We start from the raw sequence: 57,671 nt of genomic DNA on the forward strand, positions 1-57,671 counted from the left end.
ATCTGAGCCATGATCAAACTCTTCAATTTAAGATTTTGTTCGGCTCAATGAATACTGAACATTACATAAAGTAATGTTTGAATTGACTGTGCTGAATCCGAAGATTCAATGGTCACTTCGTTTCATTGAAACCTAATTTGAAACCGAAGTTTCTAATTGGATTATCATCAACGAGTGCCCACACAGATTGATAGGTCTATATTGTTAAAGAGCTTTTCCTGTTGAGCTTTGCTCAAAACAGGACGGCCATTTTAGCGAGTTAAAGTTTAGTGTCAATCACTTTTTTCAAACTTTCTTCAAGCGTTTCCGCTTGGCTAATTTGGCTTGCTAACCTCGACGACTTCGTTTCTTTCGAAGCGTTGCCGTGTCAGCGAGGTGGCATTATAGAGATTGCGATCACATTGGCAAGCCCTTTTTCTCGTTTTTTTTGATTTTTTTATCGTTCGGATAAATTTGCATCAAAAGCAGTCAAAAGAGCACGTTATTTCTACAGTTCTCTGAATTTATCTGCGAAAAGAGCCACTTTTTCCCAATTGGTGTATTCCACTTCTTTGGTCGTATCGGTTTCGCCACCTGTCATCGACATAATGAACCTAATCATAGTTCTGTCGAACCAGCTGTAACGTGGGTAATAAAGTGCACCAGCAAAAACACCGATTAGCGTTGGTTTCCAAGGAGACTTAATTAGAAACTTGCGAATGTAAGCACTACCTTCAGGTGTATCCTTTCCTTGGTCCTCTTTACGAGCGGTTAGGTTTACGCAGAAAAATGCCACTTTACTTTGTTCAAGCTGATTGAGGTTTCGCTCAATAAACTGGTATAGCTTTTTATTAAGATGGCCATAGCGAATAGAGGCGCCTATCAATACTCTGTCGTATTGGCTGAAATCAATCGTCTCGACATTATGTAAATCCATCAACTCACAATCGAAGTCTGGAAGTTGTTCATCTATATAGTGGAGAATTTTTTTAGTCTGCCCTTCGCGGGAAGAGTATAGAAATAATGCTTTTGCCACGATTTCCCCTTAGCTACGCCAAAACGTCGGCGTAAGTAGAATAAGTAAGGTAAAGATTTCCAAACGACCAAACAGCATAGAAACTATCAATACCCATTTTGCTTTGTCGTTAACATCACCAAAGTGAAGCGCCACTTCTCCCAAGCCAGGACCGAGGTTGTTCAGAGTCGCAGCCACCGCCGAGAACGCACTGAGCTCATCCATTCCTGTTGCAATTAACCCCAACATACAAACCACAAATACCAATGCGTATGCGGAGAAGAAGCCCCAAACCGCATCGACAACACGTTGCGGTAGGGCACTGCCACCTACTTTGATGGTGTAAACCGCGCGTGGATGGACTAAACGTTTTAGTTCACGCGCACCTTGTAAGGTAAGAAGCAGGATACGGATCACTTTCATGCCGCCGCCTGTTGAACCAGCACAACCACCTATAAAGGAAGAGAACAATAACAGCACAGGTAAGAAGAGCGGCCAATCCGCAAAACCTGTTGTCGTAAAGCCCGCTGTTGTGGATATTGATACGGTTTGGAACAGAGCCTGATCGAAAGCATCGTATGTCGATGTGTAAGAGTGATGTTTCAGTAATAATAGAAAGCAAATGATAAATAGCAGCACTTGAATAAACAAGAAGGCGCGAAACTCAGGATCTTTCCAGTAATACTTGGGATGTACGCCACCTGATGCAAATGCAGCAAAGTGCAGCGTGTAGTTACATGCAGATATAAGCAGAAAAACCACGGTAATCAGGTTAATCGCGTAACTATCAAAGTATCCGATGCTGGCATCGTGGGTAGAGAAGCCACCAATGGCAATGGTGGAAAAGCTGTGACTGATGGCATCAAATGGCGTCATACCAGCTAACCAAAAAGCCGAAGCACAGGCGATAGTCAGGCTCAAATAGATGTACCAAAGCGCCTTAGCAGTTTCTGCTATGCGCGGCGTCACTTTAGTATCCTTGACTGGACCAGGGATCTCGGCGCGGTAAAGCTGCATACCACCGATGCCAAGTACTGGCAAAATCGCCACCGCTAATACGATAATCCCCATACCGCCGAACCACTGCAGTAACTGTCGATAGAATAGAATTGCTTTAGGTAACTCATCCAAACCAACAATAACGGTCGCCCCGGTCGTCGTGAGAGCAGAAAACGATTCAAAAAACGCATCTGTCACTGAGACGTTCGGGTTGTCAGCAATGAGAAAGGGGATCGAGCCTGCACTGCCAAGTACTGTCCAGAATAAGACGACAATAAGAAAGCCATCTCGAGCTTTAAGCTCGTGCTTATACCTGCGGTTTGGGTACCAACAAACGGCCCCACAAAACAGCAGAACAAAAAATGTCGTGACAAAAGGCACACCTGCACCATCTCGATAGATCAGCGCAACGAGTGCTGGCGCAAGCATAGTGACACTAAAGAGTGCGAGCAGTAGCCCGACGATTCGAATAATTGAACGAAATTGCATGGATAAATTGACTAGCGAAGCTGTCCCTGTTGCTTCCTGTTTTTCATTATTGTCCGTCTAGCGGAGTGACAATTGCCTTTGCCCCGCTTTTATTGATGATTGCTTGGGTAAACGCGCTCACTTCTCGAAGCTCAATTTCCACCACTAATACCACCTGATCGCTGTATTCAGCCTCGACTTCTATCGCACCAAATTGCGGCATGATTGACTGTGCGATCGGCATAAACCCATAGTCTAACGTTAGTCTGAGCTTTGTGGTTATTTTTTTCTCAATAGTTTGAAGCAGCTTGAGCGCTTGTTGTACCCCACCCCCATACGCTTTAACCAAGCCGCCTGTACCTAACTTGATTCCACCAGAGTATCGCGTGACCACTGCCGTGATCTCCCCCACCCCAGAGCCAGACAGCTGCGCCAAGATCGGTTTGCCTGCAGTTCCGGACGGCTCCCCATCATCACTAAAGCCCCACTTCATCGAATCTTCTGGTCGACCAGCAACAAAGCCCCAACAGTTATGTCTAGCATCAGCGTGTTTAGCTTTGATTTGATCAACAAATGCTTTTGCAGCTTCGATACTTGGCGTGTGTGCCAAATAAGTAATGAAGACGCTCTTTTTAATTTCTTCTTCAAATTGAGCGGGCTCTGCTGGAATCAGATAAGGCTTGTCATTCATAGGATTATGGATTCAGGTCTATTTGCCTGAAGTCTATCACGAGTGTGATTTACCCGTCGCATAAGATCTGCCACAGCGCACAATGTTAAACACTTGTTTAAAAAATGTATTGAAATTAGACAATCCACGATCCAAACTAACTTTACTGGTCAAACCAGAACAAAAATAAAACGACTTCCTCGATACCTATTTGCCGAGGTACACGGCGTCGTTGAAATAGGTATACAGACAATCCACGATTGTATGTCATGGAGATAGACAATGATTTACCAAGCCGAAACCCTACAGGTAAAGGAAATACAAGATGGTATTGCAGAGCTAAGCTTCTGCTCTCCAAAATCCGTCAACAAACTCGACCTAGCGACATTGGAATCGCTAGATAAAGCTCTTGATGCGCTCATTGCCCATCAAGGCCTCAAGGGGTTGTTGCTCACTTCAGATAAAGACGCATTCATTGTAGGCGCAGACATTACCGAGTTTTTAGGTCTGTTTGCTAAAACGGATACCGAGCTCGACCAATGGCTGCAATTTGCTAACAGCATCTTTAACAAATTAGAAGACTTACCCGTTCCGACCATCTCGGTGATCAAAGGCCACGCTCTTGGTGGCGGTTGTGAATGTGTGCTAGCAACAGACATGCGTATTGGTGACAAAACCACCAGCATCGGCCTACCAGAAACGAAACTGGGAATCATGCCGGGCTTTGGTGGTTGTGTACGCTTACCTCGCGTTATTGGCGCAGACAGCGCAATGGAAATCATCACCCAAGGTAAAGCATGCCGAGCTGATGAAGCATTGAAAATTGGCTTACTCGATGCTGTTGTAGAGACTGATGCTTTATACGAATCGGCACTACAAACTCTTAACTCTGCAATTAATGAGAAACTTGACTGGCAAGCACGCCGAGCACAGAAAACATCTCCGCTAACGCTGAGTAAGCTAGAATCGATGATGAGCTTCACCATGGCGAAAGGTCTAGTAGCACAGAAAGCTGGTCCTCACTACCCTGCCCCAATGACAGCCGTTATCACGATTGAAGAAGGTGCTCGCTTTGCACGTAATGAAGCGTTAGACATTGAACGTAAGCACTTCGTGAAATTGGCTAAATCGGAAGAAGCAAAATCACTGGTTGGCCTATTCCTTAACGATCAATACATCAAAGGCATTGCGAAAAAAGCAGCGAAGTCAGCAAGTAAAGACACGCAACGTGCAGCCGTATTAGGTGCAGGTATCATGGGTGGCGGCATTGCTTACCAATCAGCGCTAAAAGGTGTGCCTGTCTTAATGAAAGACATCGCACAAGCGTCGCTCGACCTAGGCATGACTGAAGCATCTAAGCTGCTGAATAAACGCTTATCTCGCGGTCGCATTGATGGCTTTAAGATGGCGGGTATTTTAGCGTCAATCACACCGAGCCTACATTACGCAGGTATTGAAAACTCTGATGTGATTGTTGAAGCTGTCGTTGAAAATCCGAAAGTAAAAGCGGCGGTTTTGAGTGAAGTCGAATCCCATGTCGGTGACGACACCGTTATCACCTCAAACACCTCGACGATTCCTATCAACCTATTGGCAAAATCACTAAAACGCCCAGAAAACTTCTGTGGTATGCACTTCTTCAACCCAGTGCATCGTATGCCTCTTGTTGAGATCATCCGTGGTGAGCACACCTCTGATGAAACCATCAATCGTGTTGTGGCGTATGCTGCGAAAATGGGCAAATCACCAATTGTCGTTAATGACTGCCCAGGGTTCTTCGTTAACCGCGTATTGTTCCCATACTTTGGCGGCTTCAGCATGCTACTTCGTGATGGTGCTGACTTTACGAAAATCGACAAAGTCATGGAGCGTAAGTTTGGCTGGCCGATGGGACCGGCGTACTTGCTTGATGTAGTCGGCATTGATACCGCGCACCACGCACAAGCTGTGATGGCAGAGGGTTTCCCTGAGCGTATGGGTAAACAAGGTCGTGATGCGATTGATGCACTATTCGAAGCAGACAAATATGGTCAGAAAAATGGTAATGGCTTCTACAGCTACACCATAGATAAAAAAGGTAAGCCGAAGAAAACCTTCTCAGAAGCGATCTTACCAGTACTTGCTGACGTTTGTGCCGATAAGCATGACTTTGACGATGAGACCATCATTCAACGTATGATGATTCCAATGATCAACGAAGTGGTGCTGTGCCTTCAAGAAGGCATCATCGCTACTCCGCAGGAAGCAGACATGGCATTGGTTTATGGTCTTGGTTTCCCTCCATTCCGCGGTGGCGTATTCCGCTACCTAGACAGCGTGGGTATTGCTGAATACGTTAAAATGGCAAAACAACACGCCGAGCTAGGTGCGATGTACCAAGTACCGCAAATGCTGATTGATATGGCGGCGAAAGGTGAAAGCTTTTACGGTGCACAACAGCAAGGTTCTATCTAAGGAGGGATTCTAAAATGACTAATCAAACAAGAAATGTTGTCGTAGTCGATTGTCTACGTACTCCAATGGGTCGCTCTAAAGGTGGTGCTTTCCGTCATACACGAGCAGAAGATCTATCCGCGCGCCTAATGAAGGGTATCCTTGCGCGTAACCCACAAGTGAACCCAAGCGAGATTGAAGACATCTACTGGGGCTGTGTACAGCAAACACTAGAGCAAGGCTTTAACGTTGCACGTAATGCCGCGCTACTCGCGGGCCTGCCGATTGAAATTGGCGCTGTGACGGTTAACCGTTTGTGTGGCTCATCCATGCAAGCGCTGCATGACGGTACACGTGCGATCATGACTGGCGATGCTGAAATCTGCCTAATTGGTGGCGTTGAGCACATGGGGCATGTGCCGATGAACCACGGGGTAGACTTTCATCCTGGTATGTCAAAGAACGTAGCAAAAGCTGCGGGCATGATGGGCTTAACGGCTGAAATGCTTGGTAAATTACATGGCATTAGCCGTGAGCAACAAGACGAGTTTGCCGCGCGCTCTCACGCTCGTGCGCACGCAGCAACCGTAGAGGGTCGCTTTAAAAACGAAATCCTACCAATTGAAGGCCATGCGGCTGACGGTACACTGTTTACTCTCGACTATGATGAAGTGATTCGTCCAGAGACAACAGTTGAAGGTCTGTCTCAGCTTCGTCCTGTGTTTGACCCAGCAAACGGCACAGTAACAGCCGGTACATCATCAGCGCTGTCTGATGGTGCATCAGCGATGCTGATCATGAGCGAAGAGAAAGCCAATGAGCTTGGCTTGAAAATTCGCGCACGTATTAAGGGCATGGCGATCGCAGGTTGCGATCCATCCATCATGGGTTACGGTCCGGTACCGGCGACGAAAAAAGCGCTCAAGCGTGCCGGTCTTTCAATTGAAGACATGGATGTGGTTGAGCTAAACGAAGCATTTGCAGCGCAGTCTCTGCCGTGTGCTAAAGACTTAGGTCTGCTTGATGTGATGGATGAGAAGGTCAACCTTAACGGTGGTGCGATAGCATTGGGTCATCCACTAGGCTGTTCTGGTTCACGCATCTCAACAACGTTGATCAACCTAATGGAAGCGAAAGACGCGAAATACGGTCTAGCCACCATGTGTATCGGTTTGGGTCAGGGTATAGCGACCGTATTTGAGAGGCCTTAACGCTTTGAGTGAAGTAGGCTCAAAACGACGATGGTCGTAGTGATCTACTCAACAACCAGCATGAAATGAATAAATACTAAAATAATTTAGTATTACACTTAAGGGCGACATCAGATGTCGCCCTTTGTTTTACGCCAAACACAGTAAATATGCATACAAAGCATACATGAAATGAGTAACTTTCATTTTATTCATAGATAGAGAAGACATAGACTTATAGACAGTTAATATCTTGCTGTATGTGGCAACTGAGTCACGCTAACGCAATTTCGGAGAACCTTATGTTTAATGCTCTAGTTCTAAACCAAGAAGACAAACGCACTATCGCTAGTATCGAGCAAATCGATGAAACACAACTGCCGGAAGGTGACGTTCTGGTTGAAGTCGATTACTCATCGTTGAATTACAAAGATGGTTTGGCGATCACAGGTAAAGGTAAAATCATCCGTAACTTCCCGATGGTACCTGGCATTGATCTAGCGGGTACGGTTGTAAGTTCTGAAGATTCGCGTTACCAAGCTGGTGACAAAGTGGTCTTAACTGGCTGGGGCGTGGGTGAAAACCATTGGGGTGGCATGGCTCAACGTGCTCGTCTAAAAGCGGATTGGCTAGTGCCACTACCAAAAGGTCTAGACAGCAAAAAAGCAATGATGGTTGGTACTGCTGGCTTCACTGGTATGCTATGTGTTCAAGCACTGCTTGATGCAGGCATCAAACCTGAAGCTGGTGAAATCCTAGTAACGGGCGCAAGTGGCGGCGTAGGCTCGGTAGCAGTAACGCTCCTAGCGCAGCTTGGCTACAAAGTTGCAGCAGTGACAGGACGTGTAGAGAAAAACGGTCCGCTACTTGAAAAACTAGGTGCTAGCCGCATCATTGACCGTACTGAATTTGAAGAACCAGCACGTCCACTTGAAAAGCAAGTATGGGCAGGTGCGGTAGACACCGTCGGCAGCAAAGTACTAGCAAAAGTATTGGCGCAAATGGATTACAACAGTGCAGTCGCCGCTTGTGGTCTTGCAGGTGGTTTTGATCTACCAACTACAGTGATGCCGTTCATCCTACGTAACGTTCGTCTACAAGGTGTGGACTCAGTAATGTGTCCAACAGAGAAACGCATCGCAGCATGGGAAAAACTGGTTGAACTACTACCAGACAGCTATTTCGAGCAAGCATGTACTGAAGTAGAACTAGCAGAAGCACCAAAATACGCAGAAGACATCACCAACGGTCAAGTAACAGGTCGTGTGGTTATCAAGCTATAAACACTGACTCAGCATAAACAGACGAAGAGCCGGCATTGCTGGCTCTTTTTGTTAGCAGTTTAATCCCATATCTTCGATACGCTTAGCTATTAGACGGCTACATTCTTCACGCACAATCGTTCTTAACCATTCTTGAGCAGGAGAATGCTCGCAACGCGCATGCCAAATCATCGAGTATTCAAATGGAGTAAATTGGAAGGGTAATGGTTTCACCACCAAGTCATAACGCTCGGCAACCAGATACGCCAAGTCCGCTGGCACTGTGATGATAATTGGCAAGGTATCCATGATCGCCAATGCAGCTTCTAAATGATAAGCCCGCAGAACCATTTTACGCTTAGGTTTCTCCATCAAAGCTTGTTCGATCAGTGCCTTAACACCATCACTGATGGCGATCATGGCATGTGGATGACTCAGATAATCATCCAAGCTCATTTCTTTATACGCTAATGGATGCTGTTTTGAAAGCATACACAGCACCCCCACTCGCCCCAACACTTCACTGCGTAGCGGCTCCACCGGACCTGTCGGGCGACAAATCGCTAAGTCTGCACCTTCATAAGTGAGCTGATCTGATAAACGGTCGTGTTGCAGTGGTAAGAAGTTAAAAGACACGTTTGGCGCTTCTTGGTAAATTCTCGGCAAAGCGAACGGTAAGATCGTTTGCATGGCATAGTCGGTGGTCACGATGTTGAAAGTCTGTACGCATTGCAATGGGTCAAACTCAACCGGAGATAACAACTGACGTAAAGACTCTAAGGGCTCGCCTAATGAGCGATCGATCTCTAACGCTTTCTGAGTTGGGATCAAATGCTGCCCCTGACGAGTAAACAGCGGGTCTCCCAATAAGTCGCGCAGACGACCAAGCACACGACTCATTGCCGATTGACTCAAATTTAGACGTGTTGCCGCCTTACTGACACTGTTTTCTTCTATCAGTACTCGCAACGCAACCAGTAAATTTAAATCTCGGCGATAGATGTCTTCCAGTTCCACGAATTAGCCACTTATTTTGTATGTGTTTGGGTAAATTGTACTCTTCAGGCAAAAAAAATCCCGCCTTTCAGCGGGGAAGCCCAAGAAAAATGGGGATAGTGTCGGAATGAAGTGTCGGTAAAAATAGGTGAGCGTTATTAAAGTATTCTGATCGAAGCAAAAAGCGCTAATTTTCTTGCTCAGATGCACCTGACCATTTGCGCATCTCGATCCAAATCCCAATAATAGTGGCAACCATGCCTACAAGAGGCATCAAAGAGGTGTCAGCTGGCGTTCTGAGTACCAAAGCACAAAACGAGATAAAACAAAGTACGGAGTAAATCGTAAGTCTGTCTAACGCTGTTAACATTGCCTCTCCTTTGCCAGTTGTTACCAAATTGTTAATTTAAGGTAAAACAAAAAATTCCGTTTGCCAAGTGGTTATTGAATATTTTTTCAACGAACGTAGAATTCACCGCTAAGTTAGTTACGAGAATCACACTATGAGCTTTAATCCTGAACTGGCAACAAAGACATTAGAGGCGGAAGGACTGCGCTGCCCAGAGCCAGTGATGATGGTCAGGAAGACAATTCGCAACATGCAAGATGGTGAGATTTTGCTGGTCAAAGCAGATGACCCATCCACGACTCGAGACATTCCGAGTTTCTGCCGTTTTATGGATCACCAATTAATTGCAGCACAAACGGAGCAAGTTCCGTATCAGTACCTGATCAAGAAAGGATTGGAATAATCTGGTCGAATTAAAAACGGCAGCCGATTGGCTGCCGTTTGTTTATTCATCGTATTCGAGTGTGCGAACTTCTGATTGGAGCTTGTTGAGTTGTTTTTTCATTGCCCGCATCTCTTCATGCATAGGAATGATGTGGGCTACGCGAATCCACGCCTCTACTGTTAATCCAGTAAGAACGAACGATCCTGCCACAATCGGCAACCACATATCAGTCAGTACCATCGCTAACAAGCACAGCGCCAAACCAAAGGTGAATAAATAACTCTGACTCTTTGGGGTCATCCCCATGTAACGTGTAAGCATAAACTTGCCCTCTCGCTATCATTCACACCATTAAACTACCATGACAAGTATGACACTAATATGTCATCCGTCACGCTACGGAGCGATTTTAAGTCAGAGTTTGAGCTACGCCACTAATTCGCTAGTTATTGATTATTTGCATCATTTTAACGATTGTTCGCGGATAACATTTTCCATTTTCAGGCTGCGTTATCCGCCTAAAAATATTAAAAGAAGGCCGCACCAATCGCCAACAACACGAACAAAATAGCGGTGACTTTACGAATCAACCCCAGGGGCATCTTGTCTGCTGAAAGCTTACCAATTAACACCACAGGCACGTTAGCCAACAACATACCAATGGTCGTGCCAAGTATGACCCAACTCAGCGCATCCGCGTATTGCGCCCCTAAGATGGAAGTGGCGATCTGAGTTTTATCGCCTATCTCCGCAACGAAGAACGCGATAAAGCTGGCAATAAATGGGCCTCGATTAGAAATCTGCTCGTCATCATCCAGTTTGTCCGGGATCAGAACCCAAGCCGCCATCGCGACAAAACTGACCACCAGCACCCACTTTAAAATCTCAGGTGATAAATAGTCAGCGACAACCACACCTAACCATGCAGCCAAAGCGTGGTTGGCAATGGTTGCCAAAAAGATTGCTGCAATAATTGGGATTGGTTTGCGGTAACGACTTGCGAGTAATAGAGATAGCAATTGGGTCTTATCGCCAATTTCTGCTAACGCTACAGTAGTAATTGAAATAGCTAAAACGCTCACGACATGCTCATTGGGGCAGGGATTATTATATTTAACCAAAGACAAACCTCACGCCCCTACCCCGGTTCGTGATGATTTGTCTAAGGTCTTGCTAAACTTGAAAGGCTTCAAGTCTCGAACGCCATGGTGATTTTGCACCAATTATGTTGACGGACGAACCAGATGAAACAGAAACTTCATCAGGTAAGCTACTCCCCAAAGACAGGCGCAATTCTAGCCACCTTTGTTGCGCTTCTCAAGAGCCAAAGCAGGCAAAAACTCCCTTTTAAGAAAAATACAGCAGATAACGCGGTAAAAATTCATTAAAGGAGAAAATCGCCCACGAATTAATCAAGATTAGCTCTACTCCCATGCTCAATATCTGGTTATACTAGATTGTTAATTTATTCAACCGTAATTACTCTTTATCGCCGTTGTTAGAGTTGAAAAACTCGGCATAGATGACGAATTAACGAGTAACAAGAGAATCGCGCGAACCTGACTTATGCAAAAATACGATATCAAAACCTTCCAGGGAATGATCCTCGCGCTGCAGGATTATTGGGCTCAAAATGGTTGTACCATTGTTCAACCGCTAGATATGGAAGTGGGTGCGGGTACCTCTCACCCAATGACCTGTCTACGAGCGCTTGGCCCAGAGCCAATGTCGACAGCTTACGTACAACCTTCACGTCGTCCTACTGATGGCCGTTACGGTGAAAACCCTAACCGTCTTCAGCACTACTACCAATTCCAAGTAGCGCTAAAACCATCGCCTGACAATATTCAAGAGTTGTACCTTGGCTCCCTTGAAGTTCTTGGTATTGACCCTCTTGTACACGACATCCGTTTCGTAGAAGACAACTGGGAAAACCCAACACTAGGCGCATGGGGTCTAGGCTGGGAAGTTTGGCTAAACGGTATGGAAGTAACTCAGTTTACGTACTTCCAACAAGTTGGCGGCCTTGAGTGTAAACCAGTCACTGGTGAGATCACTTACGGTATCGAACGTCTAGCAATGTACATCCAAGAAGTAGACTCGGTTTACGACCTAACTTGGAACATCGCGCCAGACGGCAGCAAAGTGACTTACGGTGATATCTTCCACCAAAACGAAGTAGAGCAATCGACTTACAACTTCGAGCACGCAGACGTTGAATTCCTATTTGGTTTCTTCGAGCAGTGTGAGAAAGAGTGTAAAGAGTTGCTTGAGCTTGAAAAGCCACTGCCATTACCTGCTTACGAGCGCATCCTAAAAGCAGGTCACGCATTCAACCTACTAGACGCGCGTAAAGCGATCTCAGTAACTGAGCGTCAGCGTTACATCCTGCGCATTCGCGATCTGACTAAGTCAGTAGCAGAAGCATACTACGCATCGCGTGAAGCTCTTGGCTTCCCAATGTGTAAGAAAGAACAAGCGTAAGGGGTAGAGAACATGGCAAAAGAATTTCTAATCGAGCTAGGTACAGAAGAGCTACCACCAACGCAACTTCGTACGCTAGCTGAAGCATTCGCAGCAAACTTCGAAGCAGAACTAAAAAGCGCTGAGCTTGCTCACGAAGGCGTGAAATGGTTTGCGGCTCCTCGTCGTCTTGCACTTAAAGTCGCGGCACTAGCAGAAAGCCAATCAGACAAAATCGTTGAAAAACGTGGCCCTGCGGTTTCTGCAGCGTTTGACGCGGAAGGCAACCCAACCAAAGCGGCTCAAGGCTGGGCACGCGGTTGTGGTATTTCTGTTGACCAAGCAGAGCGCATGGTTACAGATAAAGGTGAATGGCTACTGTTCAAACAAGAAGTGAAAGGTCAGCCAACGTCTGAGATCGTCGTTGAACTTGCAGCGAAAGCACTAGCAAACCTACCTATCGCAAAACCAATGCGCTGGGGTAACAAAACAACTCAGTTCATCCGTCCAGTTAAGACGCTAACCATGCTGATGGGCAGCGACCTAATCGAAGGCGAGATCCTTGGTGTCGCTTCTGACCGCACTATCCGTGGTCACCGCTTCATGGGTGAACAAGAGTTCACTATCGATTCTGCTGAGCAATACCCTGCGATCCTAGAAGAGCGCGGTAAAGTAATGGCAGATTACGAAGCGCGTAAAGCAATCATCCTAGCTGACGCACAAAAAGCGGCAGCAGCGGTTGGCGGTATCGCTGACCTAGAAGATGACCTAGTAGAAGAAGTCACGTCTCTGGTTGAATGGCCAGTGGTACTAACAGCGAAGTTTGAAGAAGAGTTCCTAAAAGTGCCTTCTGAAGCGTTGGTTTACACCATGAAAGGTGACCAGAAGTACTTCCCTGTTTATGACGAAAACAAGAAGCTACTACCTAACTTCATCTTCGTATCGAACATCGAATCAAAAGAGCCTCGTTACGTAATCGAAGGTAACGAGAAAGTGGTTCGTCCTCGTCTTGCTGACGCAGAGTTCTTCTTCAACACAGACCGTAAGCGTCCGCTTATCGACCGTCTTCCTGAACTAGAGCAAGCGATCTTCCAAAAGCAACTGGGTACGATCAAAGACAAAACAGACCGCATCACTGAACTTGCTGGCTACATTGCAGAACAAATCGGTGCTGACGTTGAAAAATCAAAGCGTGCTGGTCTACTAGCAAAATGTGACCTAATGACCTCTATGGTATTCGAATTTACGGATACTCAAGGTGTGATGGGTATGCACTACGCGCGCCACGACGGTGAAGCAGAAGAAGTTGCAGTCGCACTGAACGAGCAATACATGCCTCGTTTCGCAGGTGATGAACTGCCATCAAACGGCGTTTCAACCGCAGTTGCAATGGCAGACAAGCTAGACACAATCGTCGGTATCTTCGGTATTGGTCAAGCGCCAAAAGGCAGTGACCCATTCGCACTACGTCGCGCATCGCTAGGTGTACTACGTATCATTGTTGAATACGGTTACAACCTAGATCTTGTTGACCTCGTTGCGAAAGCGAAATCACTGTTTGGTGACCGCTTAACTAACGAAAACGTTGAGCAAGACGTAATTGAATTCATGCTTGGTCGTTTCCGTGCTTGGTACCAAGACGAAGGCTTCAGCGTAGACATCATTCAAGCGGTTCTAGCTCGTCGCCCGACGAAACCAGCTGACTTCGACCAACGAGTTAAAGCGGTTTCTCACTTCCGTGAACTAGAAGCAGCTGAGTCTCTAGCAGCGGCGAACAAGCGTGTAGGTAACATCCTAGCGAAATTCGACGGCGAACTAGCAGAAGAAATTGACCTAGCATTGCTACAAGAAGACGCAGAGAAAGCACTAGCAGAAAGCGTTGAAGTAATGACAGAAGCGCTAGAGCCTGCATTTGCGACCGGTAACTACCAAGAAGCCCTAAGCAAGCTAGCAGATCTACGTGAGCCAGTGGATGCGTTCTTCGATAACGTAATGGTAATGGCAGACGACGAAGCACTTAAGAAGAACCGTCTGACATTGCTGAACAACCTGCGCAACCTGTTCTTACAGGTCGCAGATATCTCTGTCCTTCAAAAGTAATTCATTACTCTTCGAAGTGATTAAGAAATAAGTAAAAGGGAAGCATCTGCTTCCCTTTTTTGTTGCCTTCAAACCGATGAAGGTGACGCTTATTATTCATTTTGTGAACAAGACTAAAATTTGTAGGGTGAGACGCGTTTAACTTGTTGGTGTAGAGCTCGGATTGTAGAGGCACAGTTTTGCTATAACTGGACTGTTTATTCGGGGGGAAGGACACAATGAAAAAAACAATTCTCGCACTCTCTATCGGTCTACTGAGCGCCTGCAGCCAGATTCCAGAAAATGCCATCGTATTAAGCGTTGGTGATGACACCGCAGTTTTTGAGGAAAACTCACAAGGCTTACTTGTCGCCGAGCAAAAACTCGAAAAAGGCAGCTACACCTTTACCATTGCCGACAGTAATCAAACCTGTGGAAGTAGCTTTGCTTTGGCAGAAGAAAGCCGCATCAAATTCAATCGTCCATTAAAAATGGATAATTGCGCCACAGATGCCCAAATGCCGCTGCGCATCTTCAAAGCCAACACCTATCAATTTACGCTCAACCCAACCACTAACGAGCTAACTGTTAGGCTCAAACCCAAACAGAATCAAGATATTACCTACTCTTGCCCTGTCGCAACCGATACGCCAAAAACCATCAACGTTGCCCAAACCTTCAGTGATGGCACTGTCGTTCGTGATGCCTTAACCGGACAACAAGCTACAGTCGCCAATGGCAGCGTAACCATGCAGCCGGGCACTATGAGCCAAGGTCTGTTGTTACTAGAAGAGGTTGAGCAGCAAGCCGAAAAACCTTTCAGTTGGGACAACGCGACGGTGTACTTCGTCATGACTGACCGCTTCTATAACGGCAACCCAGACAACGACAACAGCTACGGTCGCAGCAAAGACGGAAAATATGAGATTGGTACCTTCCACGGTGGTGACTTAGCGGGTCTGACGAAAAAACTCGATTACATCGAATCACTTGGTGTCAATGCTATCTGGATAACCTCACCACTGGAACAAATCCACGGCTGGGTTGGCGGCGGCGATAAAGGCGACTTTAAGCACTATGGCTACCACGGCTACTATCACCAAGATTGGACCAAGCTTGATGCCAACATGGGTACCGAAGATGAACTCAGAACCTTCGTCGATACCGCTCATAAGAAAGGCATTCGCGTGATTTGGGATGTGGTCATGAACCACACTGGCTACGCAACATTAGCAGACATGCAGGAATTCGGATTTGGTCAGCTTTACCTTGATGACCAAGAAGCCAAAGAAGTCCTTGGTGAAAAATGGACCGACTGGCAGCCAAAATCAGGACAAAGCTGGCACAGCTTCAACGACTACATCAAATACAGTGATAGCGAAGCGTGGGATAAATGGTGGGGCAAAGATTGGATCCGCACCGACATTGGTGACTACGATGCTCCGGGCTACAACGACATCACCATGTCTTTAAACTACCTACCAGATCTCAAAACCGAATCGACTCAGAAAACCGGATTGCCAAACTTCTTCCGCAATAAAGACACCAATGCGCAAGATGAGCTGCAAACCCCACGTGAACACCTGATTACCTGGTTATCCGATTGGGTGCGCGACTACGGCATTGATGGCTTCCGCGTCGACACGGCCAAACACGTTGAAATGGAAGCATGGGCAGAGCTGAAAGCCAGCACCACTCAAGCGCTTGCCCAGTGGAAACAAAACAACCCAGACAAAGCCTTGGATGACCTACCTTTCTGGATGACGGGTGAAGTGTGGGCACACAGCGTGGTGAAGAGCCCGTATTTCGAAAACGGCTTCGACTCCATCATCAACTTTGAGTTCCAATCTGACGTGGCACCAAAAGCGCTGAAGTGTTTCGCTCAACTCGATAGCGATTATCGCCGCTACGCGGAACGTATTAACTCCGATCCTGAGTTCAACGTGTTGAGTTACCTGTCTTCGCACGATACTCAACTGTTTTGGTCAGCACGCAGCCGCAGCTTTGATGACCAAGCTCGTGCAGCCAATGCGTTGATGCTGGCGCCAGGTGCAGTGCAAATCTACTATGGTGACGAGATCGCCCGTGATTTTGGTATTACCGGTTCCGACCCTACTCAAGGTACTCGCTCTGATATGCCATGGGATAAGATTCATGGCGAACGTGAAGACTTGCTGCAACATTGGCAAAAACTCGGCGAGTTCCGTCAACGCCACCCAGCGGTTGCGCAAGGCAAACACATCACTCGCAATCAAGAAGGGTATTACGCGTTCGAGCGCCAATACCACGACGACAAAGTGCTGATCGTCTACACTGGCGAATAGCCGATTCACTCCACCAGCAAGGGAAGCATCTCGCTTCCCTTTTCTGTTCACTGCTCATATCCCCATCATCTGGTCTGATGACAAACTTTTTTCTTCTTCGAGTAAATTCACACTTTGCGTCGTAATAACATTAGGGTAAGGTCAAGTATTACTCTATAAGCTGATGTTTCATCAGCATTCAATACACATAAGCAATCACAATGAATTAGGTATCAGTCAGCATGCAGTTCTCAAAGTTTGGTGAAAAATTTAATCAGTATTCAGGTATCACGCAGTTAATGGACGATTTGAATGATGGTCTACGCACACCAGGTGCCATCATGCTCGGTGGAGGTAACCCAGCCGCCATTCCTGCCATGCTCGATTACTTTCACCAAGCCAGTGAGGAAATGCTCGCCAGTGGCGAACTCGTCGCCGCCCTAGCCAACTACGATGGGCCGCAGGGTAAAGACGCGTTCGTGAAAGCGCTGGCTCAGTTATTCCGTGAAACTTACGGTTGGGACATTTCAGAGAAGAACATCAGCTTAACTAACGGTAGCCAAAGTGGCTTCTTCTACTTGTTCAACTTACTCGCTGGTAAACAGCCAGACGGTTCGCATAAGAAGGTGCTACTGCCTATCGCGCCTGAGTACATCGGCTATGGTGATGCTGGCATTGATGAAGATATCTTTGTCTCTTACCACCCAGAAATCGAGCTGTTAGATAACGGATTGTTTAAATACCACGTCGATTTTGAACAGCTAACCGTCGACGATTCTGTTGCGGCAATCTGCGCATCTCGCCCAACCAACCCAACGGGTAACGTACTGACAGACGAAGAAGTGCGTAAACTGGACAAACTCGCACGTGAAAACAACATCCCACTGATCATCGATAACGCCTACGGCTTGCCGTTCCCGAACATCATCTTTGAAGATGTCGAACCGTTCTGGAATGAAAACACCATCTTGTGCATGAGCCTATCCAAACTTGGCTTGCCTGGCGTGCGTTGCGGGATTGTGATTGCGAGTGAAGAAATCACTCAAGCGTTAACCAATATGAACGGCATCATCAGCCTAGCACCAGGCAGTGTGGGTCCAGCGCTGGCAAACCACATCATCGCTAAAGGCGACCTGCTTAAACTGAGTTCAGAGGTGATTAAGCCGTTTTACAAGCAGAAGTCGCAACGTGCGGTTGAACTGCTGCAAGAAGCGATTACCGATGAGCGCTTCCGTATTCACAAACCGGAAGGCGCTATCTTCTTGTGGTTGTGGTTTGATGAACTGCCAATAACAACAATGGAACTGTACCAACGCTTGAAAGCGCGTGGCGTATTGATTGTCCCTGGTGAATATTTCTTTATTGGTCAGCAAGACGAGTGGGATCACGCGCACCAATGCCTGCGTATGAACTACGTTCAAGACGATGAGATGATGCAAAAAGGCATTGCGATTATCGCGGAAGAAGTTGAAAAGGCTTACCAACAAGGTCAGTAAAGCAAACTCCCACATCAAAGACACAAATTAAAAAGAGCGCCAACTGGCGCTCTTTCTCACTCTATAAGGCAAATAACTTGCTGATTAGTTGCTTTCTAGCAGGTTGTTGCCACCGATAGCAATTTTACGTGGTTGCATTGCTTCTGGGATTTCACGAACCAAATCAATATGTAATAAGCCGTTTTCCATTGATGCGCCAGTCACTTTGACGTAATCCGCTAGCTGGAATTTACGTTCAAAGTCGCGCTCAGCAATGCCTTGGTACACGTAGTTTTTGCCTTCTTCTGCTTTGCGTTCGCCCTTCACAATCAACATGTTTTCGTTTTGAGTCAGATCGAGTTGGTCTTCAGAGAAGCCAGCAACTGCCATAGTAATACGGTAGTTATGCTCGTCTTTTTGCTCAATGTTGTACGGAGGGTAACCGCCAGAAGTATTTTTCGCTGTATTCGCTTCCATCAGGTTTAGCAGACGATCAAAGCCAATTGCATTACGGTATAGTGGTGAGAAATCTACGTTACGCATAAATCTATCCTCTTAATTAAGCAATAGTCTTAGCTCAGATGACGTTCATCTCACAGGCGTGTTTATGCAAAAACCAACGCCGAGCTAAGAGATTCTTATCATTCCGCAGGCCATCATTTGGCTCGGAGACATGATAGGAAATCTAAAGGTTTAGGTTGTGTGCTAAAACGCCATATCCTCTTTTGAGCGATCTCGTTTTAGCGATTCCAGAGGGCTGTCTTCTAGTCTCTAGCAAGCCAGTCATCCTCTTCACAACTAGATATAAGGTCGTCAAAAATGACTTTCAAGGGAAAAAATAAAAAATTTTAAGTGCGCTCGCTATTTCCCCAGAAAGGTCAGTTTACCCTCGCTTTGCAATCGGTATTAAAAAGCCCACCTTTCTGGTGGGCTCAATCTGCACTCTACTTGCGGGAGGATTTACGCGCTTTTACAACGCTCTTTTCTGCCGCTTTTTCCTGTTTTAACTTACGCTTTTCTTTCAGACTCAACTGTGGTTGTTTCTTGTCTTTCTTACTCATGACTTCACCTCTATTTATTGACACAACAGACAGCCACACAGCATTTTCTGCGCTGGTGGCTGCGATTGATGAACAATTTCAGTAATCACAAAGCAGCGTCGCTGATTAAAAATTTCTATTTCGAACGCATCATTTTTAGCTCGCCCTAATAAACGGGATCCCAAATAAGAATCGACCGCGAGCATACCTGTCATCGGTTGGCTCTTGTGCGAGTTGACCAACGTCATGCGATATTGATAAGCACGCTCAACATCCACTAAGCGAACCGTGTCCCCAACCGCAATACGAGCTCGGTTACGGCAATGGGCTTGTTGCTCGCAGGTTTCAAATAGCGATAACAACCTTAGTGGTGATTGATAGGTTAAAAAGCGACTGGTTAACCACCAAGTTCGCAGCGCCAAACAGTACGCCGAGAACCAGCGTTCAAACATGATTATTTCCTTCTTAATGCCTTGTCTTACAAATAAATTCAGTGCATTGAACCGGAAGTGCATCACCTCCGGCTTAGTTCAGGAAAGTCATCACCATTTTCTCAACCTCCTTATTCATCAGCTCTTCAGCACTATAGCGAGCAGAAAAAAGAAAGCAAAAGTGCCCAAGCGAACAAAATGGCGAGAAAAAAAGAAAACAGAAATAAAATGGCAAGCTTGATCAGGTTATTGGCAGTTAGCACCAGAAAAACCAAAGTCTTGGCAGAAAGTGGCGATTTTCATTGGTGGTTAAAACAAAAAAGCAGCGATTTCTCGCTGCTTTTTTCTATTAAGACAAGTTGTCGTTACACGTCTAAGTTCGCTACTTTCAGTGCGTTCTCTTCGATGAAGTTACGACGAGGTTCTACTTGGTCACCCATCAGTGTTGTGAACAATTGGTCTGCGCCTACCGCATCCTCAATCGTTACTTGCATCATGCGACGCGTTTCTGGGTCCATAGTCGTTTCCCACAGCTGATCTGGGTTCATCTCACCTAGACCTTTGTAACGCTGACGACTCAGACCACGCATTGACTCTTTAACCAACCAATCAAGCGCTTCTGCAAAGCTTGCTACTGGCATCGTACGCTCACCACGTTTGATGTACGCGCCTTCTTCCAGAAGCCCATCCAGTGCTTCTGATAGATCAGCCAATTTGCCGTACTCTTTCGAGTTTAGGAAATCGATGCTAATTGCATGTTCGTGCGTCACACCGTGAGTACGAACCACGATCTTAGGCAAGTTTAAGCCTAGTTCTTCGTGCTGTTCAACTTCGTAGCTGTATTGGCTAGCGCCCACTTCTTTCGCATTCAGCTGCTCAATAAGCTGCTTCGTCCACGCTTCAACAACTGATGCGTCATGGCATTGCTCAGGCGTTAGACGAGGAGTGTAAATCAGCTCGTTTACCAAAGCACTTGGGTAACGACGGCTCATACGTTCCGCCAGTTTAATACCCGCATTGTACTGTTGAACAAGCTTCTCTAGTGCTTCACCTGCCAATGCTGGTGCTTCTGCGTTTACGTGTAGCGATGCATTATCCAGAGCCAATGATACTTGGTATTGGTTCATCGCTTCTTCGTCTTTGATGTACTGCTCTTGTTTGCCTTTTTTCACTTTGTAAAGTGGTGGCTGAGCGATGTACACGTAACCACGCTCGATAAGCTCTGGCATTTGACGGTAGAAGAAGGTCAATAGTAGCGTACGAATGTGCGAACCATCGACATCGGCATCGGTCATGATGATGATGTTGTGGTAACGCAGCTTGTCCGGGTTGTACTCGTCACGACCGATACCACAACCAAGTGCAGTGATCAGAGTAGCCACTTCTTGCGAAGACAGCATCTTGTCGAAACGTGCTTTTTCTACGTTAAGAATCTTACCTTTTAGCGGTAGGATTGCTTGGTTCTTACGGTTACGGCCTTGTTTTGCGGAGCCGCCTGCCGAATCACCCTCCACTATGTATAGTTCAGAGAGTGCCGGATCTTTTTCCTGACAGTCTGCAAGTTTACCTGGAAGGCCAGCTAGGTCTAGTGCACCTTTACGGCGCGTCATTTCACGAGCTTTACGCGCTGCTTCACGTGCACGTGCTGCATCGATGATTTTCGAACAAACCATCTTCGCTTCTGTCGGGTTCTCAATCAGGAACTCAGACAGTTTTTCACCCATTGCAGACTCAACAGCTGATTTCACTTCAGAAGAAACCAGTTTGTCTTTTGTTTGGCTTGAGAACTTAGGATCAGGCACTTTCACCGAAACAACCGCAGTTAGACCTTCACGCGCATCGTCGCCTGAAGTCGCTGTTTTTGCTTTCTTAGAGAAACCTTCTTTATCCATAAAGCTGTTCAATGTACGTGTTAACGCAGCACGGAAACCAGCAAGGTGAGTACCACCATCACGCTGTGGGATATTGTTGGTAAAACAGAAGATGTTCTCTTGGAAACCATCGTTCCATTGCATCGCCACTTCAACTGAAATGCCGTCTTCACGCTCTGAGTTAAAGTGGAAGATTTTTTCGATGATTGGCGTTTTGTTGGTGTTTAGGTGATCAACGAACGCTTGAATACCACCTTCATACATGAAGTGATCATGTTTGTCCGCTTCACGCTCATCAACCAATTTGATCGATACACCAGAGTTCAGGAATGACAGTTCACGCAGGCGTTTCGCCAGAATGTCATAGTGGAACTCAGTGTTAGAGAAGGTCTCGGCACTTGGCCAGAAACGAATTTGCGTACCGGTTTTATCCGTATCACCCACAACAGCTAGTGGCGCTTGAGGCTCACCATGGCGGTAGGTTTGCGTATGGATATGGCCACCACGATGAATCGTCAGCTCAACTTTCTCAGATAGCGCGTTTACCACTGAAACGCCTACCCCATGAAGACCACCCGATACTTTGTATGAGTTATCGTCGAACTTACCACCCGCGTGAAGTACCGTCATGATTACTTCTGCTGCAGAGACATTTTCCTCTGAGTGGATTTCTGTTGGAATGCCACGACCATCATCGCTAACGGAAACCGAGTTATCCTCATGAATTGTCACAACGATGTCTTTACAGTGACCTGCCAACGCTTCATCAATTGAGTTATCCACCACCTCGAAAACCATGTGGTGAAGGCCGGTGCCGTCGTCCGTATCGCCGATGTACATTCCTGGACGCTTACGTACCGCATCCAGACCCTTCAGTACCTTAATACTCGATGAATCGTAATTTTCAGACATGAGTTTCTCTCTTCTAGTTTGACTCTATCCTGCCATGTTCCACATGAAACAATTTACCGTTATCGTCCAACATATCGGCGATTTGGCTTTCAGTGATAGAGCTTACAAATACTTGTGCGCCCGTCTCTTTTAAGCAGTCAGCAAGACGCTTGCGACGTTGGCTATCTAATTCCGACGCGAAGTCATCAATTAGGTAAATGCATTGTTTACCGGTCATCTCTGTCAGGTGTTGCCCTTGCGCGACACGCAATGCACACACCATGAGTTTTAATTGACCGCGTGACAGAACATCTTCAACGGGCGTTCCGTTCACTTTAATGCGCAAATCAGCTTTGTTTGGGCCACTAAAGGTGTATCCCAATGCCTGATCACGCTCAAAATTCTTTTCTAGTATCTCGTGGTATGGGGTGTCTTTATCCCAGCCACGATAATACTTCAATTGGATCTCAAATTCTGGCAAAAATGTCTGACAGATAGTTTCTGCGACGGTTTTCATCTGCTCGATGTAACTTGCTCGCCATTGGCTGATGTTTTCAGCCAACCCTGCCATTTCCTGATCCCAATAACTGAGTTCACGATAACTATTGGCGGTTTTCAACAACGCGTTGCGCTGCTTGTTAAGGCGCTTGAACCTTCCCCATGCTTGATAAAAAGCGGGCTCGGTATGAAACACGCCCCAATCAATAAACGCACGACGATGTTTAGGGCCATCTGTCAGTAAATCAAACCCTTCTGGGTGTATCAACTGCAGAGGCAGAACTTGTGCCAACTGCGCTAATTTTTGTCCAGATTGACCGCCTATTTTAACCTCTGTTGAGCCATCACGCTGCTTATTAATGCCGATAGGTAGCTCAAATTGATCCGAGTTCAAAAAACGACCATGAACAAACAGTTCGTCACACTCATTTTGTATCACTCGTCCGGTGAGAGAGCTCTTGAATGAGCGGCCATGCCCGAGCAGGTAAACCGCTTCTAAGACACTGGTTTTACCGCTGCCGTTCGGCCCGATAAGAAAGTTAAAGCCTGCTGATAACTCAATATCACAGGCTTTAATGTTTCGAAACTGCTGAATGATGAGACGAGAAAGAGGCATTCAGTTGGCTTATAGACGAATTGGCATCACCACGTACATGGCACTGTCATCGTCGGCATTTTCAATCAATGCGCTAGCGTTAGCATCCGACATCGACACACGTACATTTTCACAACGCAACGTGTTCAGAACATCAAGCACATAGCTTACGTTAAAGCCGATTTCAATGGCGTCACCTTCAAAGGTTACATCAAGCATCTCTTCCGCTTCTTCTTGTTCTGGGTTATTCGCGGTTATGCGCATTTCAGTATCAGCCAGATTCACACGCACGCCACGGAATTTTTCGTTGGAAAGAATCGCAGCACGAGAGAAGGCTTGGCGCAACTCGTCACAACTTGCTATTAGGGTCTTATTGGTGCTCTGAGGCAATACGCGGCGGTAGTCAGGGAAACGACCATCAACCAACTTAGAGGTAAAAGTAAAGTTATTCACCTCAGCACGAACATTGGAGCTACCGATCTGAAGTACTACAGGTTGCTCTGGCGCGTCCATCAACTTCACTAATTCTTGCACACCTTTGCGTGGCACGATGATTTGCTTCTGCGCAAAATCCGCACCCAGCTGAGTTTGCGATACCGCCATACGGTGGCCGTCCGTCGCCACGCTGCGTAGCGTGGTACCGTCAATTTCAAACAACATGCCGTTGAGGTAGTAACGAACGTCTTGATTCGCCATCGAGAACTGAGTTTTGTCGATCAGCGTACGTAGATCGGCTTGGCTCAGTGATACTTCCACTTCACTTTGCCAATCTTCAATATTAGGGAAATCGTTCGCAGGAAGCGTTGCCAATGAGAAACGGCTGCGACCAGAGCGAACTTGTACGCGATCACCTTCTAATACAAATGTGATGATCGCATCGTCCGGTAAACCACGGCAGATATCGAGAAACTTACGCGAAGGAACGGTAATGCTGCCCGCTTCAAAATCACCTTCTAGCGTCACTTTGCTTACTAACTCTACTTCAAGATCGGTTGCCGTCATCGACAATACGTTCTCTTCTACTTTAAGAAGTAGGTTACCCAGGATTGGCAGAGTTGGTCGGCCACCTAAAGCGCCCGAAACCTGCTGTAGCGGTTTGATTAAATGACTACGTTCAATGGTAAATTTCATGCTTGGCTCTTTACGCTGTCAGCTCAATAAATGATTTGCTTAGAATACCGTTATTCTAACCGATTACGAGGACAGGGTGCGAATCAAGTTAGAGTAATCTTCTTTAATATCGTGGCTCTCTTCACGCAGCTGCTCAATCTTGCGACACGCATGAAGTACGGTCGTATGGTCACGGCCCCCAAACGCATCGCCAATTTCAGGCAAACTGTGGTTGGTTAGCTCTTTTGCTAACGCCATAGCCAGCTGACGAGGACGCGCTACAGAACGAGAACGACGCTTAGACAGCAAGTCCGCCACTTTAATCTTGTAATATTCCGCCACGGTCTTTTGAATGTTATCGATTGTCACCAGCTTCTCTTGTAGAGCAAGCAGATCGCGCAGCGCTTCACGAACAAAATCAATCGTAATTGGGCGGCCAGTAAAGTTCGCGTTCGCGATAACGCGGTTCAGTGCACCTTCTAGCTCACGAACGTTCGAACGCAGACGCTTGGCAATGAAGAATGCCACTTCATCAGCAAGGTGGATTTGGTGATCTTCGGCTTTTTTCATCAAGATCGCCACACGCGTTTCAAGCTCAGGCGGCTCGATCGCAACAGTAAGACCCCAACCAAAGCGAGATTTAAGACGATCTTCAACGCCATTAATTTCTTTAGGATAACGGTCAGACGTTAAGATGATCTGCTGGTTACCTTCCAATAGTGCGTTGAAGGTATGGAAGAATTCTTCTTGCGAACGTTCTTTATTAGCAAAGAATTGAATGTCATCGATAAGGAGCGCATCCACGCTGCGGTAGTAGCGTTTGAATTCTTCAATCGCATTGTTTTGCAGCGCTTTCACCATGTCTTGCACAAAACGTTCTGAGTGCATGTAGACCACTTTCGCGTTCGGGTTGTTATCCACAATCGCGTTACCCACCGCATGCAATAAGTGGGTTTTACCCAAGCCCGTGCCGCCGTATAAGAATAGTGGGTTGTAAGCTGCACCTGGGTTATCCGATACCTGACGCGCCGCAGCCAAACCCAGTTGGTTCGACTTACCTTCAACAAAGTTGTCGAACTTGTGTTTTGGATTCATGTTTGAGCGGTGATTGATCGCCGCAATCGCTTGAGCGTCGTCATCCCAGGTTTTGTGTACTGGCTTACGTGCCTGTAATTGCGCAGGTGCAGATGACTCCGCTGCCACATCTGCAGGCGTACGTGTCGGCGCTGGTTTTGGAGCAGAGACAGGTCGACTCCCCACTTCAAAGCGTAAGTTAGGAATGTCGCCACCACAGTATTCCTGTAGTAAACGAGTAATATTGTTCAGATACTTATCACGCACCCAGTCCAACACAAAGCGGTTTGGCGCGAATAGAGTGAGAGTATTGTCATTGAGCTCCGCTTGTAGCGGACGAACCCACATGCTGAATTCTGTAGCTGGTAGCTCTTCTTGAAGCTGCTGCAAACATTGCAGCCAAAGCGAAGATGACACGGTGCCCCCACTGAGTAATTGAATTATCGGAAAAGACTGGCAATTTTACCTGTTGATAACCAAGATCGCCAGCGATTGATCGACGATCCAGTGAATAAGATCCAAGTTATTCACAATTATTTCTGCAAACTTGATGAGATCAACACACCTTGCCCCAAATTTGCCCACACAACGATCCACAATTGGGCAAAATTCACAAGATCGAGTGATTGGTGATAAGTCTGTGTATTATTTTATTCCCAATGCTGATTTTGTCGATCATTTCCCCTGGTTCAGTTCGCATTTTCGTCACATTTAACATTCTTCTTCTATTATCTAATAACTCACAGGTCTAGGTTATTGCTCTTGGTTATTTATTTAATTGAGCTAACTAACAGTAGTATTTCCAACCATAAAATTATGGAGATGTATTATGAAAAACTGGATTAAGGTTGCCGTTGCAGCCATTGCACTGTCGGCAGCAACCGTACAAGCCGCTACTGAAGTCAAAGTTGGTATGTCAGGTCGCTACTTCCCGTTTACTTTTGTAAAGCAAGATAAGCTACAAGGCTTTGAAGTCGACATGTGGGATGAAATCGGCAAACGCAACGATTACAAAATCGAATACGTAACAGCCAACTTCTCTGGTTTATTTGGTCTGCTAGAAACCGGTCGCATCGATACGATCTCCAACCAAATCACCATGACTGATGAGCGTAAAGCCAAATACCTATTCGCAGACCCTTACGTTGTAGATGGCGCACAAATTACCGTGCGTAAAGGCAACGACAGCATCAAAGGTGTTGACGATCTCGCGGGTAAAACCGTTGCTGTGAACCTAGGATCTAACTTCGAGCAACTGCTTCGTCAGTACGACAAAGATGGCAAGATCAACATCAAAACGTACGACACTGGTATCGAACATGATGTGGCACTCGGTCGTGCAGATGCATTTGTAATGGATCGTCTTTCTGCGTTAGAGCTGATTAAGAAAACTGGTCTTCCTTTGGAATTGGCGGGCGAACCGTTTGAAACCATTCAAAACGCATGGCCTTTCGTGGACAACGAGAAAGGTCGTAAGCTGCAAGAAGAAGTAAACAAAGCACTGGCTGAGATGCGCGCAGATGGTACAGTAGAGAAAATTTCCGTGAAGTGGTTTGGCGCTGACATCACGAAATAAGAACTCTTTGTACTTTAGGCCGCAAAGTGGTATCACTCTCGGACTAAAATAAACTTACGTAAAGGTGGAACTTGTTTTCCACCTTTTCTTTTCTCTAGCCTTTAGGTAAGCCGTATGGGATTTGACTTTAATTACATGTTGGAACTGCTGCCGATATTGCTGAAATATCTTGGCACTACCATGGAAATGGCGACATGGGGATTGGTGTTTTCACTGATTTTATCCGTCATTTTAGCCAATATTCGCGTATTTAAACTGCCAGTTCTGGATCAATTAAGCCAACTGTACATCAGCTTCTTCCGTGGCACCCCTCTCTTAGTTCAGCTTTTCCTGCTTTATTACGGCTTACCACAAATTTTCCCATTGATGGTGGGTATTGATGCCTTCTCAGCAGCGGTGATCGGTTTAACGCTGCACTTTGCCGCTTATATGGCGGAAAGTATTCGTGCCGCCATTATTGGTATTGATCGTAGCCAGATGGAAGCGAGCTTGTCGGTGGGTATGACAACATCTCAGGCGATGCGCCGAGTGATTTTACCTCAAGCAACGCGTGTCGCACTGCCTTCATTGATGAACTATTTCATCGATATGATCAAGTCAACGTCTCTCGCCTTCACGCTTGGTGTGGCCGAAATCATGGCGAAAGCACAGATGGAAGCCTCATCAAGTTTCCGTTTCTTTGAAGCTTTCCTTGCGGTTGCTCTTATTTACTGGGGCGTGGTGGTGATTCTGACTCGCGTACAAATCTGGGCAGAAGCAAAACTGAATAAGGCGTACGTACGATGATTAAGTTAGAAAATATTCACAAACGTTTTGGTGAGACTGAAGTGCTGAAAGGCATCGACCTCGATATTAAGCAAGGTGAGATCATCGTGATTATCGGCTCAAGTGGTACGGGTAAATCAACCTTGCTGCGTACGGTGAACTTTCTAGAACAAGCAGATGAAGGTCGTATCACGATAGATGACATCTCCGTTGATACTCAAAAACACACTAAAGCCGAAGTATTAGCGCTGCGTCGTCGAACTGGCTTTGTGTTCCAAAACTATGCCCTGTTTGCCCATATGAATGCGCGCCAGAACATTGCCGAAGGTCTAGTGACCGTTCGAGGTTGGAAAAAAGTCGATGCTCTCAAACGAGCGCAACAAATTCTGGATGACATAGGCCTTGGGGATAAAGGCGATAGTTATCCAGCGGCATTGTCTGGCGGCCAACAACAACGTGTGGGTATCGGCCGAGCGATGGCGCTGCAACCAGAACTGCTGTTATTTGACGAACCAACTTCTGCGTTGGATCCGGAATGGGTTGGAGAAGTTCTCTCATTAATGAAGAAGTTAGCTAATCAGCATCAAACCATGCTGGTGGTGACGCACGAGATGCAATTCGCGAAAGAAGTCGCAGATAGAGTGATCTTCATGGCGGAAGGCAATATCGTTGAGCAAGGTTCTCCACAGGATATCTTCGATAATCCACAAGATCCTCGTTTGAAAAAATTCCTTAACCAAGTAGGAATAGAGTAACGATCAAGCATCAGGATCGATTGATCCTTGAGATTTTACTCACACTACGTATAATCGCCCGGCCGGAATTTCGTACTCATTGAGTCATTGACACATTATGTGAGTGTGATTACAATTCCGCCTCTTTGTTGAGAGGCGTCGGTTGTCCTTCTCTATATAAAGAGCTTCTTTATATAAGAAAGCAAATACCCACGCCGGGTTTAACAAGAACCTAAAACTACTGATCAGTAAAGGTAATTATCATGAAACGCACTTTTCAACCTACAGTTCTAAAGCGCAAGCGTACCCACGGCTTCCGTGCTCGCATGGCAACTAAGAACGGTCGTAAAGTTATCAACGCACGTCGTGCAAAAGGCCGTGCGCGCCTATCAAAATAATCGCTAGTTTATTTTGAACACGTACGCGTTTAATCGGGAGTTACGTTTGTTAACTCCCGAGCATTATCAAAACGTCTTCCAGCAAGCTCATCGAGCTGGCTCGCCTCATTTCACCATCATTGCTCGCAATAACAAACTTTCTCATCCACGATTAGGTTTAGCGGTTCCAAAAAAGCAAATCAAAACGGCTGTCGGTCGTAACCGATTTAAGCGTTTGGCTCGTGAAAGCTTTCGTAACAATCAACATCAGCTTCCAAACAAAGATTTTGTTGTGATTGCGAAGAAAAGCGCGCAAGATTTAAGCAATGAGGAAATTTTTAAGTTGTTTGATAAGCTATGGCAACGCCTGTCTCGCCCTTCACGTGGATAGCCATTGGGCTCGTTTATCTGTATCGCTGGTTTATCAGCCCTTTGATTGGTCCTCGTTGCCGGTTCACACCAACTTGTTCCACTTACGCGCTAGAAGCTTTGAGAGCTCACGGTTTTGTAAAAGGATGTTGGTTATCAGGCAAACGTCTATTAAAATGCCACCCTTTGAATGAAGGGGGGTATGACCCCGTTCCACCAGTCCAAAAACAAGACAGAGATAACTAACGATGGATTCTCAACGTAATATCCTGCTCATCGGTTTGGCCCTGGTTTCTTTTTTGCTGTTTCAACAATGGCAAGTTGCAAAGAATCCAGCACCTCAAGCAGTTGAACAGGCTCAATCAAGCAGCACTCTACCTGCACCATCTTTTGCTGATGAACTTGACCCAGTTCCTGGCCAACAGCAAGCTTCTGCAAAAACTATCACAGTAACGACTGATGTTTTAACTCTGTCGATCGACACCGTTGGTGGCGATGTGGTACATGCCAACCTTAACGAATACTCTGCTGAGTTAGATTCATCAGATTCTTTTGTTCTGCTTAAAGACGCTCAAGGTCACCAATTTATCGCTCAGAGCGGTCTAGTGGGTCCTCAAGGTATCGACTTGAGCAGCACAAATCGCCCTCACTACAACGTAAGTGCAGACAGCTTCACTCTAGCTGACGGTCAAGATGAACTTCGTGTTCCGATGACATTCACTGCAAACGGCATCGAATACACCAAAACTTACATCTTTAAACGCGGCAGCTACGCGCTTAATGTTGAATACGATGTAGTGAACAACTCAGGCAATAACGCAACATTTGGTATGTACGCTCACCTACGTCAAAACCTAATGGACGATGGTGGTAGCATCACAATGCCTACTTACCGTGGTGGCGCATACTCAACAGAAGATACGCGTTACAAGAAGTACAGCTTTGATGATATGCAGGATCGCAACCTGTCTCTTAACCTAGCCGATGGCCAAGGTTGGGCAGCAATGATTCAGCACTACTTTGCCGCAGCTTGGATCCCACGTAACGAACCAGGTACTAACCTATACACTCGTGTAATTGGCAACCTAGGCGACATCGGCGTTCGTATGCCGAACAAAACTATCGCAACAGGCGATCAGGCTAAGTTTGAAGCAACACTTTGGGTTGGTCCAAAACTGCAAGATGAAATGGCAGAAGTGGCACCTAACCTAGACCTAGTAGTGGACTACGGCTGGTTATGGTTCATTGCGAAGCCTCTTCATATGTTGCTTTCATTCATCCAGAGCTTTGTTGGTAACTGGGGTGTGGCAATCATCTGTCTGACCTTCATCGTTCGTGGTGCAATGTACCCACTAACAAAAGCGCAATACACGTCTATGGCGAAAATGCGTATGCTACAGCCTAAGCTGCAAGCAATGCGTGAGCGTATCGGTGATGACCGTCAGCGCATGAGCCAAGAAATGATGGAACTGTACAAGAAAGAGAAAGTGAACCCACTCGGTGGCTGTTTACCTCTTATCCTACAGATGCCTATCTTCATCGCACTATACTGGGCGCTAATGGAATCGGTAGAGCTTCGTCACTCACCATTCTTTGGTTGGATTCACGACTTGTCAGCGCAGGACCCTTACTACATCCTGCCGCTATTGATGGGTGCGTCTATGTTCCTAATCCAGAAGATGAGCCCGACAACAGTAACGGATCCAATGCAGCAGAAGATCATGACCTTTATGCCGGTTATGTTTACCTTCTTCTTCTTGTTCTTCCCATCAGGCCTAGTTCTGTACTGGTTGGTGTCGAACATCGTAACGCTTATCCAGCAAACTCTGATCTACAAAGGGTTAGAGAAAAAAGGCTTACACAGCAAGTAACCTTTTAGGAAATGATTGAGAAAGGCGGCCAAAAGGTCGCCTTTTTGTTTTTGGCTGATTACAATTCAGCTAACTAAAGTTATGGCTCAATTTGAGCCCAGCTCAAAAGGCAAAATTATGACTACAGATACGATTGTCGCTCAAGCGACCGCGCCTGGTCGTGGCGGTGTCGGTATTATTCGAGTATCAGGCCCTAAAGCCAACCAAGTGGCGTTAGAAGTCACGGGTAAGACACTAAAGCCCCGCTATGCAGAGTACCTGCCATTTAAGTCAGAAGATGGCACTGTGCTTGATCAGGGCATCGCTCTGTACTTCCCTAACCCGCACTCATTTACAGGTGAAGACGTACTTGAACTGCAAGGCCATGGCGGCCCTGTCGTGATGGATATGCTGATAAAACGCATTCTAGGTATTGATGGTATTCGAGCAGCTCGCCCTGGTGAGTTCTCTGAACGCGCGTTCCTGAACGATAAACTCGACCTCGCTCAAGCAGAAGCAATTGCAGACCTCATTGATGCAAGTTCTGAAGAAGCAGCAAAATCGGCGTTGCAATCCTTACAGGGCGCCTTTTCAGGGCGCATTAATACCTTAGTTGAGTCGCTGATTCATTTGCGTATCTATGTTGAGGCAGCCATCGACTTCCCAGAAGAAGAAATCGACTTTCTGGCCGACGGCAAAGTGGCTGGTGACCTACAAGCCATCATCGACAACCTAGATGCGGTGCGTAAAGAAGCCAACCAAGGCGCGATCATGCGTGAAGGGATGAAAGTCGTGATTGCAGGTCGTCCAAATGCGGGCAAATCAAGCCTACTGAACGCGCTATCAGGCAAAGAGTCTGCAATCGTAACCGACATCGCAGGTACCACGCGTGACGTACTGCGTGAGCATATCCACATTGATGGTATGCCACTACACATCATTGATACAGCAGGTCTGCGTGATGCCTCCGACGAAGTCGAGAAAATCGGTATCGAGCGCGCGTGGGATGAAATCGCTCAAGCAGACCGCGTCTTGTTCATGGTGGATGGCACCACAACCGATGCCACCGATCCGAAAGATATTTGGCCAGACTTTGTGGATCGCCTACCCGACAATATCGGCATAACCGTGATCCGAAACAAAGCGGATCAAACGGGTGAAGAAATGGGGATCTGCCACGTCAATAACCCTACCCTCATCCGCTTGTCAGCGAAAACTGGTGCAGGGGTTGAAGCTCTGCGTGAACACCTAAAAGAATGCATGGGCTTCTCAGGCAATAGTGAGGGTGGCTTTATGGCTCGTCGCCGTCACCTCGATGCATTGGAACGCGCCGCACAGCACCTTCAAATAGGCCAGGAACAGCTTGAAGGCTATATGGCTGGTGAGATACTGGCAGAAGAGCTGCGCATCACCCAACAGCATCTCAACGAGATTACCGGCGAGTTCAGTTCTGACGACTTACTGGGCCGAATCTTCTCTTCATTCTGTATCGGGAAGTAAAGTGGGCAAATAACGGAAAGCAACAGCAAACAACGGTAGATAACACACTGATTTTATTAGATCGTCATTTGCCGTTTGTTTCCATCTATTGCCGTTAATTGCCAAATCTAGTCCCCAGTTGGCCCCCAATGACATGATAAATGCCGTATTGGGGACCAATTGGGGGCTAAAATGAGAATTTCCATTGAAAAACGAACACTTAGAACTGACGGCACACGCTCACTACGCTTAGTTTATGACTATGGCTACACCACAAATACGCAAGGTGGACGCCAAAATAAACGTAAGCGCAGTTACGAAACCTTAGACCTGTACGTTCACGACAAACCTAAAACACCCACCCAGCGCCAACACAACAAAGAACATATGCTTCTCGCCGAAACCATTAAGAGTAAACGGCTGGTTGAGTGGCAATCCCAAAAGCATGGTTTTGAGGATCGAACCAAGCGTTCAGCTAGCTTCATTGATTACTTTCAACGGCAAGTTGATATCAAAGAACAAACCACCTCAACCTCCAACCACTCGATCTGGCTGTCAGCTCGTAAACACCTGCTGTTCTACTGCGGGAAACATGATCTTAGCTTTGATGAGCTGGACAAAGACTGGTTAGATGGGTTTAAGTATTACCTAACCAATGAAGCAAAAACCAAAAGTGATACCGCGTTATCTCGCAACACACAAAGCTCCTACTTCAATAAAGTTCGCGCGGCGATCAACGAAGCTCATCGAGAAGGTATTATTCGTGATAACCCGCTTGCACAAGTGACCAGTATCAAAGCGAAAACAACTAAGCGTGTTTATTTAACACTGGATGAAGTCAACGCGTTAGCACACACAGAATGTCGTTATCCTGTCCTTAAGCGTGCGTTTTTGTTCTCATGTGCAACGGGTATGCGTTGGTGCGATATCCACAGACTTACCTGGTCAGAAATAGAGACATTCAATAATCACAAACGAATTATCTTCGACCAAGCCAAGCTCTCTCACGGCGATGCTAAGAGCCTCCAATACCTAGACCTACCAAAGTTCGCAGAGTCACTCTTAGGCCCAGTAAAAGCGGCACACGAGCGCGTATTCAAGGGGTTGAAATACTCTTCTTATATGAATGTAGAACTGCTTAGATGGAGCCTAGCTGCTGGAATCAGTAAACACGTTACATTCCACAGTGGTCGTCATACCTTTGCTGTGATCCAGCTTAGCCGAGGTGTGGATATTTACTCAGTGTCTCGATTGCTCGGTCATAGTGAGCTCAAGACAACCGAGATCTACGCTGACATCATTGAACAACGCCGAATGGAAGCTATGCTGACATTCCCTGATATTTTTGCTTCTGGAAAGGATTCAGCGGCCTGATGAGGCCGCTGCGATAACAGTGTTACTTAAGAGAAGTGGTGGCGACATAGTTTGCTGCCCTTTTTTCGATCTCATAATGAGATGAAACACGCTGCTCCTCAACCCAATCCATGATGGCTTGACGCTCAAATCGAAGGTGTTTGCCAATTTTGAAAAATGGTATTTCCCCAGAGCTGGTCAGCTTATAAAGCTGGTTGGTTGATAAACCCAACAAGGCTGCACATTCATCAACCGTTAGAATGTCCTTTCCAAGGAGCTCCACCTTTTGTTGCTGTAAACGCTGCTCTAACACAACCCGCTCGACATGATCGATTTTAGCCAAAATGGACTGGAGAAGGACCTGTTCATTGCTTGTCATAGCTTCCTCCATGTCACTGCGCTGGGAAATGTGGGAAAACTGGGAAACGGATTACGCATCAGCTGTCAGCTCCTCTAATTCTTCGATAATTTGAGAAGGTGTGAAGGCAAAAAACCTTTCCAATTTGCCGTTCACTTTGACTCGTAGCGTCCCCCTAGCTCCCTCATTTGATTCAAACCAACGTCTCTGAACCAAGGGAGTCAATTGGCTGATATATTGCTTACGAAGCTGGAGATCACGAATAAATACATTTTTATGAATAAGCCACTGCACCTCGTCCCCGTCTTGCCGATAATATCCCGTACTTGATACTCTGCCGCTGGATATCTCACTTAACTGCTTTTCCCATTTGGCGAGAGCCTGCTTCAATGCCAATAGCACTTCAAACTCTTCGTGATTTTGAGTGTGACCTCTCGCTGCAATCCACCGCTGAAAAATGCTGTGCACGGAGAATAAGGACTCTTCTTCGCTCCAAGGTACTAATTTGTGCCGCGAGGCCAGTGAGAGTGCAACGGCAACTAAGCAAAAGCGATGCAGCACCCTAAGAACTTGAGCTGACATACAGCTTTCTTTCCAGCGCTGCATCAACCTATCCGTTTCCGATCTCAACAGTAGTTCCAGATCTGGTTGCTTTACTATCAAGCACATCCAAGCTGGAAATAGCGAACCATGGTACTTTTTCGTTGCCTCTTCCAAATGTTTGGCAAATTCGTGTGAGTCATTGAATCGGTGAACACTAGAAAAACAGCCATATTTTTCCGTCAGCGGTATCTCGACAATTCTGACCAATTGACCTGCCGCGGGCTTTTTGCCTATTTCTTCCAGCAAATCAACCAAACCAACTTCACCAGTACTAAGAACTAAAGTTCGCCACTTTGCTTGTTTACCTAAAGCACCTGTGATTAACGATCTTAGCTTTCCATCGCCATTGACTATCTGGTAAGCCGCTGTGTCTAAATTTTCACCTCTTGCCATACCTATCTCATCGAGCGGCAGCATGACATCATTGTAATTGACTGATACAGATTCAATACCATTATTCGTGCTATACCAAGTCTTCTTGTAAGAGTGGGAGCCGTAAACTGACGATCCAACAAAAATAGCACCAGACTTACCTTGACTTGATGACCCCATCAAGTGAAACACCGAACTTTCCCCTCCCGATGGTGCTAGTAGCGGTGCGGCAAGTGCGACTCCAACAGAAAATATCAAGGTTGGATTTCCGCTCAAAAGAAAGCCTATCTCCTGTTGCCAGTGGTCTAGACTACCTTTTACTGCAAAATTACTATCAACAATTGCTCCAGCATAAAAATATGGCTCCTCGGATACGCCAAAACTGGTTTCAGTTGTCACAAATACATCGTCATGCCAGCCAGTATTAAATGCACTGATACCTGTTGGCGCTTGTTTTATCTCTTGCCGCAAGTAGCGTAGTACAAGGCCCCAGTTGTACTTCTCATCTTCTAGCCAAAAGCCACGATCAAATAGTTCCTCGCGTAATACGTTACTTGAGCTACCTAAGATTCGATTTGCAGGCACAACCAACCGGACAGGAACAAGATCCATATTCACAAACTCAATACAGGCACCGTAACCTGACTTTTTATCTTGCGCTCTAACTCTAGCTACGACAGAAAGTTCAGAACTAATAGCCACCCAACCTTCTTCTTTGTCACAGTACTCCAGTGCGTTATTTTTGTTTCGATACATACACACCTCACCGTCACAGACTCAAAAGCCACTTCTGCACATCTTCAAGGCGAAACCGCACAGCTCGAGAGCCAGGTGATAAATACACTGGAGAAGGAAAGGAACCATTTCTCACATAACGGCGAATGGTCGCTTGTGACAGTTGCGTCAACTGGCAGACTTCTTGATAACTTAGTAACTGATTTGATTGGTTATGAACGTTCATAGATACTCCTGTAGCTTATTAACTTGCAGGAGGTATTTTCTGGTATAGGCTAAGAAAAGGCGCGCGCTGCTCAGGCCCCAAATGGGCAGATTGAGCAGAGAATATGCTCGTAAAATACTTTATTTAGGGTTACAGAAGCAGATAATGGCGCAGTAATACGATTCGGCGTTGCTTCACCGTTAATCATCAAGTAACAAATAACTTTCACATGTGAAAGTGGCGTTTTTTATAATTACTGCCAAAAATGTCTGATTGGTTGGGCGAACCCATTAACAATAAAGCTAAAATATCTATTTGGCTCTACAAACTGGAATCACTACAAAAAGATGGACTTTCACTCATTTAAGCAACTTGTAAAACAAATTAATATCGGAAAACAACTGCCCGACGCTATTTACCTACATAGAGATGCTATGAGTGAGCTTCCAGACGCACTAAAAAAGTTCGTACCAGCGGTTGCTCAAGCGGTGAATCTACCGGACAACCAATGGAACCTCATTAAGCTGTTTAAAAAGGAATTCCGTTTATCGTTGTTGAACTACCCAACTTTTTATACCGACTCCTACCCAGCGTTAGAGCAGAGCCTGAATGTAGATCTGAGCAAACTTAGTCATAAAGTGACTTGCTATCGCTCTTCAGAAAACCCACCGATCCTGCATCGAAAAGAGACGATGATCCTACCAGGCAGCGATCACTTTGAGCTCTTCACCGCGCTGACTAAAGAAGGGGAGGAGGCAGGTCTATACGAAAACACCCGCACTATTGGCTTCAAACAGTCGTGGTTAAATTTGATCCAAAAAAAGGGATACCAGTTAGTCGATGGGAGGATACTGAAAGTCGAAGCAGGTGCATCGAGTAATGCTCAACAAGAACCTGGGATAGATCGTCACAAAACTGCCATTGTACGCCATGAGCTATCAGGCCCGATGAAGACATTGGCGAAGCAAGGTTACCTAGATGGGCGGTTTTCTATTTTCGATTACGGATGTGGCCGAGGGGATGACTTGAGAGAGCTTGAAGCACACGGGCTCGATGCGTTGGGCTGGGATCCGGTTTTCTCACCTGATAACGATAAAGTCAATTCGGACATTGTGAACTTGGGGTTTGTCCTAAATGTTATCGAAGACCAAGATGAACGTCTTGAAGCACTATTGAGCGCTTGGGAGCTCACAAACAAAGTACTGGTCGTCTCGGTAATGCTGGCCAACGATTCGTATATTGCGCAGTTCCAGCCCTATAAAGACGGAGTGATTACGTCGAGAAACACGTTCCAAAAATACTACGCACAATCAGAATTTAAGGGGTACCTAGAACGCTCTTTGCAAGAGGATGCTATTGCTGTAGCACCGGGCATCTTTTACATATTTAAAGATAAGCTAGAAGAACAGCGTTACCTCCAAAGTAAGTACCAGCGACACCATACTTGGCAGCAACTGACATCGCCTCAGCCTATAGAGAGTAAAGATAAAGCCAAGTTGGTCATTAGCCAAAACAGCACTCTGTTTGATGATTTTTGGAACGTATGTCTGGAACTTGGCCGGATACCGGCGAATGACGAATTTAACCGTTCTGAAGAAGTGAGGAGTTTAATTGGTTCCCATAAAAAAGTGTTTGGTTTACTTAAGGAAATGTTCGATACACGGGAATTTGTCAATGCAGAGAAATCCCGAAAAGAGGACCTACTTGTCTATTTTGCTATTGGGCTATTTGACAAGCGCAAACCCTACACACAACAGCCTGAAAGCCTAAAGCGGGATATTAAAGCCTTGTTTGATGATTATCGTACGGCCATTAATCTCGCGACCGAGTTACTTTTTGCGATTGCAGATACGGAGCTCATTGGAGAGCAGTGTGTCAAAGCTCACCAGCAATTACCGGCGAGCATCCTCAACGAAGGACACTCTCTAATTTTCCACAAGATCTATATAGAAAAGTTACCGCTTCTTTTACGCGTTTATGTTGGAGCAGCTTTGCAGATGTACGGTGAGCTCGATGGCGGCATTGACTTGATCAAAATACATATCAACTCTGGCAAGCTTACCTTGACTCAATACGATGATTTCGAAGAATCAGTCCCGTATTTAGTCGAAAGAACAAAAATAAAGATGGCGGATCAAGATATCGATTTTTTTTACTATGTAGATGAACAGCACCGCCCACCTTTACTCAATAAACACTTGTTGCTTGATAAACAGAGTGAGCTGTATGAAAAGCAAAAGCGCTTTGATCTGCGACTATCAAAGCTCTTAGGAACAACACCAACAATTGAAGTCATTTTGCACCGGAAAATGTACGAAAAGCGCTTGCTTCAAGCAGGAAAAACCGTCTCTGGCTTTAGGCTCAACTCTCGCTGAGCTGGTATGGCGGAAGGCTGATGCGATAAGTGCGCCGAGCAATATCTTCGGACATACCAATCGCAGTCAGGACATGTGAAGCCACATTTGAGAGCGCATTACACGCAGAACCTTGAGAAATCAGCCAAGGGTACTCGCTCGTAAAGCGCTTCACTTCTTCATCAGAGTGGAATGTAACACTCCACGTCGACGGCACTACGAACGGTCCGCCGTTCCTTGTAAAATCAAACTGCGCCATGACGTCGAGAAATTGCTTTTCAAAAGAGCCTGATTTGGTTGGATACGATTCTACCGCCGCTGCGAGCCCGACTATCAACGGAGTAGGGGAGGTGCCGCCTCGTAACCCTGCTTCTTGGCCGCCGCCGTGGATCAGTGGGACGAGCTCAGAGTCTCTAGCATCTCGTACGTAAAGTGCGCCTATGCCTTTCGGGCCGTAGATTTTGTGGCCTGATAACGAGAGCATGTCGATATCCATATCGTCTACGTCGATAGCACACTTGCAAAAGCTCTGTGCTGCGTCAGTGTGAAAGGGGATATTGTGCTCAAAAGCTATAGCACCAAACTCTTCAATGGGTTGAATAGTCCCAAGCTCATTGTTGACGTGATGGATAGAAATCAGAATTGTGTTACTTCGTATTTTTTCTTCGAGAGACGACGACGATATGCGGCCATTCTTATCTGGCGCTAGATAAGTCACTTCGAAACCGATTGACTCGAGAAAAGCACAAGTATTTAGAATACACTTGTGTTCGATTTCTGAAGTAATGATATGCCCTTTGCTATCAAGGTGCTTGAACGCAATTCCTTTTAGAGCAAGGTTATTCGCTTCACTAGCCCCACTTGTAAAAATAATTTCACTTGGAAGAGCACCTACTTTGTCCGCGATTAGTTCTCTTGCTCTCTGGATAACTTGAGAACTTGCTCTTCCAGCTTGGTGAGCAGAAGATGCATTCGCAAAATTTTCATTCTCCCAAGGCTTCATGGCGTCTAAAACACGCAGAGACACTGGTGTAGAAGCGGCGTAGTCGTAATAATTATCCATTTTCAACCAAATACTCTAATGTCTGATTAAATAAAATATTAGCCACTAACGATTCACCAATATTATTCATAATCCAACTATCAATGTGCTTCAAACCACTATTGCAATATCCTTCAAAAATACCAATAGCATCTCTTAAGTTCTCATTTTTGAGTATATCCAGAGACGGTTCTTTAGCTAGTGCAATAAGATATATATAAGCATCATGACCTGTCGTCGCATAGGTATCCAACAAAATTGGGGTTGTGTTTACTTTAGACTCAAGTGGTTGAAAGTCACCTAATTGATAACCAACTAATGCAGCAAAAACCATCAGTTCTTTTACTGTACTAAAGACTCGATTATCACTTTTCGCCCCTTTTGTTGAGCAAAACCGTTCTTCCAATGCTTCAAAGCGAACATCTCGGCGTACCGCTAACTTGCGCCAATCAATTATTTCTGCCATGAACAGGGATCTCCTCAATAGTTACTTTATCAAAATCACTACCAAAGCGTACAACATCATAGTCATTCCCTTTTACAGTAAGTTTTGTAGGATACTGTCCTTGAAACTCTTCTTCAGTCAATACTGTATGCTGAACGAGGTTATATTCCTTACCAATTTTATGCCGAATTCCCTTGTCAGTATGTGTTTCTGTCCACTGAGCCTGAGAGAACATAAAGATTGATTGCTCTACTTTGTTCGCAATGTAACGGACAAGCTCTCGACCATTATCAGGGCCAATAAACGCTAGAATTGAGTCTGCAATAAAGGGAGCAACAGTACCTGGAGTAAGCAAATGCTGCTTGTTATTCGCACGATCTTTCGAGAACTCAATCAACGCAACAATGAATGAAATAGCCAACATTGCTTGATACCCATTACCCGCGGCAACTCTCTTACCTTCTTTATCCACGATAGTCCATGTAAACTTTCCATTCTTGGCATGGGTATCTTTTATAACTGTATAACCATTGAAAGCAACCTGTTTGAATAGAGACTGCATCTTATTTAAAAGAATTAAGTCAACACCTTGCCGTGAGGAGCTAATAGCCTCTTCATATAGTTCGATGATCTTATCTGTAGCGAGAATTAAGTTACGAACTTTATGAGCTTTAGGCTGAGTTGATGACAAACTAGTTACTCTGCGATCGATATCTTTAATATCAATTTCTTTTTTACGAATACTCTGTTCGAGCTGTAAAATCTGACGATTTAGTTGGTCACACTTAGATTTTGCTAAATCTTTGGATTGCTCTATAACCTTAATATCATCAATATCAGATTCGATGATAGTATGGCTTAAATCCTTGATACTATTGTTTATCTGTTGAATTTCATCTTCACGATCATCAATATCAGCTAACAACCTCTCCATGCTAGTCTTCGGTAAAGGCTGAATACCAAGTTTTTCTTGTAACTTGGTTGCTAACCGCCAACGGCGCTTAAGCTCAGGATCTACAGCATGTTTACCAAGCTCTTCTAAAAGCCGCGCAGCTGAACTGTCTTTTCCAATATGGGTACCACAGATACACTCGTTATTATCTATAATTTCACATAGTAATTGTTTATCAACGGTATAACGTAGAGACTTATTAAGCTCTTCTGTATTAATACTTGAAAGATCAAATGAAGCAAGCTTTTGGCTAAATGTACTTAATGCCCATTTCGGTGTATTGGTGATTTTTTCAGATAGTAGTCGCTTATATTCACGTTGATAATCACTTAACAACCTTTCTTGCTTATCGCGAAGTTTTATCTTTTCTTCAATTACTGTTTTGTCGAAACGAGCCAGCTTAGCATGTTGATTATCATAATCTTTTTCTGCACTTTCTAACTCACTTCGCTTCTGTTCAAGCAGAGCATTCTCTCGCTCTAACGTGGAGGTCAAGATGTCTTTGTCTGATAATAAAGCCTCTATTTCATTATTTGTATCGTATTGCTTTAATTCTTTTTGATAGCTTGCTTTTACCGTATTCAAGTGCCTTAAGGTTGTTTGTGCGACAGTTAACCCCAAGACTTTGTCGATAGCATCTTTGATGTGAGAGAAATCATTTTGGCTGCTTAATGTGCCCGTACCTTCACCTTGATAAAAAAAGTACTGAGACATCTCTTTTGGTAAGATCGTATTGATTAATGTATTCGGATTATCTTCAGCTTTCTCCGCATAGCATCCGTCTTCAATTTCATAAACATGCAAACTGCTACTAGCATTACTTTTTGCCTGAATTCTTCGAACTTCAAATAAGCGATTTTGATGCTCTAATTGTAAACAAACACTAAAAGTATTTTTACCTTGTTCCGCAGCATGCTTGTTGAGAAGATTTTTGGGATCCAGTAAATTCTCAGTGGTTTCCTCATAAAGGCACCAGCGAAGAGCATTGAGCAGCGCTGTTTTACCACCATTATTTTCACCATGAATTAGCGTAACACCGCACTTAGGATCTACAGCAAAGTCTATAGATTGTTTACCATAGAATTGACGGAAATTATTTATCTCTAGCTTTATTAATTTCATTTACTATATCTTCCGCATTAACGTCAACTATGTCTTTAAGCTTTTGGATATGACGAGGTTGCACCAAATCACCATAGTACAACTCTTTCTCAAACTGCATTATCTGTATTGCCGCTTTGTGAACGGCAGACCTCTTTGAATAATCCTGATGAGCAAGCTGTGTATCTTTATCAATTTCTTTTAATAAAGTTTTAAATGCATTAAGGTCCATCAATAGATTCCTAATTCAATGATTCTTTTCTCGATTTCTTGTGGGTTGGTCGCGGTTAGTTTAAAGTCCTCTATCCTTTCCAATTCAGCTCGAAGTAAGTTCTGACTATAGTTATTCACTACACCAGGCAAAGGAAGAACAACAAAGTCCACAATCAAAGCTTCATTTTTGCCTGCAGCTTTTCGAAGAACACGGCCTCGCCTCTGGATATACTGTCTTGGATTACGAGTACTAGCTAAAATAAATGCGCTTTGGCACACTGGAACGTCGATACCCTCATCCAACACCTTCATGGCAACTAAAGCATCAATTCGTTTTGCTTTGAAGCTATCCATGATCCGACTTCGCTCAGATGGTGTTTCTTGGGACGTGAATTTGGAAACCTTACAGCCATATTCATGTAGACGATTGGTTACTTTAGTGATGTATGGGGTACTTTCTCCAGGTTCCGTTCCCTCTCCAACATAGATTAAAGAGTGTGTTAATGATAAGTCTGGATGATTTTTTAAATAGGATATTAATGCTGGCAGTTTACCTGAACTTGTTGCTATTATCCTTGATCTTGCCCCACACATATTAGTCAACATCGACTGCTCATCACTTGATAGCTTGTTAGACCTTGCCCTTAAAATTAATTTCTGAATTTTCGCAGAATACTCTTCATACTCTTGTTGTTCTTGCTCATTAAGATAAACAGGAACAAGCTCATAGCGGTAAGGAGCGAGTATACCGTCATTGATAGCGTCACTCAGTGAGTATTCACTAATTATGCCTTTAAAGTATGAGAGTAAATTCTGTTTGATTGTATCAGGGAAAGGTGAACCTTCAATCTCGTCATCATCGGTACGGAAAGGGGTGGCCGATAACCCTATTCGATAACGAGCAGGCGGCAAGGCCTTGAAATAGCTTTGACTACCAAGATGATGGCATTCATCACCAATTAACAGCATATCTTCAGGTAATACTTTAGCGATTTTTGACTGGAACAAATCTGATGACAAAGTCTTATTAACTACAATAACACAGATAAAATCTAGCGTTCCTGTTCTAAATCGCAGCAGCTTTTTATCTAGTGTAGAAGCCCATTTATCATAACCCTCGTAACACTGAATAGGAATAATGTTAAAAAGCGCTAACTCTTTAACCCATTGGTTGGCTAGCTCAATATAAGGGACGCTAATAATAGCAAAAGTAGCTTTACCATTTTTATGGCGCTCTTCATACAGTTCCGTCAATGCAGAAATAGATGTAATTGTCTTACCGGATCCAGTTGCCAATTTAAATAGCCCATTGAAATCAGATTTACGCCAATTATTAATGGCATCAATTTGATGAGAAAATAAATCAAAGACTTTACCATTTATTTTCAATGGTTTGCGTGGAGTCTTAGCTTCAATATCTAACTTGGCTAACTGCTGTTCCGACTTTGGAAAGCTATATGAGAAGAAAGGCTTGGCAATTTTAGGAGGATAAGCAGCTGGAAATAATTCTTTACCTAACGCTTCAAGGTCAACACCCACTTGAATCTTCTGGTAAGCCTCCGAATCTATAGAAACAACTTTTGCTCGCTTCTTGGTATCACTCCAAAGCGCATTAAAATTATCAACTTCAACCAAGCCATAATCAACAAAAGATTCACGCCAACTGAAAAAAAGTGAAATTTCCTCAGAGTTATATTTAGATAACCCAGCGAGGGTTTCGTTTGCTGAGCCACTGAATACCACTATTTCATCTTGCTGATAGAAGATCCCTATCTTTTTGTGGAACATACCTTGATGAGTGAAAGCAAACTTAATCTCAAGTTGTCCTTTTGCCACCATATACGTCAACAGCTTTAGGTTTATTTCTTCACTACCAAGTAGTAAATCTACTAATTGAAAGGACTTCCTTTTACAAGGGTTTAATATGCCCTTCATAACGGCCTCATACTCATTGTCAGACAATGGATCACCAATGATAAGGCGCATTTTCCCTTCAGAATAAATAAACTTCTCTAGCCCTTGAGCAGCAGCAGCAAGTACATCAGACGAAAAATATCCCACAGCTCTATCATATCGATCTGCGTGAGAAAGTAAGGGAATATGTACACTATCAAGTATACTTTCTTCATCGGAATCATACTTAGCTTTAAGGCCAAGGGCAGAAAACTGCATGATTACTCCCAGTCAAGCCATTGTGTAAGATTTCGCCATGCATTAGTTAATAGCAATACACTGCGTTCATCGATCTGTTGCTTTTTCCATTCATCAGCAAACGTAATATCCACAAACTTTTTCTCTAGCATCAATATTGAAGCATGACGTTTAGACTCATATGAAACATGACCCTCTGCTAATAAAATATCTTCAATATTATTAATAGAGTCATTAGCTAAAGCTTGAAGCAAATGTTGCTTGAGGTTATACCAAGAAGGTGGGTTTATACTAGAAACCCCATTACGAGCATCGATTAATACGTTACCGATCTTGTTGTACTCTTCTGGGTTAGCAATTTCGTCATCACCCCACCCCTCTGTAGAGCCTCCATTGAAAACCTTCTTAATTGCATCTTTGCCAGAAAGTAGTTCCCACATTGTAGTAGTCAAGAAGTTAACGCTCGGTTTGTCTGAAATCTCATAATAGATATCGTTGAGCTCGATACCATGCATACCAGCTAAGAGCAACATTTTGATACTTTTCGGCTTAGTTAGAATCTGTTGCTTAGAACAGATATCAAGCCATTTTTCATCAACCACCTCTTTTGGAGAGCCCTTTGAATTGATCTTAGCTTCTAGTTCAAGCCGAAAAAAGCTCTTAATAACATCGGCATTAAATCTATCCGAGGTTAGAGGGCCATTACCTAACTGATACCCTTTGGGATCATTAGCCATACCACGTTCATGTAGTTTTTTATAAACAGCATCAATACCATCAGCTCCGCCACTCATAGCTCTCCAAAGAACACTAAATGCCGTTACTGCCTTAAGAACTTTTGCAAACTCTGAATACTCCGTACCAGTTGAGCCAAATTTTTCATCTACCAATACAAACTGCACCAATAGGCTCTGTACGATGTCATGCTTCATATCTACAAGATAACGTAAACATAGATTTGAAATATCTCGAGCATTGGCATCAACTAAACCTCCGACATCAGGTACCGGCGATTGCCAATGATCAAATAAAAAATCAGCCGTTGTCGCAAGCTGGTTTAAATACTCATCTTTATAATAACAATTTTCATAGCTTTTCAGCATTGCATCACGCTGATCTCTCAAACTAGTGACTTTTACTTTTCCTTGATAAGCACGCACAAATGCTAGTATTAATGCCTTAGTTTTATCGTTTTTTTCTTTACTCTTGATAATGTCTTCAAAGCGTTCTGTGATAGAATTTAGAGCCTTCATTGAGGCTTCAAGCTCTTCTTCAGAAGCCCCTTCCTTACGTTTATTACCAATATGCTCAATCACTTTAGGGACAAATGTTTCAATGGCCGTAAGAGGTTCTCCTGTCGTGTTCAAAGCCTCAAACATGTCGAATGCATACGATTCATTATTGACTTCAACATAAGTAAGGCAAACTCGGTGGAGTAAAAACTTCGTAAACAAAGCAATGTAAATTACTTCAGCCACTTTAGGGTGCGCTTCAGATGCCTTAGCTAAATCCTCATCTATAGGAAAATCTAAACATACATCTAATGTATCAATACCAACCAAATCAATGATTTTTATTTTTTCTTCTACCTCACCATCAGGTAATTTAAACTGGAAGCCTTTTTGTACACAGTCCAGCTGTTTTCTAATCTCTTTGACGTTGCTAACAACACGTTTAGCTGAAGTGCTCATCAGAGATAAGTCTAGAGGCTTAAATACAGAGCTATCGCCTTGCCCCACAATGTGACGCTGATAACCTGACAGCAATTCAGATATGGGGCTGTCATATATAGCTTTATTTTCATTTCGCCCCCAACAATCAACTTGTGAACGAATAATTTTAGGAAGATATTTGTACACTTCATGCTCTGCGGTCGTCTCTACAACCGTATTAGAAGTGTCAATCTCCAATTGAGAAACCTCCTGACGTAGCTCATCAAGAACGTCTTTTATCTCATCATTTTGTTCAGAGTTAATAGCTCTCTTCAAACTAGGTAAAAGAATTCTCAATCTTTCATTCAGACAAAGAATCATTAACATCAAAGTAGACAAACGTTGTTGTCCATCAATGATAAGCTTTATCTCTGTAGGCTTATCCTTCTTAATTAACGGATAAATTGTCAATGCAGAGCTATCATCAACGCTAAGGATTGAACCGAGGAAAATGATAGCATCAGGAGACTCAAGAAGGTTTCTAAACACATTCTCACAATCAGAAAACAAATCCCTAATGTGGCTTTCTTCCCATGAATATGGCCTCTGATAAGCAGGCATATAAAAACCTGTCTGCTTACGTGCACAGATCATATCAAAAACTGACTGAGGCTTTGCTTTAAAAATATCTAGAGACTTTTGCATAAATGCTTTTCCTAGGTAACTGATATACAGAACAAATATGCCACTTATAGCACTAAAACTAAGTAAATTCTATGGTTCTAGTATTGTACACTTGCCATTCGGTTGCATATAAAGATCACGTATTATATCTATTCGATACAATGACCTTCTGATACAATAATTTCTCCGTTTGGATAAAATCTCCAATTCAGCAGCAAGGTAAGTACATTGAACATCGAATCTACGACACTGAAATTCTCCGGACATCAAACTTTCCCTATCCGTTACGGGTGGATTTACAAGATTATTCAAGAAGTTGTAAAAGGTGAATCCCTTTCTAGTAAGTCGAACATCGAGCAACAGATGCAATCGATGGGCATGGGTAAAAATATGGTGCTGTCTGTTAGACACTGGATCCGTGCGCTGAACTTGGTGATTTGTATCGATAGCAAAGAACAGATTTTTCAACTAACACCGCTTGCAGAACAGCTGTTTACGGACAAAAACGGTCATACCGCGTATGATGAATACCTCGATAAAATAGGCACAACTTGGCTCCTGCATTGGTTGCTACAATCGATTGAACCTACTAAAGCTGAGCTTAACGCTTCTAGATTTTTATTTAATTATTTCAATGGAATAAAAGTAAAGAAAGACTCCTTAGCGACTGAAATCAAAGACGCACTGGCGAATCACGAAAAAGAACTCACAGAAGCAACACTGAATAAAGACATTGATTGTCTTTTACAAATGTATGCACACAAATCGTTGCAGGCCAACAAAATAAACGAAGACAGCTTTGCCTCTCCGTTTACGGAACTCGGTCTATTAAAACAAGAGGACGCTAAAAGCTACATTGCAGAGCTTAATCGACGTCCATCTTTGCCCGTCGAAATTTTTACCTTTGCACTGATTGATTACATGCAGAAAAAATATAAAGGTAGCAAGGTCAACACCTTATCTTTTGACGCATTGTTAAATGACGTGGGCTCCCCAGGCCGGGTATTCCGTCTATCTTCCGCAGGACTGAGTGATAAACTGGATCAAGTAGAAACACTCACTGACGGCAAAATTGCTTGGACCGATACTCAAGGCTTAAGACAAGTGCAGCACTCTTTTAACAGCATCGATAACATAGACCCAAGCCAGTACCTTAAACACTACTACCAATCAGAGGAAAAATAAGCGTGACTCTCAGTAAACAATACTCTATTGCTACACGCCACCAACGTTCTACCCGTATCGATAGTGACTTGAGCGCCGATTTCTTTCCTGGCTTGGTTTACCACGGTACAGCACAAGCTTCCTTAGAGACGCTCTTTCGCCAATACGGCCAAACCGGACAAAGCGCTTACACATTAACAGGCGCTTACGGTTCAGGTAAATCAACGGTGGCACTGCTTATGGCCGGTCTATTGCATGCTGATTCGGATATCCGAAGTGCTGCTATCAACACCATAAATGCAGAGTCAAAATCGCTATTAGACGAGAGCGCACCATACCAAAAAGGGTGGCTACAAATACGTGCAGTCGGCGGCGTCAGTGGCCCTGTCGAATCTTTTTGGAATGCAACACTGAGAGCGCTTGAGGAGCACCCTAATACACATAAAGCAAAGGTGCTAAACAAATACCGTAAAGCCAGTGTTGAGAGTGATAGCGAACTGATTAGCTCTTGGAAGGCCCTCTTTGATGATGTCGCGCCTCATGTTGATGGCGTACTGATCATTGCCGATGAGATGGGGAAAAGCTTAGAGTTTATCAACCGAAGCGGTGGTGATTTACACTTATTTCAAGACATCGCTGAAGAGCTCTCTCGCATTGATACTCAGGTCATTTTCTTAGGCTTGCTACATCAAGCATTCAGTGAGTATGCAAAAGAGCGCGGTACTAAGCTACAGGATGAATGGGCCAAAATTCAAGGCCGCTTCAGCGATATTCTGTACAATGTATCGACCGATGAAACGGTCGCGCTGATCAGTAACTCGATCAAAACAACGTCACCACACCGTAGTGGTGATGAGCTCGTCCAACGCGTACTCTCAGCACTTGAAGACAAACAGCAGCGTAAAGAGTTACTACTCACGCGCCTAGAGCAATGTGTCCCACTTCACCCATTAACGGCATTGTTACTAGGGCCTATCGCTAAGAGACGCTTTAGTCAAAACGAACGCAGTACATTCGGCTTCTTGAATTCGCACGAGCAATTCAGCTTTCAACTTTTTTTACAACAAACTAGTGACCAAAACGCTCGATACGATCTTAGCCATCTATGGGATTATCTTGAAGCTAACATGGAACACGCCATATTGGGTTCACCCGATGGACATGGGTGGGCAACCGCGGCGGACGCGCTAAGAAAAGCTTTCAAACAAGATTTTTCTCCACGATGCATTGCATTACTTAAAGCGATATCTTTAATTACTCTGTTTGGTAAATCTGCCAACCTCACGGCAACGGAAAACGTACTCCTTACAGCAACAGAGATAATCGATAAAAAGCAGCTAAAAGAATGCTTACAACAGCTCAAAGAAGCCTCATGCATCGTCTTTAGAAAGCACTTATCGTCTTGGGTCGTGTTTGAAGGTTCAGATCTCGATATTGCAGGCTTAGTGGAAGAGAAAATAGAACAACTGCATAACAGCCACGAAGCTGTTGAGCGCATTAACTTTAGTTCCCAAGTAATTGCAAAAGGCCACTATCACGAATTTGGTACATTGAGATGGGCGGCTCAAACCGTAGCGATGCAACTCAATTATATCGATATGCCGACCCTTATTGGATCTCGAAGTGGCGAGTTTGCGAACTTCTTGTTATTGCTCAAAGAAGAGCCAGAAGATCGCCTACTTGAACTGACACGCAATGATAAATCATTAATGATCGCATGTGCACCTAACGCGAATGAAATAATAAATTTAGCCAATGAAAAGTACGTCCTGGAGCTCATCAAAAGTGACAAAAGCACTGGTGCAGCGCTGACGCACGACAAGGTTGCTCGAGAAGAACATAGAGCACGCTTGTTTAACGCTCAGTCGGCTTTAGATGCGGCATTGACTACCGCCTTCAATAACGCGCGATGGATACACAATGGCGAGATCTACTGTAAGGAAACGATGAGTGAAATCGCCACATTTGCCGCTGACAGAATATTCCATAAAACCCCGAGAATTCTTAACGAGCTGGTTAACCGTAACAAACTCTCTGGTACGGCGGTTTCCGCTTTGAAAAAACTGCTTGAAGCGATGCTTGACGAAGAAGATCGAGAGGATTTAGGCATTGAGGGGTTCCCACCAGAGAAATCCATGTATATCAGCTGCTTAAAAAATACTAACATTCACTCAGCTGAAGGGGAAAAGGGGCAGCATTGGTTTAGAGATCACTTAGACAAAAATTTAAATGCTGTATTCGCCGCTGCGGAAAAACGCCTAAAAGATCGCAAGGGCAACGAGGTCGATTTATCTGAAATCGCGGAGCTTTGGGCAAACGCGCCTTTTGGTTTAACAAAGGGTGTCATCCCGATCTTTTTGCTAGCGTTCTTGAAATCGATGGGTGAACAAATCGCCTTTTACGAGAAAGATATGTCTGGTGAATTTGCCTTTATTGCAGAACCAGATAGTGACTATGTCCATAAACTGATTAAGAACCCGGGCGATCTCGCCGTCAAATACATCGTATTGGCGAAGGATGAGAAAGAATGGTTGCAGCATCTCGCAATTTTCGCGGCGTCTGAAACAAACCGTGATGTATCCAATAACATCCTTTCTGTCGCGAAGCCGTTAGTGACGACTATGCACAACCTTCCGCACTGGGTAAAAAACGCTCACCATATTGTCCCAGACAACGATGAGCGCAACAAAACCTACTTGAGGATCCGGGATCTATTTTTACAGGCAAATGACCCTCATACTCTACTCATCAAAGACTTGCGTAAAGAGTTAATTGCCTTTGGCGCTGATGAGTTTACGAGTCAAATAGATCTGTTAGAAGACTGCTTTAAAACGTTAAGACAAAAGCACGAGCAGATGCTTGCTGCCATTAAAACCAAGGTGAAAACCATTTTCCCAGAAAGTGGTGAAGAGCTTGCTGATATGTGCCAGTACGTCGAGCAAAACTCCGGCGACTTGCGTTTAAAGGCGTTCGCACGCGAACTCGCGAAAAGTGACACTGGATTATTACAATGGCTGGAAAGCATGATTCAGATCGTCATCGGACGCGGAAAACAAAACTGGAACGAAGGCATCCTTCAGACTGCATCAAACAAAATCAGTGATTATGCCCAAGATTTTTTGAGTGTAGTTAAGTCCCAACGTAATGGCGGCGATGCGGCCGCCCAATCAGGTAAAACAAAACTGGTCTCCCTCGTTTTAGAAGGGGATGATGGCAAACTGACATCGTTTAAACGAGAAATCAGGGCAATAGAAACAGAAGAGTTGAAAAATACCATGAGCACGATTGAACACCAGCTCTCAGAACTCGATGATTTCCATAAAATCAACCTATTACAACAACTACTAAGAAAATCGCTCGAAGCGCAAAGTTAACGCACGTAGGTATTATTCATGAGTGATCAACGCAAGGTGAAACATGTCCTTGGCTTGTCAGGAGGCAAGGACAGTGCTGCTCTCGCAGTGTACATGGCTAGAAACTATCCTGAACTCGATATCGAGTATTTCTTTACTGATACAGGCAAAGAACTACCCGAAGTGTATGAATACCTAGAACAACTTGAAATTGTGCTGGGTAAGCCAATTTTGCACATCAATGACAAGAAAGGTTTCGATTATTGGTTAGAGCAACACAATAATTTTCTACCAGCTGGTCAACAACGGTGGTGTACGATCCGCATGAAGCTCGAACCCTTTGAAAAATGGATTCGACCTTTTCTTAATGATGGTTATGAAGTCATATCTTATGTCGGTATTCGCGCAGATGAACCGTGGCGAGACGGTTACCGCCCTAATGAAAATCAAAAGTACCTCACTATTAAAATGCCATTCGCAGAAGACGGCATAAAAAAACAGGGAGTCCTCGACATCCTCGATAGTGCAGGGCTAGGTTTGCCTAAGTACTACGACTGGCGATCTCGTTCAGGTTGTACGTTCTGCTTCTTCCAACGCAAGATTGAATGGGTTCGCCTGCGTGAAGAGCACCCTGAAGCCTTTGAGGAAGCAAAGGCTTACGAGAAAAGAGCAGAAACCAGTGCCAATGGTGAAACCTTCTTCTGGATGGGCCCTAATGAACCATTAGAAACACTCGAAGATCCTGAGCGTATCAAGCAAATCAAAGAAAACCACGAGAAAGTAAAGGCTCGGTTCGAAAAGAAAAAGCAACGTGAAAGAAAGCGCCGCTTAGGTATGCATGCAATGGTCGATGAAAGTATGCTCATCGACACGCTAGACATGGACGCGATGTATGACCTTGAAGAGGGCGGTGGTGCCTGTATCACTTGCTACAAATAAGTGAAAACTGCAACGAAAAAGCGCTTTGTAAAACACAAAGCGCCTTCGACATGATGGTAGTAGGTTAAGCTTAGACTCGTAAGCTTAACAAACGCGCCTTCAAGGAGCTTTCCAACGCGTCAAAACGTTCAGACAAGGCAGCTTCAATATCCTCAATAGCCGAACCAGTAGAAATACGTTTAAATGAACCACCAATCAGAAGCGAATCCATTACAATATTGTTTTGTGGAATATCAGAAAAATAACGCGAGGGGTCCATTGAGCTAATCACATTATTCGCCGCACCAGAAATCAGTACTCGGTTTAACGGGCTATTTAAAATGTGATTAGGATCTTGACGGATATCCTCGGTTTTTTGCCCTAGTCCTTTTACTGAGCCCAGCGGGATAATATGGTGGTCATTCAAGCCATCTGACGCATTCGCTGGCCACAACACAACATCACCCTGCTCGTTCTTTCTGAATGCATTAAGTGGTTTAGTTTCTGTTGCATGTAAGTCATAACTAGGCGACACACTCAAAACGTATTGCAAAATCAGATTATGAATACCTTCTTTCGGATACTCATTTAAACGCTGCATCAATAGTTCTTTAGACGCAAACTTGTCATCTTGGAAAATCTGCGCTTCTCGATCCAAGATTACCTGTCCCTCTCCGTTAGCAACCCAGTTGTACAGCTGATTAATATCATCAATCACCACTGCACTTTGATCATAAAGGTAACGACCAGAGAACGCACTCGTCCAATACCAGAACTCGACTTTTTTATGCACCGCAGCATCATTCCAAAAGCGATCTTCCGCAAAGATGAAAGCGATAGGCTGAATCATTAGCTTGTAGTGCAACTTGTTAGAGTTATAAACACCGCAGCGAATCAATAAGAACGAATATGCGCGCTGTACGGCCAAAGTCGCGGTTTCAATATACTTGCGAATAATTTCAGTATCTAGACTCAGCAATGTTTTTGAACTGGTATCTTTTTTCTTCACTTCAAAATCGTTGCCCGCTTCAAGCTCAATTTCACGACGAGCTAATGCAGTGCAGATAGCGAGAATCGCCTTAGAAAGATAACCAGAAGGTAAGCCATCAGACAAACTGTCGAGCTCATTGAGATACAGACCACCTGATGCACCACTAGCGTGTTGAAGCGAAGAACAAAGGGTAACCGGTTTAATAAACATGGAACGAATGATAGAGCTGAGTGAGTATGTCGACGTATCTCCAGCAACGCTCTTTGCAACTTTAGCTGATACCAAATCAAAGTCATCAAGCTTCATACCACCATCGTTCAAATGACAAAAAATAGGAATAGCTCGGCGAATATCGTTGGTCACCAGACTATTGAGTTTATAGTCATCAAAAATGTCACGAATTAAGTAGTTAGAAACGTTATTCTTCCACTCACTTTTGCAAGTGATGAAGATTTTTTCGATTTCTTCTGAGTAAACAATGCCATTTTCTTCACACTCTTCAATAGAATCAATGCCATCAAAAAGCTGTGCCGTATCGTAATGTTCTTTAATAAATGCAAAATCGTCTTCGTATTTGTCACGAATTGCTTGCATGTTGATTTCAGCAATCCCCTCTAAAATACGATTCACTACGATCGACTTAGTACCGATCATAAACAGTGGAATCATGCCATATTCAACACAGTCGTTGACAAATTGAGTGATGACCTGTGGTTTGGTCTTACCCGTCTCGATGGCTTTGATTTGGTTGTATGGAGAAAACCACTTAGACACGCCTTTACTGTTGCGCTCATTGAACGTTTCACAGTTAAAAATATCAACGATATCATTCGGCTCGAAGTGATCAAGACCGTCTTTATCAAATACGACCTTAGTGGCACTGAAAACATCCGTAACGTTTTCATTCGCCTTACCAACAACCGGCACGCGAATAAACCAACGCACTTTCATAGGATTAGCTTTTCTCGAAATAAACTCGGACAGTTCGGCTTGGTCGGAGAACTGAGAGAAGTCAAACACATCATTAAATGCATTATACAGCGTAGTCGTTCTCTGCTGGCCATCGAGTAAATACTCGCAAGGGTCTGCACTAGCTAGAGTGTGCTGAACCGTTTCCCCAATTTTACGCAAAGCAAAATCGTTTGACTGCCCTTCTAAAATCAAGGAACTACCAACCGGGAACTTAAGCAGAATAGATGCAAGTAAGCTTTGCTGTTTTGCTGTTCCCCATTTGTAATCCCGCTGGAAGTCAGGCAATAACAAAGTTTGATCGTTAATTTTCTTAAACGTGTCACTGAGAGAGCGTTCCATAACCAACCTTAAAATTTATTTTTAGTCAATATTTTATGCGGTTATTTTCTATCATATAAACCATTTACTTTCCATTGTTAATATAAAAAACTATTCAATACAAACACTTCTAACATTAATCTAATTACTCGCTCACACAAAATTAAGGATAAATATCAAAAATGAACTGAGAGTAGTGGAAACTCGAAGATCTTTAAGGTACCGCACTACTAAGCATTTTCCTTTTTCACAAGCAAGTGAACTATCCGGTAATTCCGGATAGTTCATCACAAGACATCATTTCGATGGCTTTTGGATTCAAGTTCCAGTGCTAGTATCAAACCCATCAACCGAAAAGCAACCCAAAAGCACTCTTGCTCACAGCACTCCACGTGCAGCCCCATGGGCTTTCACATGTGAAAGTTGCCAGGAGCATCAACAATAAATCCTTCCAACATCCCACAATAATTGGATTACTACTCCTCAAATCCCAGAACAAACAAAAATCTTAAGCCATATCCCACAAATACCGGACTGTGAGTATCAGCATCCCAACAACCATCATTAACCAGTCATGGATTATTAGCTTCGACCTCCCACAAAGATAGAGATTTGGAAAGCAACAGGTCAGCTCCCAGGAAAGGAATCTCTTCTATTGCTGCTTTAGCTGCTGGGATATGGGGCAAATATCTAACGCCCAAAATGGGCAACTTCGCGTGTTATAGCTAAAGGACGTCTGGGTTACGGTAATTGGTGACGAACAAGCAAAACCAAGGAGTAACCTAACGATGTTAGATGAGAACAGCGCAGCTTATCGCTGGCATAAAATGGCACAGCAGTGCAAACCAACCGAAGAGAAGCAAGCTTTCGAGCTAGCACTTTCACAATCACTCAATGCTCTGGCACAAGTCGAGCATTTTACTGATCAAGAGCCTTATTTGCTGGAGTTTTTAGCAAGTTGCTACGCCAACAACTTCTGGCGAATCCACCGTTCTTATAAAGACACAAACCCCGGTCATTTCGCCTGTCGAGTCCGCAACCGTGACAACGCGTTCGAGGCCGCATGGCACCATAACTGGTACATGAGTGAGAATCAAATGGCGCAGCGACACAATAAAAAGCACCGTGTTCGCTCGACACATATCCGCAAAGGAAAAGGCTTTCGCTACCCACCAAGCCGCTTTTCAAAAGCTAACGCTGAATGGGAATCCGACCTTATAGAGTACACCGAAGATGCCTTCGCCCTTATACGAGAAGTGCGGCATGAAATCCTATCCATCAAGAAGAAGGCCCAAACCTGTACAAAACGACTTCACAAGCTACATAAACACTTCAAAAAAATGGAGATGCAACATGACTAAAAAACCTGCCGTTGGCATCACAAACTATTACGGAGAGCTAGACCTGTCAGACTTTGATATTGCACTGCCAGAACAATCACCACAGCCAGAATTAATAAAAGATTTACCTCTATTTGTCGCCGATGAATCGAAGATACTAATGGTTGCGGCCAAAGACCTTGAAGCTCGATTGGAAAAGCTGTGCAAAGCTCTGACAGCTGAGTACAAAGTGAAATATCCAATACGCTACAAATTCAAAGTCAAAAAATCAAAAGGCTTACCAAAGATCACATGGTATCGCCTTATTCTTCATCGCTACCCAGACGAAGAGCTCGAAGAAAAAGAAGTATCGAACGGTGTATTGAGACGTTTTTCATACGCAATGCCCTGGGAGATCCCGCTGTATTTGCATTTGCTCGATGAGTTAGAAAAGCTGGATCAACGTGTCATCCGTATAAGCACACTGACCGAAGCCATTAAAGAACTCACTAAAGCCACCAAGAAATACAACACTTAACGTACTGGGTTGCTCCATACTTGCCGGTGTGGAGCTCCACTTAATCATGAACTTGTAGTTTGAAAATAGGTGGTAAAATTAAGGAAGTAGAGGCTTAGGAATACTAAGCTAAAGAGAAACAAAATTAATGGAGGTTTTATGGAGCTTTGGATTTGGTTGGGTGGTTTATTACTGACAGTCGCCGCAGTCGGTGGGGTATTTTGGTATTCCGGACGAGAGCGATAGCTTTATTGCGAACCTTCGGGTTCCTTTTTATTTGCTAATCGCCAATGCGATACAGGTCTTCTTTTATGTCTAAGCTTAGACCTAATGTCCTACTTTTCTTTTTAGTAGGATAGCGCTTACTAATTGGTGATCGTTGATGAACAATAACAGCCTTCACAATAGAGAATAATAAATATGCCGATATTGAAATCACTGCAATTTGCCAATTCATATAAGCTATCGCAGTCCAAAAAACTATAGCTGAAAAATGGCTTTTATGTACTAATACGATAAAACTCATAGCCCAATAGACAATTGGAACTGACATCAAAGCCCAGCCCCAAGCCGTATCGGTAGCCATAGCGAATCCCAGCAACAAAAGAAATAAACCGAAAACATTAACCACATGCTTCATACTTACGAACTCAATTAATTTCATATATCTAGTGTATCGCAGAATCAGAAAATGCAATTGTACACATATATTTTATTGTTCACTTTCACATGTTCATCAAAGGCATGGGGTAACAGCCTCTAGAACGTATCGGCTGGAACGAGGTTCGGATCAACGCGGTGGATACGCGGCTCGGTAAAAACTCTACCAGAACGCTTGGATTGTCCAAAATGGGCAGATCCAGAGTCTTTGCAGAGCAAATTGGATTGATATTATTTATCTAATTTAATCCCCCACGAAAGGAGAATGAAAATGACTAAATGTGATCATGTTAATATTGAAAACATGCAGAAAGCTGTTCAAGCATTGGAACGCGCAATTGATGCTGATATTGATGAACAGGTTGTTCAAGCACTTGAATCGGAAAATGTTATTGATATTGGTGTCATTGTTGATAAAAACGGAAATCCTGGCATTAGTAATGGCTTGCCGTTTGATGTCTACACCTCTAAGGATGACGCTACTTTGGTCGCTGCGGCGCTAAATGAAGCAGA

General features: G+C 44.5%; 48 protein-coding genes (1 of these 48 running past the window's edge). 24 read left to right on the forward strand and 24 right to left on the reverse strand.

The genetic code is table 11. The features are described 5' to 3' along the window. Positions 1–487: 487 nt before the first annotated feature. Genes hemG through NL645_RS19855 form a run of 3 tightly spaced genes read right to left on the reverse strand, consistent with a single transcriptional unit; the run spans position 488 to position 3,152 of the window. Positions 488–1,015, reverse strand: a complete 528-nt coding sequence (gene hemG / locus NL645_RS19845) for a menaquinone-dependent protoporphyrinogen IX dehydrogenase (protein WP_253652265.1) — start codon at positions 1,013–1,015, stop codon at positions 488–490. Positions 1,016–1,024: 9 nt separating this feature from the next. Further along, positions 1,025–2,482, reverse strand: a complete 1,458-nt coding sequence (locus NL645_RS19850; RefSeq protein ID WP_005378893.1) for a TrkH family potassium uptake protein — start codon at positions 2,480–2,482, stop codon at positions 1,025–1,027. A gap of 46 nt (positions 2,483–2,528) precedes the next feature. After that, positions 2,529–3,152 carry a YigZ family protein gene (locus tag NL645_RS19855; protein ID WP_005378891.1) on the reverse strand — a complete coding sequence of 208 codons (624 nt, stop codon included), beginning with the start codon at positions 3,150–3,152 and terminating at the stop codon, positions 2,529–2,531. A gap of 261 nt (positions 3,153–3,413) precedes the next feature. Between NL645_RS19855 and fadB the strand changes: the two genes are divergently transcribed. The 3 genes from fadB (at position 3,414) to NL645_RS19870 (ending at position 8,037) form a co-directional block, all read left to right on the forward strand. Next, positions 3,414–5,585 carry a fatty acid oxidation complex subunit alpha FadB gene (gene fadB / locus NL645_RS19860; protein ID WP_253652266.1) on the forward strand — a complete coding sequence of 724 codons (2,172 nt, stop codon included), beginning with the start codon at positions 3,414–3,416 and terminating at the stop codon, positions 5,583–5,585. Positions 5,586–5,599: 14 nt separating this feature from the next. Then, positions 5,600–6,775 carry an acetyl-CoA C-acyltransferase FadA gene (fadA, locus tag NL645_RS19865; protein WP_047010268.1) on the forward strand — a complete coding sequence of 392 codons (1,176 nt, stop codon included), beginning with the start codon at positions 5,600–5,602 and terminating at the stop codon, positions 6,773–6,775. Between the two features lie 281 nt (positions 6,776–7,056). After that, positions 7,057–8,037, forward strand: coding sequence for an MDR family oxidoreductase (locus tag NL645_RS19870; protein WP_047010269.1), 981 nt, complete (start codon positions 7,057–7,059; stop codon positions 8,035–8,037). A 51-nt stretch (positions 8,038–8,088) separates the two neighbouring features. Here the strand turns inward: NL645_RS19870 and NL645_RS19875 are convergent, their stop codons facing one another. Both NL645_RS19875 and NL645_RS19880 read right to left on the reverse strand, forming a co-directional pair. Beyond that, positions 8,089–9,033, reverse strand: a complete 945-nt coding sequence (locus NL645_RS19875; protein WP_253652267.1) for a LysR family transcriptional regulator — start codon at positions 9,031–9,033, stop codon at positions 8,089–8,091. A gap of 166 nt (positions 9,034–9,199) precedes the next feature. After that, positions 9,200–9,382, reverse strand: a complete 183-nt coding sequence (locus NL645_RS19880; protein WP_005394131.1) for a hypothetical protein — start codon at positions 9,380–9,382, stop codon at positions 9,200–9,202. A 133-nt stretch (positions 9,383–9,515) separates the two neighbouring features. On the opposite strand from NL645_RS19880, the gene tusA reads away from it, so the two are divergent. Beyond that, entirely contained in the window at positions 9,516–9,764 is a 249-nt protein-coding gene (tusA, locus tag NL645_RS19885; protein WP_005394130.1) for a sulfurtransferase TusA, read from the forward strand. 42 nt (positions 9,765–9,806) lie between these two features. Here tusA and NL645_RS19890 read toward each other — a convergent pair whose 3' ends face one another. Both NL645_RS19890 and NL645_RS19895 read right to left on the reverse strand, forming a co-directional pair. Then, positions 9,807–10,067 carry a hypothetical protein gene (locus NL645_RS19890; protein WP_031780377.1) on the reverse strand — a complete coding sequence of 87 codons (261 nt, stop codon included), beginning with the start codon at positions 10,065–10,067 and terminating at the stop codon, positions 9,807–9,809. A 206-nt stretch (positions 10,068–10,273) separates the two neighbouring features. Further along, positions 10,274–10,828 carry a TMEM165/GDT1 family protein gene (locus NL645_RS19895; protein ID WP_005394122.1) on the reverse strand — a complete coding sequence of 185 codons (555 nt, stop codon included), beginning with the start codon at positions 10,826–10,828 and terminating at the stop codon, positions 10,274–10,276. A gap of 484 nt (positions 10,829–11,312) precedes the next feature. Between NL645_RS19895 and glyQ the strand changes: the two genes are divergently transcribed. From glyQ to NL645_RS19915, 4 genes are all read left to right on the forward strand, one after another. Then, positions 11,313–12,230 carry a glycine--tRNA ligase subunit alpha gene (glyQ, locus tag NL645_RS19900; protein ID WP_006743179.1) on the forward strand — a complete coding sequence of 306 codons (918 nt, stop codon included), beginning with the start codon at positions 11,313–11,315 and terminating at the stop codon, positions 12,228–12,230. A gap of 12 nt (positions 12,231–12,242) precedes the next feature. Beyond that, positions 12,243–14,309: a glycine--tRNA ligase subunit beta gene (gene glyS, locus NL645_RS19905; protein ID WP_253652268.1), complete on the forward strand. Its 2,067-nt coding sequence runs from the start codon at positions 12,243–12,245 to the stop codon at positions 14,307–14,309. Between the two features lie 218 nt (positions 14,310–14,527). After that, positions 14,528–16,612: an alpha-amylase gene (locus NL645_RS19910; protein WP_253652269.1), complete on the forward strand. Its 2,085-nt coding sequence runs from the start codon at positions 14,528–14,530 to the stop codon at positions 16,610–16,612. A 221-nt stretch (positions 16,613–16,833) separates the two neighbouring features. Beyond that, a complete protein-coding gene (locus NL645_RS19915) occupies positions 16,834–18,087 on the forward strand; it encodes a valine--pyruvate transaminase (RefSeq protein ID WP_253652270.1) in 1,254 nt (417 codons plus the stop codon). An 84-nt stretch (positions 18,088–18,171) separates the two neighbouring features. Here NL645_RS19915 and NL645_RS19920 read toward each other — a convergent pair whose 3' ends face one another. From NL645_RS19920 to dnaA, 6 genes are all read right to left on the reverse strand, one after another. Next, on the reverse strand, positions 18,172–18,609 hold the full coding sequence (locus tag NL645_RS19920; protein ID WP_005458680.1) for an Hsp20 family protein: 438 nt from the start codon (positions 18,607–18,609) through the stop codon (positions 18,172–18,174). Positions 18,610–19,141: 532 nt separating this feature from the next. Next, positions 19,142–19,558: a GreA/GreB family elongation factor gene (locus NL645_RS19925; RefSeq protein ID WP_053807522.1), complete on the reverse strand. Its 417-nt coding sequence runs from the start codon at positions 19,556–19,558 to the stop codon at positions 19,142–19,144. A 344-nt stretch (positions 19,559–19,902) separates the two neighbouring features. After that, the gene (gene gyrB / locus NL645_RS19930) at positions 19,903–22,320 is read right to left on the reverse strand and encodes a DNA topoisomerase (ATP-hydrolyzing) subunit B (protein ID WP_005394109.1); all 2,418 of its coding nucleotides are present in this window, start codon (positions 22,318–22,320) and stop codon (positions 19,903–19,905) included. A 13-nt stretch (positions 22,321–22,333) separates the two neighbouring features. Beyond that, the gene (recF, locus tag NL645_RS19935; protein WP_005394107.1) at positions 22,334–23,413 is read right to left on the reverse strand and encodes a DNA replication/repair protein RecF; all 1,080 of its coding nucleotides are present in this window, start codon (positions 23,411–23,413) and stop codon (positions 22,334–22,336) included. A 9-nt stretch (positions 23,414–23,422) separates the two neighbouring features. Further along, complete coding sequence (gene dnaN / locus NL645_RS19940) at positions 23,423–24,523, reverse strand: DNA polymerase III subunit beta (protein WP_005394106.1); 1,101 nt, start codon at positions 24,521–24,523, stop codon at positions 23,423–23,425. Positions 24,524–24,586: 63 nt separating this feature from the next. Next, on the reverse strand, positions 24,587–25,993 hold the full coding sequence (gene dnaA / locus NL645_RS19945; protein WP_005378835.1) for a chromosomal replication initiator protein DnaA: 1,407 nt from the start codon (positions 25,991–25,993) through the stop codon (positions 24,587–24,589). Between the two features lie 412 nt (positions 25,994–26,405). Between dnaA and NL645_RS19950 the strand changes: the two genes are divergently transcribed. The 9 genes from NL645_RS19950 to NL645_RS19990 all read left to right on the forward strand — a co-directional run bounded on the left by NL645_RS19950 (position 26,406) and on the right by NL645_RS19990 (position 34,100). Continuing rightward, the gene (locus tag NL645_RS19950) at positions 26,406–27,152 is read left to right on the forward strand and encodes an amino acid ABC transporter substrate-binding protein (protein ID WP_005378831.1); all 747 of its coding nucleotides are present in this window, start codon (positions 26,406–26,408) and stop codon (positions 27,150–27,152) included. Between the two features lie 114 nt (positions 27,153–27,266). After that, on the forward strand, positions 27,267–27,938 hold the full coding sequence (locus NL645_RS19955; protein ID WP_005378829.1) for an amino acid ABC transporter permease: 672 nt from the start codon (positions 27,267–27,269) through the stop codon (positions 27,936–27,938). Beyond that, positions 27,935–28,672: an amino acid ABC transporter ATP-binding protein gene (locus tag NL645_RS19960; protein ID WP_048625594.1), complete on the forward strand. Its 738-nt coding sequence runs from the start codon at positions 27,935–27,937 to the stop codon at positions 28,670–28,672. Before NL645_RS19955 ends, NL645_RS19960 begins: the two co-directional genes overlap by 4 nt. 242 nt (positions 28,673–28,914) lie before the next feature. Further along, complete coding sequence (gene rpmH, locus NL645_RS19965) at positions 28,915–29,049, forward strand: 50S ribosomal protein L34 (RefSeq protein ID WP_005378825.1); 135 nt, start codon at positions 28,915–28,917, stop codon at positions 29,047–29,049. 46 nt (positions 29,050–29,095) lie between these two features. Continuing rightward, a complete protein-coding gene (gene rnpA / locus NL645_RS19970) occupies positions 29,096–29,419 on the forward strand; it encodes a ribonuclease P protein component (RefSeq protein WP_005394102.1) in 324 nt (107 codons plus the stop codon). After that, the gene (gene yidD, locus NL645_RS19975; protein ID WP_005378822.1) at positions 29,386–29,643 is read left to right on the forward strand and encodes a membrane protein insertion efficiency factor YidD; all 258 of its coding nucleotides are present in this window, start codon (positions 29,386–29,388) and stop codon (positions 29,641–29,643) included. Before rnpA ends, yidD begins: the two co-directional genes overlap by 34 nt. A 2-nt stretch (positions 29,644–29,645) precedes the next feature. Next, complete coding sequence (gene yidC, locus NL645_RS19980) at positions 29,646–31,268, forward strand: membrane protein insertase YidC (RefSeq protein WP_253652271.1); 1,623 nt, start codon at positions 29,646–29,648, stop codon at positions 31,266–31,268. 117 nt (positions 31,269–31,385) lie between these two features. Further along, entirely contained in the window at positions 31,386–32,747 is a 1,362-nt protein-coding gene (mnmE, locus tag NL645_RS19985; RefSeq protein ID WP_012841264.1) for a tRNA uridine-5-carboxymethylaminomethyl(34) synthesis GTPase MnmE, read from the forward strand. Positions 32,748–32,918: 171 nt separating this feature from the next. After that, positions 32,919–34,100: a site-specific integrase gene (locus NL645_RS19990; protein ID WP_253652272.1), complete on the forward strand. Its 1,182-nt coding sequence runs from the start codon at positions 32,919–32,921 to the stop codon at positions 34,098–34,100. Positions 34,101–34,122: 22 nt separating this feature from the next. Here the strand turns inward: NL645_RS19990 and NL645_RS19995 are convergent, their stop codons facing one another. The 3 genes from NL645_RS19995 to NL645_RS20005 are packed head-to-tail and all read right to left on the reverse strand — an operon-like array spanning position 34,123 to position 36,373. Beyond that, on the reverse strand, positions 34,123–34,458 hold the full coding sequence (locus NL645_RS19995; protein ID WP_253652273.1) for a helix-turn-helix domain-containing protein: 336 nt from the start codon (positions 34,456–34,458) through the stop codon (positions 34,123–34,125). Between the two features lie 51 nt (positions 34,459–34,509). Beyond that, a complete protein-coding gene (locus NL645_RS20000; protein ID WP_253652274.1) occupies positions 34,510–36,168 on the reverse strand; it encodes a DUF927 domain-containing protein in 1,659 nt (552 codons plus the stop codon). 13 nt (positions 36,169–36,181) lie between these two features. After that, positions 36,182–36,373 (reverse strand): AlpA family transcriptional regulator, encoded by a 192-nt coding sequence (locus NL645_RS20005; protein WP_253652275.1) that lies wholly within the window; start codon positions 36,371–36,373, stop codon positions 36,182–36,184. Positions 36,374–36,699: 326 nt separating this feature from the next. Here NL645_RS20005 and NL645_RS20010 point away from each other — a divergent pair, with 326 nt between their 5' ends. Then, positions 36,700–38,727 (forward strand): DNA phosphorothioation-associated putative methyltransferase, encoded by a 2,028-nt coding sequence (locus tag NL645_RS20010; protein ID WP_253652276.1) that lies wholly within the window; start codon positions 36,700–36,702, stop codon positions 38,725–38,727. On the opposite strand, the gene NL645_RS20015 is transcribed toward NL645_RS20010, so the two are convergent. Genes NL645_RS20015 through NL645_RS20040 form a run of 6 tightly spaced genes read right to left on the reverse strand, consistent with a single transcriptional unit; the run spans position 38,714 to position 46,967 of the window. Next, on the reverse strand, positions 38,714–39,769 hold the full coding sequence (locus NL645_RS20015) for a cysteine desulfurase family protein (protein ID WP_253652277.1): 1,056 nt from the start codon (positions 39,767–39,769) through the stop codon (positions 38,714–38,716). The genes NL645_RS20010 and NL645_RS20015 overlap by 14 nt on opposite strands. Continuing rightward, the gene (locus NL645_RS20020) at positions 39,762–40,214 is read right to left on the reverse strand and encodes a hypothetical protein (RefSeq protein ID WP_253652278.1); all 453 of its coding nucleotides are present in this window, start codon (positions 40,212–40,214) and stop codon (positions 39,762–39,764) included. The genes NL645_RS20015 and NL645_RS20020 overlap by 8 nt, the downstream gene beginning before the upstream one ends. Further along, on the reverse strand, positions 40,198–42,267 hold the full coding sequence (locus tag NL645_RS20025) for an AAA family ATPase (RefSeq protein WP_253652279.1): 2,070 nt from the start codon (positions 42,265–42,267) through the stop codon (positions 40,198–40,200). Before NL645_RS20025 ends, NL645_RS20020 begins: the two co-directional genes overlap by 17 nt. Further along, on the reverse strand, positions 42,239–42,478 hold the full coding sequence (locus NL645_RS20030; protein WP_069520599.1) for a CxC ATPase DNA modification system associated small protein: 240 nt from the start codon (positions 42,476–42,478) through the stop codon (positions 42,239–42,241). The genes NL645_RS20025 and NL645_RS20030 overlap by 29 nt, the downstream gene beginning before the upstream one ends. Further along, complete coding sequence (locus tag NL645_RS20035) at positions 42,478–44,631, reverse strand: DEAD/DEAH box helicase family protein (RefSeq protein WP_253652280.1); 2,154 nt, start codon at positions 44,629–44,631, stop codon at positions 42,478–42,480. The genes NL645_RS20030 and NL645_RS20035 overlap by 1 nt, the downstream gene beginning before the upstream one ends. 2 nt (positions 44,632–44,633) lie before the next feature. Beyond that, positions 44,634–46,967: a DUF262 domain-containing protein gene (locus tag NL645_RS20040; RefSeq protein ID WP_253652281.1), complete on the reverse strand. Its 2,334-nt coding sequence runs from the start codon at positions 46,965–46,967 to the stop codon at positions 44,634–44,636. A 207-nt stretch (positions 46,968–47,174) separates the two neighbouring features. Between NL645_RS20040 and NL645_RS20045 the strand changes: the two genes are divergently transcribed. The 3 genes from NL645_RS20045 to NL645_RS20055 are packed head-to-tail and all read left to right on the forward strand — an operon-like array spanning position 47,175 to position 52,402. Beyond that, positions 47,175–48,131, forward strand: coding sequence for a DUF4007 family protein (locus NL645_RS20045; RefSeq protein ID WP_253652282.1), 957 nt, complete (start codon positions 47,175–47,177; stop codon positions 48,129–48,131). 2 nt (positions 48,132–48,133) lie between these two features. Beyond that, positions 48,134–51,484: a hypothetical protein gene (locus NL645_RS20050; RefSeq protein ID WP_253652283.1), complete on the forward strand. Its 3,351-nt coding sequence runs from the start codon at positions 48,134–48,136 to the stop codon at positions 51,482–51,484. A gap of 18 nt (positions 51,485–51,502) precedes the next feature. Next, positions 51,503–52,402, forward strand: coding sequence for a phosphoadenosine phosphosulfate reductase family protein (locus NL645_RS20055; RefSeq protein ID WP_031850114.1), 900 nt, complete (start codon positions 51,503–51,505; stop codon positions 52,400–52,402). A 70-nt stretch (positions 52,403–52,472) separates the two neighbouring features. Here NL645_RS20055 and NL645_RS20060 read toward each other — a convergent pair whose 3' ends face one another. Beyond that, the gene (locus NL645_RS20060; RefSeq protein WP_253652284.1) at positions 52,473–54,683 is read right to left on the reverse strand and encodes a DUF262 domain-containing protein; all 2,211 of its coding nucleotides are present in this window, start codon (positions 54,681–54,683) and stop codon (positions 52,473–52,475) included. An 806-nt stretch (positions 54,684–55,489) separates the two neighbouring features. Between NL645_RS20060 and mobI the strand changes: the two genes are divergently transcribed. Beyond that, on the forward strand, positions 55,490–56,023 hold the full coding sequence (mobI, locus tag NL645_RS20065; protein ID WP_100069985.1) for a conjugative transfer protein MobI(A/C): 534 nt from the start codon (positions 55,490–55,492) through the stop codon (positions 56,021–56,023). Then, the gene (locus tag NL645_RS20070) at positions 56,016–56,519 is read left to right on the forward strand and encodes a hypothetical protein (protein WP_005491616.1); all 504 of its coding nucleotides are present in this window, start codon (positions 56,016–56,018) and stop codon (positions 56,517–56,519) included. Before mobI ends, NL645_RS20070 begins: the two co-directional genes overlap by 8 nt. 259 nt (positions 56,520–56,778) lie before the next feature. On the opposite strand, the gene NL645_RS20075 is transcribed toward NL645_RS20070, so the two are convergent. Further along, on the reverse strand, positions 56,779–57,084 hold the full coding sequence (locus tag NL645_RS20075; protein WP_253652285.1) for a hypothetical protein: 306 nt from the start codon (positions 57,082–57,084) through the stop codon (positions 56,779–56,781). Positions 57,085–57,429: 345 nt separating this feature from the next. Between NL645_RS20075 and NL645_RS20080 the strand changes: the two genes are divergently transcribed. Then, on the forward strand, positions 57,430–57,671 hold the 5' portion of the coding sequence (locus tag NL645_RS20080) for a hypothetical protein (RefSeq protein ID WP_253652286.1). Its footprint extends 196 nt past the window's final position; 242 of the gene's 438 nt are visible here — the first part of the coding sequence; its start codon is at positions 57,430–57,432; its stop codon lies beyond the right edge, outside the window.

Origin of the sequence: Vibrio sp. Y51_MX_L26, from assembly GCF_024181935.1 — a bacterium.
In the GTDB taxonomy this organism is placed as follows: Bacteria; Pseudomonadota; Gammaproteobacteria; order Enterobacterales; family Vibrionaceae; genus Vibrio; species Vibrio diabolicus.

Coding starts and splice junctions, on each gene's coding strand:
- NL645_RS19850 (WP_005378893.1), bottom strand. CDS start 2,482: ATGCAATTTCGTTCAATTATTCGAATCGTCGGGCTACTGCTCGCACTC.
- NL645_RS19855 (WP_005378891.1), bottom strand. CDS start 3,152: ATGAATGACAAGCCTTATCTGATTCCAGCAGAGCCCGCTCAATTTGAA.
- fadB (WP_253652266.1), top strand. CDS start 3,414: ATGATTTACCAAGCCGAAACCCTACAGGTAAAGGAAATACAAGATGGT.
- fadA (WP_047010268.1), top strand. CDS start 5,600: ATGACTAATCAAACAAGAAATGTTGTCGTAGTCGATTGTCTACGTACT.
- NL645_RS19870 (WP_047010269.1), top strand. CDS start 7,057: ATGTTTAATGCTCTAGTTCTAAACCAAGAAGACAAACGCACTATCGCT.
- NL645_RS19880 (WP_005394131.1), bottom strand. CDS start 9,382: ATGTTAACAGCGTTAGACAGACTTACGATTTACTCCGTACTTTGTTTT.
- tusA (WP_005394130.1), top strand. CDS start 9,516: ATGAGCTTTAATCCTGAACTGGCAACAAAGACATTAGAGGCGGAAGGA.
- NL645_RS19890 (WP_031780377.1), bottom strand. CDS start 10,067: ATGCTTACACGTTACATGGGGATGACCCCAAAGAGTCAGAGTTATTTA.
- glyQ (WP_006743179.1), top strand. CDS start 11,313: ATGCAAAAATACGATATCAAAACCTTCCAGGGAATGATCCTCGCGCTG.
- glyS (WP_253652268.1), top strand. CDS start 12,243: ATGGCAAAAGAATTTCTAATCGAGCTAGGTACAGAAGAGCTACCACCA.
- NL645_RS19910 (WP_253652269.1), top strand. CDS start 14,528: ATGAAAAAAACAATTCTCGCACTCTCTATCGGTCTACTGAGCGCCTGC.
- NL645_RS19915 (WP_253652270.1), top strand. CDS start 16,834: ATGCAGTTCTCAAAGTTTGGTGAAAAATTTAATCAGTATTCAGGTATC.
- NL645_RS19920 (WP_005458680.1), bottom strand. CDS start 18,609: ATGCGTAACGTAGATTTCTCACCACTATACCGTAATGCAATTGGCTTT.
- NL645_RS19925 (WP_053807522.1), bottom strand. CDS start 19,558: ATGTTTGAACGCTGGTTCTCGGCGTACTGTTTGGCGCTGCGAACTTGG.
- gyrB (WP_005394109.1), bottom strand. CDS start 22,320: ATGTCTGAAAATTACGATTCATCGAGTATTAAGGTACTGAAGGGTCTG.
- recF (WP_005394107.1), bottom strand. CDS start 23,413: ATGCCTCTTTCTCGTCTCATCATTCAGCAGTTTCGAAACATTAAAGCC.
- dnaN (WP_005394106.1), bottom strand. CDS start 24,523: ATGAAATTTACCATTGAACGTAGTCATTTAATCAAACCGCTACAGCAG.
- NL645_RS19950 (WP_005378831.1), top strand. CDS start 26,406: ATGAAAAACTGGATTAAGGTTGCCGTTGCAGCCATTGCACTGTCGGCA.
- NL645_RS19955 (WP_005378829.1), top strand. CDS start 27,267: ATGGGATTTGACTTTAATTACATGTTGGAACTGCTGCCGATATTGCTG.
- NL645_RS19960 (WP_048625594.1), top strand. CDS start 27,935: ATGATTAAGTTAGAAAATATTCACAAACGTTTTGGTGAGACTGAAGTG.
- rpmH (WP_005378825.1), top strand. CDS start 28,915: ATGAAACGCACTTTTCAACCTACAGTTCTAAAGCGCAAGCGTACCCAC.
- yidD (WP_005378822.1), top strand. CDS start 29,386: ATGGCAACGCCTGTCTCGCCCTTCACGTGGATAGCCATTGGGCTCGTT.
- yidC (WP_253652271.1), top strand. CDS start 29,646: ATGGATTCTCAACGTAATATCCTGCTCATCGGTTTGGCCCTGGTTTCT.
- mnmE (WP_012841264.1), top strand. CDS start 31,386: ATGACTACAGATACGATTGTCGCTCAAGCGACCGCGCCTGGTCGTGGC.
- NL645_RS19990 (WP_253652272.1), top strand. CDS start 32,919: ATGAGAATTTCCATTGAAAAACGAACACTTAGAACTGACGGCACACGC.
- NL645_RS19995 (WP_253652273.1), bottom strand. CDS start 34,458: ATGACAAGCAATGAACAGGTCCTTCTCCAGTCCATTTTGGCTAAAATC.
- NL645_RS20000 (WP_253652274.1), bottom strand. CDS start 36,168: ATGTATCGAAACAAAAATAACGCACTGGAGTACTGTGACAAAGAAGAA.
- NL645_RS20005 (WP_253652275.1), bottom strand. CDS start 36,373: ATGAACGTTCATAACCAATCAAATCAGTTACTAAGTTATCAAGAAGTC.
- NL645_RS20010 (WP_253652276.1), top strand. CDS start 36,700: ATGGACTTTCACTCATTTAAGCAACTTGTAAAACAAATTAATATCGGA.
- NL645_RS20015 (WP_253652277.1), bottom strand. CDS start 39,769: ATGGATAATTATTACGACTACGCCGCTTCTACACCAGTGTCTCTGCGT.
- NL645_RS20020 (WP_253652278.1), bottom strand. CDS start 40,214: ATGGCAGAAATAATTGATTGGCGCAAGTTAGCGGTACGCCGAGATGTT.
- NL645_RS20025 (WP_253652279.1), bottom strand. CDS start 42,267: ATGAAATTAATAAAGCTAGAGATAAATAATTTCCGTCAATTCTATGGT.
- NL645_RS20030 (WP_069520599.1), bottom strand. CDS start 42,478: ATGGACCTTAATGCATTTAAAACTTTATTAAAAGAAATTGATAAAGAT.
- NL645_RS20035 (WP_253652280.1), bottom strand. CDS start 44,631: ATGCAGTTTTCTGCCCTTGGCCTTAAAGCTAAGTATGATTCCGATGAA.
- NL645_RS20040 (WP_253652281.1), bottom strand. CDS start 46,967: ATGCAAAAGTCTCTAGATATTTTTAAAGCAAAGCCTCAGTCAGTTTTT.
- NL645_RS20055 (WP_031850114.1), top strand. CDS start 51,503: ATGAGTGATCAACGCAAGGTGAAACATGTCCTTGGCTTGTCAGGAGGC.
- NL645_RS20060 (WP_253652284.1), bottom strand. CDS start 54,683: ATGGAACGCTCTCTCAGTGACACGTTTAAGAAAATTAACGATCAAACT.
- mobI (WP_100069985.1), top strand. CDS start 55,490: ATGGCACAGCAGTGCAAACCAACCGAAGAGAAGCAAGCTTTCGAGCTA.
- NL645_RS20070 (WP_005491616.1), top strand. CDS start 56,016: ATGACTAAAAAACCTGCCGTTGGCATCACAAACTATTACGGAGAGCTA.
- NL645_RS20075 (WP_253652285.1), bottom strand. CDS start 57,084: ATGGCTACCGATACGGCTTGGGGCTGGGCTTTGATGTCAGTTCCAATT.